Origin of the sequence: Achromobacter sp. DH1f, from assembly GCF_000633435.1 — a bacterium.
Taxonomy (GTDB): domain Bacteria; phylum Pseudomonadota; class Gammaproteobacteria; order Burkholderiales; family Burkholderiaceae_B; genus Achromobacter; species Achromobacter deleyi.
The window spans coordinates 227,589-280,591 of record NZ_AYMF01000024.1 but is presented as its reverse complement, the minus strand read 5'-3'; the positions used below and the strand labels follow the sequence as shown (position 1 = coordinate 280,591).

The window sequence follows — 53,003 nt, the reverse complement described above, 5'->3', positions numbered from 1 at the left end:
GTCCGCAGCCTGGGCCAAGGGGCTGCTGATGCTGGCCTGGACGGCGCTGGGCCTGTATGCGCTCTTGCGCCTGTGGCATGGCATCGGCCGGCTGCGGCGCCGGCCCGCGCTGTGGGCCTACGTCGTGGCGCTGGTCCTCCTGGCGCTGTGGTGGCAGGCCATCGCCCCGTCCAATGACCGCGTCTGGGCCGACGATGTCGCCAAGACGCTGCGCGGCACCGTCGCCGGCAATATCGTCACGCTGGACAACGTGCGCGACTTCAAGTGGCGCTCGGACACCGACTACACGCCGCGCTGGGAAACCCGCGTCTACGACCTGAACGACCTGCAATCGGTGGACATGGTGCTGTCGTACTGGGACGGCCCGGCCATCGCCCACACGCTGGTGTCCTTCGGCTTTGCCGACGGGCGCCACATCGTGTTCTCGGTCGAGATCCGCAAAGAACGCGGCGAACAGTTCTCCGAACTGGGCGGCTTTTTCAAGAAGTTCGAATTGAGCGTGGTGGCCGCCGACGAACGCGACGTGCTGTACGTGCGCGCCGGCCCGCGCGCCGAGAACGTCTATATCTACCCCGTCAAGATGCCGGTCGCGGACATGCGCGAACTGTTCCTGTCGTACCTCCGCACGGCCAACGACCTGGCCGACACGCCGCGCTTCTATCACACCGTCACCGCCAACTGCACCACGTTGGTCTATCGCATGGTGCGCGCCATCGTGCCGGGCTTGCCGCTGGACTACCGCATCCTGCTATCGGGCTATCTGCCCGAATACCTGTACGACCAGGGCGGGCTGGACACCAGCCTGCCGCTGCAGACGCTGCGCGAACGCGGCTTCGTCGGCATTCCGCCCATTCTGGGCGAAGACTCGATGGGTTTCTCGAAGTCCATCCGCCGCCACTTGCGCGCCGGCCAGGCCGAGGGGGCGCCATGATCTCGGGTCGCGCCGTGTTGTGGTGCCTGCTGTTGGGGGTACTGGTGATGCTGCTGGTGCGCATGCCGGGCGTGCGGCTCTATGACTACCTTGCTACGCGTTGGCGGGGCGGGCAGACCGATGAGCCTGCCGCCGAGGCCCATGCCGCCGAGGCATCGACGGCATCCGCCAATCCGGCGCCCGGGCGCCAGGTGCGTCAGCCGGGCTAGGCCGCCAGCGCAGGGTGGCCGCGCGGGTGCCGCCTCATCAGCCGGGATAGCGCCGCGCCAGGCCCTGGCCCACCAACGACATCACGGGCGGCGCCACGAAAGCCCACAGGCCGATGCCCGCGTGCAGCAGCGCGGCCGCGCCGCAGCCCACCGCAAACGCCAGCACCGCCCGGCTCATCCGCGCCATGCGGCGCCTGCCGGCTTCGTCGCATTCACCGCGCGCGGCATCGGCCAGGTCCAGCATGATCTGCGTGGTGGTGCCCGTCATCAGCGTCGACGGCGGCGCCGCGCTCAGATGCACCCGATGCACCGCGTTCTGGATCGACATCGCCAGCACCATCGTCATGCCGGTGGCGAACAACCCCCAGCTGTCGCCCACCGGAAACGGCCCCAGCGCCAACGCCACCGCTGCCGCCACGCACAACAGCAGCGTCTTCATCGACAGCAGCCACATGAACGCCGGCCGCCCCGCATCGCGCCGCGACTGGCCGTACAGCCGCGCCAGAAACACGCCCAGGCAGAACACCGGCAACGCCGCCAGCTTGGTCCAGGCGCCGGATGCGCCGTTGCCCAGCGCATAGCCGATCGTCACGAAATTGCCCGTCACGTGCGCCGAGAACAGGCCGTGCAAGGCAATGAACCCCAGGGTATCGACATAGCCGCCGTTCAGGCTCAGCAGCAAGGGCAGGCGTTCATCGGCAGGCGCGGCGGGGGAGGGCATGGGCGGGTGACTCCGGTGGCAAAAGGCGAATGAACGCATTGCTGATGGGGTTGTAGCGCAGTTCAACCGGACCGCCTAGTCGGTGCGGCGGCTGGGATAAGATAAGCGCCCGGACGCAAAGCACGCTATCCATCATGCCTATTTTCCCGGTCACCGCCGACCTTTGCCTGAACGTATCCGCTGCACGCGCGCACCCGCGCCGGACGTGGCGCGCCTGGGCGGTCGGCGCGGCGCTGTCGCTATCCGTCGTCGCCACCCCGGCCCATGCCGAAGCCACCCTGGTGGTCGACCTGCTCGACATGGCGCGCGACGGCGACCAGGCCGCGGCTCTCCTGGGCGTCATCGCCATCGACCGCAACGAAGAACAGTTCGCCGAAAGCCCCGTCCAGTCCGGCGCCTGCAGCGGCCCCGTGCCCGAGGACATCAACGCCGACGGCGCCTGCTACGCGGTGCAGTTGCGCGACAGCCACCTGCAGATTTCCAACCTGCGTTCAGACGTGGTGGCGCAATTGGGCAACACCGACTACCTGCTGCTGCGCTGGCGCACGTCGCCGGTGGGCAACGCTTCCGCTGCCGACGCCGGTGGCCGCTTCTTTCAGGCCCAGGTTGGCTACAACGGTTTCTACAACGGTAACCAGGGCGAATTCTTCGACCTCAGCCGCTTGCCCGGCGAGCTGAACCCGAACCGTCCCTACGCGTTCCTGCAGCAGTATTACGACGACCGCCTGAACCAGATCTACCGCCACACCCTGGCCGCGCCGGCCTTGCGCCCCGAACACGCCGAAACGCTGCGCCAGGCGCAACGCGAATGGCTGAACAAGACGCAAGCCATCTGCGATGCCCCGGAAATGGCCGAACCCGAAACCCGCGCCAAGTGCATCGCCGAACGCAGCGCGCAGCGCGTCTGGGAAATCAAGGCCTTACGGCTGGAATGGGGCGTGGCGAAGGATTTAACTTAGTTTGGCTCGGTTGAAGGAAGTCTATTGAAAATCGTATTGATGAGGCATGGACGGCCCAGTGTCGACCGAAGTGCCAGGCTGAGCGCGGCGCAGTTTGGGGATTGGGTCAAGACATACGATGCGGCGGGTATCGATTTGGCGTATCCGCCTTCGCAGGCTGCCATCGATCAAGCGGCCCATTGCGCGGTGACCGTGTGTAGCCATCTCGCGCGCTCGCAGGAATCTGCAATGGCGCTGGGCGCCAAGCGTATCGTCGACGCGGGCAGCCAGTTTCGCGAGATGGAAATGCCCCACGCCGCTTGGCGCTTTCCCAGGCTTTCGCTGTCGCTGTGGCTGGTTGTTTTCCGGCTGGCTTGGCTGCTTGGGTACACGGGTCGTGTGGAATCTTTCAAATTGGCCAAAGTCAGGGCAACTGCCTGCGCGGAGCGCTTGATGGAGATGGCTGCGACGGAGGGGGATGTACTGTTTGTCGGGCATGGCTCGCTCAATTGGCTCATCGCCAGGCGGCTGAAGAAATTGGGCTGGCGTTGCGCCGGCTCAGTCCGTCGCTATTGGGAATTCGCGATTTTTCACCGCTGATCAGATGACGACGCTGATTGTTCGATTGCTGTTTCGTCGTGTTTCCAAGCAACACCAGCCGCTACCATAATTGCATGGCCGTTGGTAGACTTCGTCCATGGGTGTGGCGCCGAAGCTGCACGTCCACCCCCTTGCACGGAGAACGATCATGAGCACTTGGGAATTGGCCAGTACCGTCGCCGCCTTGGCCGTGGTCGCAGGCGGCGTGCTGATGCATTATCCCGGCGCGGTTTTGTACGACGTGGTGGCTACGCGCCTGCGGCGCCAGCCGTCCGCACGGCCTGGCGCGGCGCAACCCAAGCCGGCCGCTCGGGCAGGCATGGCCCAGCCGGTGCCGGCGGCCAGGCTGCATAATCTGGCGCAATAAGCCGTCGCGGTGTCCCTCAGCAGCCGCAGTGGGCCGCGTTTTTACCGCGTTTTTTTTGCAGCCTCGGCGATCCCGATTTTCGAAAACAAAAAAGCCTTGGACGCGAGTCCAAGGCTTTTTTGTCTGGAATTTGGTGGAGCGGAGGAGGATCGAACTCCCGACCTTCGCATTGCGAACGCGACGCTCTCCCAGCTGAGCTACCGCCCCAATCAAGCAAGACCAAAACTATACAGGAACATTTACAGGCCGCGCAAGCAGGCGGCTCGTGAAATGGGCCTTAGTCAAACGTCAGCGTGGCCACCACCGGCGCGTGGTCGGACGGCTGCTCGTTGCGGCGCGGTTCCTTGTCGATCACGCAGGCGGTGCAGCGCTTGACCAGCGGGGTCGACAGCAGGATGTGGTCGATGCGCAGGCCGGCATTGCGGCGAAAGGCGAACTGGCGGTAATCCCACCACGAAAACGACTTTTCAGGCTGCTCGAACAGGCGGAAGGAATCGGTCAGGCCCAGGTCGATCAGGTGATTCAGCGCCTGGCGTTCCGGCACGGACACCAGCACCTGGCCTTCCCATTTCTCAGGGTTGTGCACGTCTTCGTCGGCCGGGGCGACGTTGTAGTCGCCCAGCACCGCCAGGCGCGGGTATTGCTTGATCTCGTCGGCCAGCCAGGCGCGCATGGCCTCGAACCATTCCAGCTTGTAGGCGTACTTGTCCGAGCCGACGGCCTGGCCGTTGGGGCAGTACGCGCAGACTACGCGCACATCGCCATCCGCGCTGGGGAAGGTCAACGCCAGCACGCGTTGCTGCGGGTCTTCATAGCCAGGAATGTTGCGCACCATCGACGTGCCCGGCATGCGCGACACGATGGCCACGCCGTTGTACGTCTTCTGGCCGGCCCAGACGGCGTGGTAGCCCGCCTCTTTGAAAGCGGCTTCGGGGAACTTGTCGTCGGTGAGCTTCAACTCCTGGATGCACAGCACGTCGACCGGGTTGGCGGCCAGCCAGTCCAGCACCTGCGGCAGGCGTACGTTGAGGGAGTTGACGTTCCAGGTGGCTAATTTCATGGTTTTCGTAGACCGTTTATTCATGCGGCTTTCAGCGGTGCAGCCCTCCAAAAACCCGGTCTAGCTACTCATCTGGCTACTCATTCGGGGCGTGGTTGGCGTTCGCCAGGGACAAGGCCAGATGATACCTGCTCATGCTGCCTTCCTCTGCTTGCTTCGCTCGATGAGTGCCTGGACGCTGGAGACGGTAATGCGAGTTGCGTCCCCGATTACAACCTTTTCCAGATCGCCGCGCTTGACCAGGCGGTAGATCATCGTGCGCGACAGGCCCAGGGCTTGCTCAGCCTCGCGCAGACGGTAGAGCAGTTTCGGCGCCGCGGCCGGTGCTTGGTGTTGGGCTGCGTGTGTCATCTATTTCCCCCGCCGCCACGAGCCAGCATCGCGGCTTGGCCGGCCTGCCATCCCCACCAGAGGGAATTGACGTTCATGTCGGCATAGTTGTGCGGCTGACGGGCCGTCGGCGCCAGATTCGGCTTCTGACCGAATTGTGCATAGTGGTCGGCGGCCCAGGTTTCGAATTCTTTGCGTTGGTCTTGCATCACATCCCCGCCGGGTACAGGGGCGCTTGCCACGAAAACGGCGTAGAGCGTGCGCACCTTTCTGCCGTCCTGTTCGCGTCTAGCGAGGGTGCTCGCATCGACATCTTCCCAGGCACCAAAGGAATGGAAAATCTGATGCACCGGCGCGCCCTCTGCGCGCAGCTTGGACAGCAGGGCGGATTCGACTGCCCGCGCCTTCTTCCGGTCATTTTCGGCGTGCCATCCGGTATCGGCAGCGTGCCGGCAACATGCGGCGTTAATTTCGTCATCCGTCAGCACGGTCTGGGCGGCGTTGTTCTGGTTGATCATGTTGCTTGTCCCGTGTTTCCCAAGTTCGTCTGGCCTACAATCGTTCGAAAATTCATTTGGAGAACGTTGCGATGATCGACAAGGACGCTATTGAATTCCAGAAGGCTCAATATGCGATTGCCGTCGAGGACTGTGCTGCGGCCGCCAACGGCCTCCTTACGGCACGAGCGTATGGGCCTGACGCGATTCGGATCGCGACTATGGAGGTCGAGTATCAAAATCAAAAGAAAGAGGCGATTGAGCGTGCTTTGGATAAGCTCCAATCCGGTGAAGGATTGGCCTGACAGGGGCTCTCTTAAAGCTGCGTAAATCACGCGAACCTCCCCGCGGCCCGGCCGTTCTGCTGGTCGACGTCCAGCGCCGGCAGAAGGTTGGCCGCCGTTGCATGCTCGAGCAGGGTATGCCCCGTCGGCAGCATGATCTGACCGAGGAACGCCCCTTCGAATGACAGGATGCCCGTCTCGATGGCCATGATCTGGCCTTTGATCCAGTCGCGCAGGATCGAATAGACGGCGACGCTCGCCACATCCATGGCCCTTTTCTCGTACTGAGCCTGCGTGCCGGTCCGGCGGTTGCTCCACGGGTTTTCCTTGAGCCAGGCTGCGGCGTAGCCTTTCGTTGACGCCTTCACGGACACCTGGCGGCCCCGGTATTCGAACTGCACCAGCAGCTCGCCGGCGCCGTCGTCCACCATGCTGCCGAACTTGCTGCAGCCGAAGGCGCGCAGCAGCTTCTGGATTTCGCCCAGTGCCTTCTCGCCGCTGGTTGCTGTGCTGTAGGGCAGGGCCATCACGCGTCTCCCTGCCGCTGGGCAGCTTCGATGGTTCGGTCCCAGGATTCGGTGCTTTCGTCGTCGATGTAGAAGCCGCCAGGAAGTTCGTAGCCCGGTCGAATATTGGCTTTGAGCCAGCGATACAACGCCGCATCTCGCGCATCGCCAGCAGAGGCAGAAATCGGATGCGCCCCGCTGTAGATGCAGTGCGATCCCCGCCTCACGCCAACGCTGACGCCGCGCGGGTCATGGTCAACGGTAACGGTGACGGGCTCGTCGTGTTCGGTGGCGCTGGCGGGCGGGAGCGTGGAAGGATCCGAGGCCGCCAGCAGGTCGGCAAGGCGGTCCAGGCCGGCTATGGCGACATAGTGTCGCGGAAGAAAGCCCAAGGCCGCGCGCACTTCGGCCAGCTCGTTCTGGGCGGCTGCGACGGGAGCCAGGTGCCAGATGTTCGCGATCTTATTCATGCTCGACCCTCCATGGCTGCCTTGATCTGCGTCTGCTGGAACAGGTCGACCTGATCTGCAGGCTGACCCAGAGCGATAACGCGGCGCAACGCCGGCAGTGCTTGCCGCAGCCCTTCGATCGTGCTCTCCTGGATCGGCACCAGGTAATGCAGGGCAATGTGTAGGTCGCGCAGGGGCTGCAACGGCAACTCCTTGCGGTGACGGATACCCCACATTTCGAAGTGCCAGATAAGCCCCTCGATCGCCGGCGCGGCCTCGTACCGATGCCCGTCGCACGCCAGGAAGTCGGGATAGCCTTTCGCGTTTACGGACACCTTGCCGGTGCGGTCCAGCTCGTCGAAAAGCTGCTCGAGCGGGCGCATCACGATTTCAGCCCCGATGATCATGGGCGACGCCTTGGGGCGCTCGATTCGACGCACGCGTGCGCGCCGCGTTTCTATGCGCTGGACCAAGCGCCGATCCTTGCGGTTCATGTAGGGATGCATGATTACGCTGCCTCCCGTTGAAGGTCTTGAATGGCGAAGTAGACGTCGATGCAGCCGCGCACGTCCGCAAGGGCGCTGTGCGCGTTTTCCAGCGGCTTCCCGGTGAAGTACTGCACCGCTTCGCCCAAGTTGGCGGTTTTGTGGTGGCGCCGGTTGGCGGCCACCATCTTGGCGGTGGGCGGCAGTTTCAGGATGGGCGTGGCTAGGCGCGCAGTGCACTCGGCCGTGCCGGTCTTCCAGCGTTCAAGGTCGTGTTCCAGCTCGCCGACGCGGTGCTGGGCGATCCGGATGATTCGGGCGTCGAAGGGCTCGTTGTGCGCAATGCGCTTGTGCCCGGCCCACAGTTGCAGGAATAGCGACAGGGCCAACGCCTCGGGAACGCCCACCGCCGTGGCGTACTCGGTGGTGATGCCGTGAACATCGGTGACCTCGTCGGGGATGATCCAGCCGTCCGGGCGGATGATCAGGTCCAGGCTGGCGACCGTCTCGCGCGAGTCCAGGTCGACCAGCGCTGCGGCCAGCTGCACGATATGAGGTTGGTCGGGGTGGCCGGACGGATCCTTGAATCGCGGCAGGCCGGTGGTTTCGGTATCGTAGAAAAATCCGAGGTTGTGCATGTCGTAGTCCTTGTGTCAGGCGGCGGCGCGCAGGGCGGGCTGGGCGTTGGTGCCGTGGTCGATCCAGTGGCTGGTGAAAAGGTCGGTGGGGGCGGGCGGGGCAGATTTCAGGGTGCCCAGCACCAGGGCCGTGTCGAGCTCGCCGTCGGCAGCCAGGGTGTCGAGCAATCCCAGCAGGTCGCCGCGGCCGGGCTGGTCCAGGCAATCGAAGCGGTCCAGCAGCACGCAGCGCAGCCCGGACTGGGCGGCCAGCGCGAGCCCGATCAGGGCGTCCGTGCGCCAGCGCTCGGACTCGGACAGCAGGCGATAGGCGCGGCCGCCGTAGGTGATGGCCATGTCCCCGGCGATGGCGACCGCCGGCCAGTTGGCCAGGTTCGCCAGCTGGGCGAGACGGTCGTTCATCGGCTGCAAGGCTTCGGCAAGGATTTCGCCGGGGATGCCGTCGGGCGCCAGCGCGTCGCCGATCGTGGCCCAGGCCTGCACCTCGCCGTGGTACCGCGCGGCGTTGGAGGTGCGCTGTTTCGCGCTGTCGGCGGCCTGTTTGGCGTTCAGCAGCGTCTGCACGCGCTCGTGGGCTTCTTTGCGCTGTTCCTTGATGGCGTTGAGCTGCGCACGCACGGCGTCGACGTCGGCGCTGTCGATCGCCTCCGGAGCGTTCACGGATTCCAAGCTGGCGGCGGCTTCTTGCGCGGCGGCGATATCGCGGCGGTCGTTTTCGACGCTGCGCGCCATCAGCTCACTGGCGTCGATGGCCTTGGGCAGCGCCGCCGCGGCGTCAGCGTCGCCGGGGGCGTCCAGCTTTCCATACTGGGCCTCGTAGCGTTCCAGCACCTCGAGGATCCGCATATCGAGCGGCCCGGGCAGCGCCGCGTTCGCCTTTTCGCTGTTGTAGACGTCGTCCAGGCAGATGGCCAGATCGTGCACCAGGCCCACCCGGGGACCGGCGCCAGCGCGCAGCTGGAGCGCTTCGACGTGGGCAACTGCCTTGCCATGCTCGGCGAGGTCGAATTCCAGCTTGCGGGTCAGCTCGGGCAGGCGCGCCGCCTTGGCCTGGCGCGCGGCCAGCTGATCGCGCGCCGCCGCGTAGGCCTCGGCCTTCTGCACCAGCTTGCCCAAGGACTGCGCCGTCGCCTCGATGCGTTCGTCCAGGCCGGCCAGCTCTGCGCCGGCACTCTCGAGGGCCGCGCGGTCGAAGGCGGGCTCGTCGGCGGCCCAGTCCTTGGCCTTGACGTCGCCGTAGACTTCGCCGGTGACGGTGCGCCAGGCGCCCTTGGCTTGGGTGGCCTGGTCCTTCGCGTACTTCGAGCCCGCGGCAAAGCCGGTGCGGAGGATGGGCTTGATCTGGGTCACCAGCTCGGCGCTGCAGTTCCGGGCCAGCAGGCGAGCGGCGATATCGTCGGGGCGGATCTTCGCGCCGGTCAGCGTGAACAGCAGACTGCGACGGTCGTTTGCCTCGGCCAGGGCGAAGCGCTCAGGGGCCAGGACGAAGGGCAGGGCGGGGCTTGTCGGCACCAGCTCCTGGCCGTCGGCCACGCCCTTGGGCAGGGTCATGGACACCGGGCCCGCGTCCAGCTCGACCGTGACGGCGCCCAGCTTCGCGCCATCGCTGACCAGCATGTCGTACTCTTTTTTCAGCCCGACCCGCTCCGGCGTGCCCTGCAGCGCCAGGCGGACGGCTTCGGCGACGGTCGACTTGCCTGCGCCGTTCAGGCCCGACACCAGCGCGAGCGGGGTGGGCAGCTGCAGGTCAACGGCGCGGGCGCCCTGGAAGTTCTCGACGGTGATACGGTTGATTCGCATAGTTGCTCCTCAGGAAATGGCAAGCAGTTCACGGCCGCCATCCGGCTGCATGGCCGTCACCACGCCGCGCTCCTCGAGGGCATCGAGAAGCGACGCGGCGCGGTTGTAGCCAATGCGCAGATGGCGCTGAACAAGGGAAATTGACGCGCGGCGGTTCTCGATCACCACGCGGCGGGCTTCGGCCAGCAGCGGGTCGGCGCCGTCGTCGTCGGGGGCGTCCGCGAGAAGGGCGGGCCCCGTGCTGGTGCGGAACATGTCCGCTTGGCGGTCGTCAACGAATTCGCCGCCAAGCGCGTCGACCAGGTCGACCACCAAGCCGCGCAACGTGGTCGCCATCAGGAAGAAATCAGCCTCGAATTCCTCCGCTTCGGTCTTGGCGGTGCGCTCGACATCCATCTGTACGACGTCGGCGGGTACCATGCGTTTCAGCACGAGCTCGTCATCCAGCACGAACGAGATGCGGTCCTGCCAGGTCAGGGCCAGGCGGGTGCATTGCATGCCGCTCTCGATGTGGTGGCGGACCTCCTCGGGGTCCAGTGGCCGGTTGACGTACTGCACCGCGCCGGCGCCTTCTCCCGCCGCGCGCAGGTCCGCCAGCGTGTCGATGGTGAACCCGTCGGGCGCTTCGTCATTCGCCAGCCAGGCAGTCATCGCGCCGGCCGCGGCCGTGCGAACGGACAGGCGTTCGAGCGCGAAATGGTCGATGGTCTTGCACAGCAGGCCGACCGCGGCGTCGCGCGGACCGCTCGAGGCGCTGTCGATCCCCAGGCGACCCGCGTCGGTGTCAATCCAAATCAGCACGTCATCCTGCTGGCGGAAGGCCGCGGGCAGCATCTGGTCGATGACCTGCTCGCGGATCTCCTTGCGCTGCTTCTTGCCGGGCTTGAAGCCCTGCGCCTGCTCGACCTTCGCCGCGGCTTCCTGCACCTGCAGGTCGATCGCCTTGGCGGGCATGACGCGCGACTCGGTGCGCTGGCGCAGCAGCAGATGCCCCTGAACTTCGTGGGCAAGCCCGTATCCTTCGTGGACCGGCGCCCAGCCGGTGGACTCGGCCTGCAGGTCGGTTGTGGGTGCGAACTGCTGGCGCTCCAGCATGGCAAGCAGCTGGGGCAGGGATACAGCCCACCCGGCGGGCAGGCTGTAGACCGAAAGGTTGCGGAAGAAAACCATATCGGTCCCCTGGCCTTATTCGGGCGCCTGGACGCTGCGGCGCCGCGTGCTGCCGCCTCGCTGGGCCGCGGCCGTCATCGAGGTGCGCAACTGCTGGTACAGATGCGTGAGGCGGTGGCGCTCGTTGTCGTCGGCGATGCTGGGCAGGAAGTCGGCAGCGACGTCCAGGACGTCGACGGTCTTGGCGGCACGCAACTGTGCTTCCACCTTAGCCGGGTCCAGGGTTTCCTCGTCTGCAGCGCCGGCGCCGGGCAGCTCGGCCTGTTCACCCGGACGCGCGGCATTGGCGCCGGCATTCGTCGTTGTGACGGGGGCGGACGCCTCCTGCGCCGGATCGCTGGCCTCGGCTTGCGCCTGCGCGGGAGCGATGTCGTCTTGCGCGGCCTGTTGCGTGTCCCGGCTTTCCACATCGGTGATGTCGGCGGGCGCGGCCGACGGCTGGCGCTGCGCCACTGCCGCATTGGCGCGCAGTTCGTCCACGTTCACGCTGAGCGTGCCATCCGGACCGGCCGTTGCCTCGATGATGTCCTGGGCTTCCTCGACCGTCTGCAGGCCCATCAGCAATTCGGGCGCATAGAGCTTGCCGAAGAAACTGGCGGTGCGGTAGCGGAGCATGACCTCATCCATGGTCTGCCACTTACTGCCGTTCTTCGTGTACCAGCCTTCGCGCACCGCCATTTCGATGCTGACCGCGGGGGACTCGATGCGCGCGCCCGTTTCTTTTTCCACCGCCCAGGCGATACACACCTTGTCCACGATGGCCACGTCTTCGGTGCGCGTCTTGCGTTGGTTATCCTCCCAGTACGTCGTCTTGTAGGGCACCAGCTTCGAGCCAAGAACCTTGATTTCAAAGCGCAGCGGCGAGAAGCGACCGCAGCCGTTGATCGCGGCGATGATCCACTGCGAAGACCAGGACGGGCGACCTTCGACGATGTACAGGTTCTGCATCACCATCAACGGGTCGGCGCCCATACGCTGGGACATGTTCAGCGCAACCACACAATTCGAAAGTGCGTTGGGGTTCTCGATCCACTCGGTGACGTTGCCGTAGCGGTCTTTCTTGCCGGGGTTGAATTGCCGGTAGCTGGACGGCAGGAGCGTCGAATTGATGAGGAGACGGGCAGCGCGCTGCATCAGCTCGAAGCTCTGAAGACTGCCGAAGCCGGGAGCGACGACAGGCATCTGTGCTTCGGGCTCGGTTCGCAGGCTCTGAACGGTTGTGGTCTGGGTCATGTTTAACGTCCTTGCTTGTGGCTGTTGCGGTAGTCGCGGTAGGCCGCGGCGGTGGCGAGAGCGACGGTCTGGCGCTCCTCAGGTTTGGCGTCGGTGTGGTACTGCTTGACCTGGCTGGCCAGGAACAGGGCAGAGTCCCAGGCCAGGTGCTGGGTCACGACCGACTTGCCGCTCAGATCAGTGCGCCGGACGAACACGTCGCGGCTGACGGGGTGAAGGGACATGCTGGGCTCCTCTAGTTATCGGAAAAGGCAGGACGACCAGCGGGCGCAGTACTTGGGGCTGCACAGAACGCTGGAAGGGTTGGGAGGGAAGAGGCCGGTGCGGAACATCGCGGCGGCGTGCTCGAGCAGACCGGGCTTTTCCGGCTCGCCCACCATCACGCGGCGAGCATCGAAAATGGGGCTTACCGCGGCGGCCGGCCGGCTACTGGTGGACAGCGCGATGATTTGCGAGCCCACCGTCGTGACCTTCTTGGTGGCCTCGTACATGAGCTGGTAGGTGCCGGTCTGTGCGGCACGGCCCTGGGTCACCGCCTTGCCATCGACCAGGACGCGCGTGCCGGTCTTGACATCGGGCACGACGATGCCGCCCTCGGTCGCGGCCACGCGGGCGCGGTCCATGGTGCCGGTGAGGCGCACGGTCATGCCGTTGCCGCAGTCGATATTGAGCGGGTCTAGCGTCGTCTCGACGTCGATGTACTCGAAGCTGGGCGCGATTTCAGCGCAGTACTTGACCAGCACCACCAGGGCGATGCGCTCGGCCTCGTCGATCGACAGGCCGTCCTGTGCCATGTCGACCTCCTGGGTAGGGTTGCGCAGTTCATCGACTAGCACTCCGGCGGCGTCGTCGGGCGTGCAGTCCGTTCCGTCCAGGCGGGCGCGGTCGAATGCCGCGGTGCCAGCGTGCACGGCGGTGCCCAGCAGCGCGCGCATACCGGCGGGCTTCTTCATCCCCAGGATGTGTGTCGCCTCCCAGGCGTGCGCGCAGTCGAACAGACGGCCCCAGCTGGAGGCGCGGACGGTGAAAATTTTGGCTTCCATGTCGGCAGCTCCGATCAGCGGGCGGCATGGCGCTCGGCGCCGACCTGTTGGCGCTGGGCGTCGAGCGTCGGGCCCAGCACGCCAGTGAGAGCGGCCAGGAAGACCACGCCGCCGATGACGCCTGCCGCGTAAGCGGCCAGGTCCAGGTCGCGACCGGTGCGGCGGGCGCGGCGCCAGAGGATGCGAAGGCGTCGGGTCATGCTTCCCTCGCATAGTCGGTGTCCGGCACGATGACGACGTCGCCACGGATTTCCCAGGTCGTGCCGGGAATGCAGACGTCCTGATAGCGTCGCGTGGCTTCCGCGTTGACGGGCAACCCTTTGGCGTGGCCCTCGTCATCGAGCAGCATGACGTGGACGCGATCGAGCATCCGGACGGTGTCCAGCGTGTCGGCGCCGATCATCTGGCGGACATCGGCCAGGGCGTGCGGGCCGTGCAGTTCGGTTTCGGTTCCGTCTGCGCGGACCAGCTTGCGGGTGGGCTTCATTGGCGTTGCTCCAAGGAGAGGGGCTGCCCAGCTCGGATCTGGCGGCTGGGCAGGCAGGAGAAAGTTGTGGTCGACGGCGGGAAGAGGGCGCGCACGCGCTCGCAGTCCGCGGCGGTGTCGAAGCGTTCGATGCGCATGACGGGCGGGCGGTCGTAGCCGGCCGGCAGGAACGCGAAGAGGACCCAGAGAGTCGCTGCGGTCATGCTCGAGCCTCGCGTGCGAGGCGGCAGACTTCGCCGGCGCGTTCGGCCTGGTCCTGGGTGAACATGCCGAAATGACAGATGGTCGGAGAGATGCCCAGCGCGCGCGCGAGCCATGCGTAGGCCGCGCTCTGCTTGCCGGCATAGCGCTCCTGAACCAGGGCCAGGAACGTGTTTTTGGCCGCTTTGCGGGCCTGGATGGTCGGCTTGCTGGCCATGATGCCCAGAGGCAGGTCGGTGTCAGGGTGCAGACCTACGTAGGCGCCGCAGTCTGCGCAGCGGTAGGCGAACGGCCAGGGGCCGTACTCGCGGCCGTAAATCGTTGCGTTCGATACGAGGCGCACAGCGCCGCCGCAGCAGTGGCACGCCGTGGGCGGCTCGATGCGATCGCGCACGCGCGCCAGGGCGCGGCGGGAGACGTAGGGCAGGGGGGCGGGCGCGGTCAGCTGGGTTTTGCTCCGGCTGCGCGGGTCGACGCCGAGGACTTGGATCGTCATACGGTCGGGCTCCACGGATCGGTGCGGCGCAGGACGGCCGCGATGAAGTCGATCCCGCGCGCCATGAGGAAGGCGACGGGTACGAGGATCAGGGCGCTGGTCACGGCTGGACCCCGCGGGCGAGGATCTGTCGGGCCCGCTTGACCAGCTCGGCCTGCAGCTGCTTGACGCCCTCGGCGCTGGCGCGCTGATCGAAGGGCCATTTGCTGATCGCGGCCAGCACCACGCCGCCGGCGGCCTTGGCGGCCAGATCGCACTGGAAGGTTTCCGCCCACCAATCCAAGGACTCGCCGAATGCGGTAGCGGCGCGGCCGGCGAACAGGTCGCAGAGGACACTGACGATGTCGGCGTCGGAAAGCTGTCGCGGGGGGATGTGGACCACCGAGTAGCCGTCTCCCTGCAGGGGCGGCGGATTGATCGGCACGGGCGCCGAGTGGGTGGAAAGCATGGCTTCCTCTCGTCTCTAATGACCCACAAATGGGTCGACGGGAGGAAATTTACAGCCCAAAAACGGGTTAGTCAACCCGTAAATGGGTTGCTTTGAATGAAAATATGGCCGCACTGAGCGGCCGGAGTCAGTGCGTTTACTTGATGATGTACGTCACGGACGCAGGACTGGCCGATCGGATTTCGAGCTGGTGGCCGCCCCATTCGACAAGTGCAGGCCAGGGCGGGCGGACAACCAAATCGGCCGCGTTCGGGGGCAAGGATTCTGTCTTCCCGGGCGTGGAATGGGTCGTCAATGCGGAGCCGTAAGCCTGATTTCCGACCCTATAAGCCGACGCTGTAGTCATAGACATCGGGGTGCGATTCATGGTCGTCTCGTTGGATGCAACGTCGATGGTGACCACCCGTAGGACCACAGACCCATCGTCGCGCAGGCCCTGGTAGAAAATGGACCGTGAGCCCTTATCTACCTTCCGTCCAAAAACGTCGGCATTGCCGAATGCGTTGGGCAGGTCGCCAGTGCGCGTCTCGCGGAGCATGACCGTTGAGAGGTCGGCCCTAAGTTCGGTGCCGGTCGGCTGCTGAACGGTGGAATAGGTCTTGGGTGACGCGCAGCCGGCGAGGGCGCTGATAGCGACGAACGAACATACCGCAGAATAAAGTCTGTTCATGCTTCGATCTAATTTGTTTCAAAGGGGGTAAATTTTTTTCCCCAGACAACGAAATTGGAGCCGCAAACTACTTGCCCATTCGACCAAACGAGTCGGATGTCAGGACGAACTAGCCCTTTTGGCAGCGGCGCTTTTGACAGCTGGCTGCTGCACCTGCAGGTACTTCTTGGCGTCGGCAAGGAGCAGCGCTCGATAGACGTCGTCGAGCTGGTTGAAGAGGGTCAGCAATTCGGAATCCGCTGGGCTCAGCGATGCATCTCCCGGACCGGCCGCCGTCGAACTCCCGACGAGGCGTGGTTTGTGCTCCGCCGACACATCAGGGATCAAGAATTGCCAGGCTTCTAAGCCAAATGCGCGCGCGACTTCCTCGACGTTGTCGATGCCGGCACTGATCTCCGCGTTGCGCATGCGCCCTATGGTCGACTTCGTGACGCGCCGAGACAGCCGGCTTTCCAACGTGACGTTGGATAGGCCAGCCTCGGTCATGAGTCGGTCTAGGTTCGCCCCGACAACCTCAGCAGCTGATTTTTTACCCATAAATGGAACTATGCCAAGGCTGGCAACCATTATGCGGGTTGACGGCAACCCAAATATGGGTTGAAAATGCGGCGCATGAACCAGCCGACCTTTCTCTCATCTGTTCTCGCTCGCCTGAGCACCGTCCGCTTTCCTGACCTTCCTGCCGTAGCCGCTGGGTCGGGTGTTCCGGAAAGCACGGTCCGCAAGCTGCGCTACGGCGAGGTGAAAAACCCCCGTGTGCACACAGTCCAGGCGCTGCACGACTACTTCGAGCGGTCGGCCACGGCGGCCAGCGGTGGGCCGCGCAATGGCAGCGACGGCACACCTGCTGATGCCCGCTCCGATGCGGCCGTGGGCGCGAGCCCTGTGGTCGAGGGGGTCGAACATGTCTAAGCGCGCTTCAACGCCCCAACTCCCCAGCACGTCCGATGCGGTAGCGCTGATCGCGCGCCATTTGTCGGTTACCCGTCGGCATCCGTCGGGCGCTGTGGCGGAGGAACGCGGGTCAGCGTCGGAATCAGGACGTGCATCGTCGAATCGAACATCTCTATTGCCGCGTCGCGAGCCTGGCTGTTCAGCATTCGCACACGAGCGGCCTCGGTCTCCACTTTCAACCGTTCCACAAGCTTCTCCGCGTCGTGGTGCGTCAGGATCAACGATTGGAATGCTACGAGCATGGCTTCGTAGATTCCGTACTGCGCTGCTGCGGGGTCGGGAATGAATTCCTTTTCGCCTTTCATGCTCGGTTCCTTGCCTCGTGGTTTGTGTGAGAGCAACCAGTTTAGAGGCTTGGGGCCGGGCGCCCAATGTGCCGATCGCGCCGTCAGAGCCGAGAGGGTGGAGCATGCGCAGGGGGCGGTATGACGCGGTCAAGTGCGCCAATCGCTCGTAGGGCGCGAAATTCGCAAGGGCGGATCGTCCGCAAATCGGTATTTCTGTGTGCACGCCGGGCAATGGGCAAGGCGCTTGGACTTGTCGTAGAACTGGAGTATCGACTTCACCTGCTTGTTGTCCAGGCACCCGGGACAAAGGTAATGCATGGGCTCTCCGTTCTGGCACGACTCTTTAAGGCGAAGGGCGAGCGTTCCCGGATAGTCCTCGACCAGCTCATAGCGCTCTCTGTCGGCAATGCGCTTTTCAAGGTCGCGGGTCTGGTCTTCAAGTTCGTGTATGCGAGTCAGCAGCGCGCGCTCGCTCTTGGCGCGCTCCGCATCCTTTTCCTGCACCGCGATGACATGCGCCAGGGCGATCGACAGCTTCATCTGCAGTTCGTTGGTGGCCGCAATGATCTGCGCTTCGTCCTTAAGCTCTACGGCCGCCTTATAGGCGCTGACTGCATTGGTAACCATCGAAAAGATGGCGGTGACGTCCATAAGGGTTCCCCCAACGTAGAAAAGGGTGGTGTAGGAGCCTCCGATTCTACGTTGCGTGGGAACTCCTGGCGGGGAGGGCGCGATGCCTGAACCGCGCTGGCCGCGCGCCGCCGTTGCGTCCCCTTTCCGCCGCCGCTTGCTGCTGGGCGTCGAACTGGCCTGCGCCGTCGAAGTGACCGCCACCTGCATCCGATTTTTCGACGCCGCCGGCCGCCTGCGCGTGGTCATCGGCGCCCTTTGTTTTTCCCCTTGACCTGACTGCATACCCGAATTGTGCCCGCCGCCGCGCGCCAGGCCCAGCCGAGCAATATCCGATAGGTAACCCATGAGCAACCCGACCCTGCATTCCCTGGAATCCCGCCCCTCCGAATCCTCGACTGGCGGCAAATGCACTGAGCGGCTGGACATTCCCTGCACCGCTGACCTGTATGACGCGATCGCCGCACTGGCCACTATGAGCGGCAAGACGAAGGCCGAGTACGCCCGCGCTGTGCTGGAGCAGCATGCGTTCGGCGCGATCGGCTTTGTGCGCGCACGCGCCGGCACGGTGGCATGACGCCATGGCCAAATCCAAGATCAACCATTTCGGCGTCTTCTCGGGATCGGGGATCGGTGCGGCTGGCATGCAGGACGCCAAACCGGCCATCCCCGGCCTGGAGGGCGAGATGGTTTGCCTGGGCGGGATCGACGTGGATCCGGCCGGTGCGGCAGACTTCGAGAAATTCACGGGCGTGCGCTGCACGGTGCGGGATCTGTTCAGCCGCAACCAGTACATCGCATTCCACGGCCACGAGCCCCCGGCCGGTTGGGTCGAGGCGATGCCGGCCGACATTCGCGCCGCTGCTGGCGGCCAGCGGCCGCACATCCTGTTTCTGTCGGCGCCGTGCAAGGGCTTTTCGGGCTTGCTGTCGCACGCGCGCAGTCTTACCGCCAAGTACCAGGCGTTGAACGAACTGACGCTGCGCGGCATCTGGCTGTGCCTGGAGGCCTGGAAGGACGACCCGGTCGAGGTCATCCTGTTCGAAAACGTCCCGCGCATCGCCACGCGCGGGCGCCACTTCCTCGATCAGATCGTCCAGCTGCTGCGCCACTACGGCTATGTGGTGCGCGAAACCGCGCACGATTGCGGCGAACTGGGCGGCCTGGCCCAAAGCCGTAAGCGGTTCCTGTTGATCGCGCGCCATGCCGAGAAGGTGCCGGCGTTTATCTACGAGCCGCCCAAGCGGCCGCTTCGGGCCGTGGGCGAGATACTGGGCCGCATGCACCTGCCGGGCGACCTGCGGGCCGGCCCCATGCACCGCATCCCGAACTTGAGCTGGAAAACCTGGGTGCGGCTCGCTTTCGTGGAGGCCGGCAGCGACTGGCGCAGTCTGAACCGCCTGGCGGTGCAGGACGGCTACCTGCGGGACTTCCTGCTGGTGCCGGAGATGCACGCCGGCGTGATGGGCGTGCGCAACTGGTCAGGCCCTTGCGGCACGGTCACGGGGAACGCGCGGCCCGTCACGGGCGCCTTCTCAGTCGCAGATCCTCGGTTCGATCCTTCGGCGGCGTGGAAGGACGGCCAGGCCTACGGCGTGCGCCGTTGGGACGCGTCGACCGGTGCGATCGCAGGCCAGCAAGGGCCGGGGCAGGGCGCCTACAGCGTAGCCGACCCGCGCCACCACGGCCCGGCTAAGCACAGCAACGAATTCCGTATCGTCCGATATGACGAGGCCGCGCGCGCAGTGACCGGCGCCCACGGCACGGGCCAGTGTGTTGCAGATCCCCGAGGCTTCGGGGCGGACACGCACAAGAACGTTTTCCGCGTGGTGCCCTGGACCAACAGCGCCGGCACCGTCAGCAGCGGTCACGGCCCTTCGAGCGGCGGGCAGGCCGTTGCCGATCCTCGCGGCGGCCCGGATGCCAGCAAGCTGCACGGGAAGTTTCACACGGCGGACTGGGCGGAACACTCCCATGCTGTGATCGCCGGCTATGCCAATGGCGCATTCGCCGTCGCCGACCCGCGGCCGGGCTTGGCCCGCGAGCGCGGCGACCACTACCTGACCGCAGGGCACTACGGTGTCGCTGCCTGGGACAAGCATGTCGGCGCGGTGTCGGCGTCCGCCTGCCACGACAACGGCCGATGGACTGTCGCCGATCCGCGAAATTTCGAAAATTCGCAGTTTTCACTGCCCGCCGCCAACGACAAGCTGGTGTGCCGCATCATCGCCGAGGACGGCACCTGGCACCGGCCGTTCACGACTCTTGAGCTGGCGGCACTGCAGAGCATCTACGACCCCGACGACTACGCTGAGGCCGAGGAGCGAGGTGACGTGTTCCAGATGGACGGCCTTTCCGACAGCGCCCACCGCGAGCGCATCGGCAACGCTGTGCCTCGCAAGGCTGCCCGGGCGATGGCCGAGGAAATCGGCCGAGCCATCCTGCTGTCGCGCGCCGGGGAGACGTTCCAGCTCTCGTCGACGCCCATCTGGGTTAGGCCGATTGTCACGGCGCTGGCCGTGCACGGTGGAGAGGCAGTATGAGAGGCCTATTGTTGATAAGTGCTGTAGAACGAGTCTCGAAGTTTCGTCTGTCCCTCAAGCGATATCTCGGCAGCCTTTCGAATTTCGATGATGCGCCGCCCTTCTTCAAACCGCTGCCGGTTCACTCGATCGCTCGCGGATGTGGCGTCGTCAACCTTGATCTCAGCCTCCAGCATTTGAGTGATGCGGGCCGTGGTGTGGACGACAATGCCGCGCATCTCGAATCCCACTTGAACTCTCCTATTGCTGCCCAGTTCATGCAGCGGCAGATGATCGAATGCGTCAAGGGCCGCGGCACAGGTTCCCTTGAGATATGTTTGCCAGAACTCGGAAAAGGTGCGGTAGTCAAAGCGGTGCGCCGCCTGCGATATGGCGAGAATCTCGCCGTAGAGTTGGCTGACGACTCCTCGGCTTCCATCCTCAACTCTAGTCCTTTGAAGACGGAATATTTCGAGGGCTTGCTCGCGGGCTCGTCGTGCTTGGCGTTCACCCAAGAAGTAGGCCGCGGCAATGGCACCGATAGATCCAATGGCTTGAATCCATGCCGCCAGATCGGAACTGGTGGAGGGGGCGTACGAACCGGCGAACCAGGCGAAAACGACCGCGAAGATACCGACGCCGATGAAGGCGCCGGCCGCGGCAAGCAGAAGGCCATTGAAGCCCAGCTTGATAGATTTGCGAACGTTCATAGCCTCTCCAGAGTGCATGTGTGCCATCTTAGCGCGCTCGAGGGTAGGGTATGACCCCCAAACGGCCCTTGATCCGCTACCACGGCGGGAAATGGCGCCTGGCGCCCTGGATCATCCAGCACCTGCCGCCGCACCGCTGCTACGTTGAGCCGTTCGGCGGCGCTGCCGGCGTACTGCTGCAAAAGCCTCGAGCCTATGCTGAGGTCTACAACGACCTCGATGGCGATATCGTGAATCTGTTTCGGGTGCTCCGCGACCCGGTGGCCAGCGCGCGTTTGATCGATATGGTTAGCCTGACGCCGTACGCGCGTGATGAGTTCGACAGTGCCTATGAAGCTCATCCGGATCCCGTGGAGCAAGCGCGTCGAACAATTATCCGCGCGTCCATGGGCTTTGGGTCAGCAGGCGCGACGAAGGGGGCGACGGGGTTTCGTATCGACACGCGCAGGCGCTACGGCACCGCGCAGCAATTGTGGGCGGAATATCCGGCAACACTCGGCCCGGTTATTCACCGTCTTTCCGGCGTCATGATCGAGAATCGTCCGGGAGTCGAGGTCATCCGGCAGCATGACTCGCCCGATACGCTTTTCTTCGTTGATCCTCCCTACCTGCACAGGACACGATATGCCGACGCGAAGCGTGGGCGCTACTACGCCCACGAAATGACCGACGGGGAGCATGGTGCCCTGCTTGAAGTTCTGCGGGGTGTGCAGGGCATGGTCGCACTCTCCGGCTACCCCAGCACTCTTTATGACGATGCATTGGCCGGATGGGCTACAGCATCGACCACCGCGCGTATCAGCGCAGCCCGCGGTGCCGGCGTGCGGACCGAATGCCTTTGGTTGAACCCCGCCTGCGTGGAGGCGCTCAACCATGCCGGGCTTTTTGCTGCGGAGCATTCATGACAAAGCCCGCGCCTTACCCGGCAGACACGCGCGCCAAAGGCTGGCGGTTCGAACTCGACCACGAACGCATCCGCCAGTCTGATACCTGGGCCCTTGCGGCACCGGAGATCCGTCCGTGGCTGCTGATGCTGTGGATGACCGCCTGGGAGCAGACGCCTTGCGGCAGTCTGCCGCAGGACGACGAATTGATCGCTGCGCGCATCGGTATGCCTCTGGGCCAATTCCAGGCCTGCAAGGCGCGCCTCATGCGCGGTTGGTGGCTGGCGGACGATGGCCGGCTGTACCACGACACGCTCGCCGAGCGCGTTCTGGACATGATTGAGCGCCGCGATGGCGAACGCAACCGCAAGGCCGAATACCGCGAACGAAAGAAGGCCGAACGCGCGGCGAACCAAGGCGGAAATGGTCCCGAATCGTCCCCCGGTACTCCTGATTTGTCCCACGGGACAGGCGCGGGACTCCCGGGGGATTCCGGCGGGAGTGACGCTACCGGAACCGGAACCGGAACCGGAACCAATAATAAAAAAGATATAGCAGCGGCGGCTTTACATCCTCCCGCGCGCGACCCTGCGGACGACCCTGCGGACGACCTGCCGCCGCCGCTGGTCCTGGAGGGCAAGCCCGCGGCCGAACAGGCCATGGCCATTGCCGTTTGGCTTCGCCAGCGGGAGAAGGACCGCGGCAAACCGCCGCGTGGCGCGCAGGGCAACGACCCGCGCATCGTGCGATGGGTCCAAGCCGGTATCACCAGCCTGCAGCTGGCCGAGGCGTATTGCCTGGCGGTTGCCGACCGCGACGCCAACGGTGATCCGGGTACGGTGACCGCGGGCTTTCTCGACGTGTTCGTCGACAGGGTGCTGAACCCGCCAGTCGCCGCCAGCCGGCTCGACGGCAAGCCGCGCGCTGCGGCGCGGGCCGCCGATCCGCTCGCTTGGGTGACCAGCGCCAGCGGCATCACGGAGCAGGGCTCCAAGCTCGGCCTGGTCCAAGGCGATGGCGAGCCGTTCTGGCAGTTCAAGGACCGCGTCATCGAGCGCGCAGGCCTGACCGAAAACGACAAAGCGCGGCTGCGTGCCGACTACGGGGTGAACCTGTGACCACGGCCGTCCAGTGCGTCTACTGCCAGCGCTTCACCCTGCGCCACCACCACACCGCCATGGCCGCCCAAGGCCTGGGCCGCTGTGCGCTCATGACCGATCGCCCCGGCAGCTTCGTCAGCCCGTTGTGGCGCCGCAGCTGCGCGACCTATCAACCTGCGCCGGTGGCCAAGGCCGAGGCGCGCATCGAATGGCTGCGCGACCTGCGCGGCGAGGGAGTCTGATGATTGTCCAATCCCACACCCTGGTGCTGCCGTACCCGATCAGCGCGAACCGCTACTGGGCCAGCCGCACGATCACGTCGCGCGGCGGCCAGTCGTTCACCAGCACCTACGTCACGCCCGAGGCGAAAAGTTACAAGGCGAAGGTGCTGACGCTGGCGCGCCAGGCCGGCGTCGTCCAGCCTATCGCCGGCCGCGTTAAGGTCGAATTCACCCTGTTCCCGAACCGCCCGCTGGACTGGCAGAAGCGCATGCGCAAGGACGGCGCGGCATGGGATGACACCGTGCAGTGCCTGGACCTGGACAACGCGCAGAAAGTCGTCCTGGACAGCCTCAAGGAGGTGGCTTTCGAGGATGACGCCTGGGTGCGCGAGATCCACGCGCGGCGGGCCGAACCCGACGAGCATGGCGCGCGGCTGGTGGCGGTCATCACGCGGCTGCACACCTACGACCCGCAGTCCGTGCTGTTCGGCCTGGAGACTGCCGCATGAAGATCAGCGACCGCAACTTGGAAATCACCCGCAGGCGCGAGGCCGGTGAACTGCCCGCGGATCTGGCACGCGCCTATGGCGTCTCCCCGGAGCGGGTGTGGCAGATCGTCACTGCAGTCCAGCGCCACCAGCGTGGCGAACCGCCCAAGCAGCGCCGGCGATACCCGGCCAGCACCGCGGCGCCCGCGCGGCCTGTGGTGCGTCCGCGGCTGCGCCTCTGGCCCGATCGCCCGGCCGGCTCGGAGTGGTACGAATGCGTCGGCGCCGGCTGCATGGGCGTCGGTGCGACAAAGCTGGAGGCCTATGCGCGCTGGCTGTCCGCAAAGCCCGCCGAGCAGGCAGTGGCGGCCAGCGCGACCACCACCGCCAGCACCCCCGCCGGCACGTCCACCGGGTCCACCACCAGGACGGTATCCGACCGCGCGCCCGACCCAAAGCCGAAGCCGGCGCCCGAGGCACCCACGCTCACGCCGGTACATGCCAGCCAGGTGCAGGTGGTGCCGGGCGTTGCCACGCGCACTCCGCTGCGCATGGCCGCCAGGCTGGGCCTGAACGCCGAACGTCTCGGCGCCCAGCCGCCCATGCACTCGATGCACGGCGGCAGCCGCGCGCGCACCGGCGGATTCCATGACGAGGAATGACCAGCTGGCCGGGCAGGCCGGCGCACAGAATTTTCACGATTGCCAGGAGCGCACAGTGTCCGAACCGCTTTTCAAGGGTGCCCACCAGGCGCTCACCTACGCCTTCAACTACTCCGCCGGCACCCTGGACCGGCCGGCCATGGTGAAAATGGCCGATCGCACACCGCGCACCGGCCGAGGCCTGGCCGGCGTAGACGGCGCCGCTCAGGCTGGATTCATCCTGCGCGAGCTGCAGGCGTTGTCGCCGCTGCACCAGCGCATCCTGGAGGCCCGGTTCATGCCGCAGACGACGCCGTGCCCGTGCTGCCGCAGCAGTGTCTGGGATCAGGACTGGTTTGCCGCGGTGCGCGCTGTGTCAGACGGCGTCATGGCCAGCGGCGTCCTGTCCGGGCACATCGTGCACCGCGCCGTCCGCGACGGCATCGTCGCCCGGTACTTCGCTGCCAAGGCCAACCGCGGCCGCGTGCAGCTGGGCGAGCTGGCCGTGCACGCCGGCATCAGCGATCGCACCGTGACGGATCAGAACGGAAAAGTCACCATCTGGCTGCGCGGCTCGCGCGTGGTGCGCAAGGGCGCCGGCGTGGTTGAGGAAGGAAAGAAAGGCGAGGAAGCCCGCGCTATGGAGCTGATTGAATCCGTGCTGCGCGGCGCCGGCATCGTAGGAGAGAATGAGGCCGCTGCTTGACATTTGCGGATCGCACCCGCAAAATCGGCCCCATTCTGTCACTGGTCACCAGTGCGCGTAGAAACCCCGCCGGAAAACCGAGCGGGGTTTTTTTATGCCGAAAGCAGCTGGCGCACGAAAGGGAAAGAGTTGTAGAGGCTGAGCGCGAACTTCCACGCGCAGATCGCTGCTGCGCCTAGTGCGAGGGCATAAGGCAAAGATAGTTCTAGGCCTCGCCATGTGAGATTTCGGAGACGGAGACGGCGTGCGTGCATCTTCAGCCAAATTCCCAGAATCGCGCTTATAGCAACCTTGAATGAAGTTTTTCCCATTCCGGTCGGCCGGTCCCATTGAATTAAGTCCTGTTCCAGGTCGAACGTCAGATAATTTGCCTGGCCTGAGCGGAACCACGATCCCCACTCCAGGTTCACAAGGGCGCGTCCTATTGTGCCGGGGGTATCTGGACCGACAGGTTGAAAATTCACTGTGCGGCTGCCACGCTCCGCAAGGTTCTTGAACTGTTGATCGACGTAGATATTGAAGCTCTCTTCGAGTTCCGCGTTCTTTTCCTCTCGGAAGGCTGCTCGAGGCGCTGCCTGATCGGGTGCTAGATGAAAGCGTAGCCAGAAGTAGCCCAGTACCAGCGACGTGCATCCCCATGCGCGCCAGGGCTCCACCTCGCTCAAGTTCACTGCACCTACTAAACGTCCGTCCAATGGGATGCCAAGCGCCCAAACTGCCACGATGCCGGTTGCCACCACCATCAGGTTTCGCCGTGATTTTTCCGCTACGTCGTCCGCATCCATGCGTTCTCCAGTAGAAAGCGTGTCTCCTACGATTGTATTGGACTCTGTTACACCTTCCCGCTTATGCCCAAGCCTAAACCTCAAGCGTCCAACCCGACGCGGAAGTCACCTGCGTGCTCGAAACGCACGTTGTCGACCGCCGCCCGTCGCGTGGTGTCTGCGGATAGCCCGCTGACGCCCCAGCAGCGCCGGTTTGTGGACGAGTTCGCGGCGGGTGGCTTCCTGAACCAGACGAAGGCCTATGAGGCGGCCTACCGGGCCCGTGGTGCCGCAGCCATCAGCGGCGCGTCGCGCTTGTTGAACCAGGCTAACGTCGCCGCTGCGGTGCAGGTCCTGCGCGACAAGCTTTCGGCGAAGCTGGAAGTCACCGCCCAGCGCGTCCTCGAGGAATGGGTGGCGATGGGCTTCTACGACGCGGCCGACCTGGTGGTGACGGACGAGAATGGCGTGGTGCGCGATATCACCAGCCCGAAGGATCTGCGGCTGCTGCCCGAGCGCGTGCGCCGCTGCATTGTGGGCTGGAGCTGGGACCGCAACAGCAATTTCACGCTCAAGCTGGCGGCCAAGACCCCGAATCTGGAGCTGATCGGGCGTTACCTGGGCATGTTCGTGGAGCGCAAGGAGCTGCGGCTGGGCGACCTGGACAAGAAGTCCGACGCCGAGCTGGACGCCGCCATCGCGCAGGCTGCCCAGGAAATCGCCCAGGCCGAAGGCATCCCGGTGGAAAAGGTTCTTGCCCAGCTGCGCGCAGGAGGCGCTGGTGCCGGGACGACGATGCACTGATGTCCAATCCGCGCGTGATGCTGGCCAGGGCGCTGCAGGAGCGTGCCTGGCGCGCCAAGCGCAATCGGTTGAAGTACTACCGGCCGTACGAGAAACAGAGGGAGTTCCACGCACAAGGCGCCGCATACCGCGAGCGCCTTTTTTCTGCCGGAAACCAGCTGGGGAAAACCTTCTCGGGCGCCTACGAGACGGCCATGCACCTGACCGGGCGCTACCCGGATTGGTGGGAAGGCAAGGTTTTCCAGAAGTCCACGGCGGGTTGGGCGGCCTCGGTGTCGTCAGCGCTGACGCGCGATGGCATGCAGCGCCTGCTGCTGGGCCGGCCAGGCGTCGACAGCGAACGCGGGACGGGCGCCATCCCTGGCGACGCCATCAAGGAAGTGGCGCCGCTGGCCGGCGTGCCGGGCGCCGTGTCCATGATCGTGGTGCGCCATGGCGGCGGCGGTGACGTCCAGGCCGGCGAAAGCGTGCTGGGCTTCAGAAACTATGAGCAGGGGCGGGAAAAGTTCCAGGCCGAGACGCTGGATTTCGTCTGGCTGGACGAGGAGCCCCCCCACGACATCTACATGGAGGCCGTCACCCGGACCAACACCACGCTGGGCCCGGTGTACCTGACCTTCACGCCCTTGAAGGGCATGTCGGCGACGGTCAAGCGCTTCCTGATCGACAAGCACACGGGCACCGTTGTGGTGTTCATGGGCATCTACGATGCCGAGCACTACACCCGCGAGCAGGCCGACGCGATCCTGGCCAGCTACCCCGACCATGAGCGTGAGGCCCGTGCCTATGGCAAGCCGGTGCTGGGGTCTGGCGCGGTGTTCCCGGTGCCGGAATCCAGCATCGTAGTGCCACCCTTCAATATCCCGGACACCTGGCCGCGTATCTGCGGGCTGGACCTGGGATGGGACCACCCCACGGCCGGGGCCTGGCTGGCACACAACCTGGACGCGGACATCGTCTACGTCTACGACGTCTACGCGGCCGCCAAGCAGCCGGTTTCCGTGCACGCGAGCGCCATCAAGGGTCGCGGCAGCTGGATCCCGGTGGCCTGGCCGCATGACGCCCTGCAGGCGCAGAAGGACACCGGCACGCCGATGCGCGACGCCTACCTGGCCGAGGGCGTGTCCATGCTGCCGGAGCGCACGCAGTTCGAGGATGGCTCGAATGGCGTCGAGGCCGGCATCCAGATCATGCTCAACCGCATGGTCACAGGCAGATTCAAGGTGTTCTCGCACCTGGAGCTGTGGCTTTCCGAGTACCGCACCTATCACCGCAAGGACGGCGCCATCGTGAAGATCGACGACGACGTCATTTCCGCATCGCGTTACGGCGTGATGTCCCTCCGCTTCGCACGCAACAACGTGCCCGCAAACTTCAAACGACACCGGGAATCCTGGCGCGCATGAATACCTCCGTTACCGGCTTCCGCCTCCTCGATGGCAGCGACAGCGCGACCGCGCACGCCCGCGATCAGGCGCCGGCCGACGCCGGCGCGCTGTCCGTGTCCCAGCTCGAGCGCTGGCTGGACGAGATCCGCAACCAGCCGAGCTGGCGCCGCGAGGCGGACAAGGCCTGCGACTACTACGACGGCAACCAGCTGGACGCCGAGACCTTGGCTCGTCTCGAGGAAAAAGGCCTGGGGCCGCTGGTCACCAACCTGATCCAGCCTACGGTGAACGCGGTGCTGGGCATGGAGGCCAAGACCCGAACCGACTGGCGCGTTGGCGGCGACGACGAGCAGTACCAGGACGTGGCCGAGGCGCTGTCGGCCAAGATGCACGAAACCGAGCGGGAGGCCCAGGCGGATACCGCCACTTCGGACGCCTACGCCAGCCAGATCAAGGCCGGCTTCGGGGTCGTCGAGGTGTCCCGCAACAGCAACCCGTTCAACTATCCCTACCGCGTCACCAGCATCCCGCGTTCCGAAATCTACTGGGACTGGCGCAGCCGCGCCTTGGACTGGAGCGATGCCCGCTACGTGGTGCGCAAGAAGCGCTACGACGCCGACCACATCGCCGCGTTCTTCCCCCAGCACCGGGAGATGATCCTGGCCGCGGCAGGGTGGCGCGACTGGGCGGATTACCTGACGACTGAGGCCCGCATGTCGGCGGACTTCTTCAACGACATCGGACAGGGCACGCGCACAACGTGGGATGACCTGGACTGGCGCGACGTCGAGCGCAGGGTGGTGACGTGTTTTGAGGTCTGGTATCGGGTATGGGTTCGCGGCCTGGTGCTGGCGCTGCCCGGCGGGCGGACCCTGGAGTTCAACGAGCAGAACCAGGTGCACCGCGCGCTGGTCGCGGCCGGCGCCGTCCAGCCCAAGGTCGCCATCTACGACAAGATTCGCTGCGCTTTCCAAATTGGCCCCATCCGCGTGCAGGACCGGGCCACGAACCGCCGCCGCTTCCCCTATATCCCGTTCTTCGGCTACCGCGAGGACCTGACGGGCGTGCCCTACGGGATCATCCGGGCGATGCTGTCGCCGCAGGACGAGGTCAACGCCCGCGCCGCGCGCATGATGTGGCTGATGAACAGCCGGCGGACCTTCATCGACTCGGACGCGCTGGACGAGAAATACAACACCATGAGCGATGCCAGCCGGGAGCTGGGCCGGGCTGACGCGCTCATCGTAACGAACCCTGCCGCGCGCCGCGTCGGGGCCAATATCAAGGTCGAATCGAATTTCGACCTCTCTCAGCAGCAGTTCCAGATCATGCAGGAGCGCAAGCAGGCCATCCAGGAGGCGGCGGGCGTGTACGCCGCCATGATGGGCCAGTCGTCGAACGCCAGCTCCGGCCTGGCGATTCAGTCGCTGGTGGAGCAGGGCGTCACCACGCTGGCGAAGATCAACGACAACTACCGCGCCGCCCGCCGAGGCGTGGGTAATGCCTTGCTGGACCTCATCAAAGAGGACATGACCGACCAGGCCGAGATCCTGGTGGATAACGGCACGGTCAAGCGCAAGGTGATGGTGAACATCCCTCGCAAGGATCCGGTCACCGGCCAGGCCTACAAGGAAAATGACGTCCAGACGGCGCCGGTCAAGGTTGCGCTGTCCGACGTACCCAGTACCCCGACCTACCGCGCGCAGCAGTTCGCGGCCTTCTCCGAAATCCTCAAGTCCATGCCGCCCAACATGCAGGCGCTGCTGATCCCCTTCGCGTTGGAAATGTCCGATTTCAGCAAGCGCAAGGACATGGCGGCGTTCCTGCGGGCGCAGCTGGGCATCCAGGCCGACCCGAACTCGCCCGAGGCCAAGGCGGCAAAAGAGCAGGCCAGCCAGGCCGCGAACGCGCAGGCCGAGGCCGCGATGCAGGACGCCCAGTCCCGTATCGAGGAGCGCCAGGCCCGCACCCAGAAGCTGCTGGCCGAGGCCGATCGCATCCGTAGCGAGGCTGGCGCCGCCGGCGACAGCGACACGGTCGGCGAGGTGGATGGCGCTCTGGCGCGCTACGAGGAAGAAATGCAGAAGCTGCGCCAGCAGCTAGCAGACCGCACGATCGAGTGGCAGACCCGGCTGCAGCAGACCGAGATGCATGAGGAGGCCGAGACAGTACGGGCCCGCATCCGCGCCGAAGCACAGACTGGCGGTGCCCAGCTGCAGGATCGATTCCAGCAGCTCACCGACGAGGTCGACCAGGTGCTGGCGCGCCTGGGCACACGCCAAGCCACGACCGCATAGCACGACGAAACAGATTCCCCGCCCTGGGACACGGGCAAAGCACAGGCCCCCGCCGAGAAATCGCCGGGGGCTTTTTTCGTTTCAACCCACGGACCTATCCGAAAACTAGGAGCAGGAAGACATGACTACGGAAACCACGACGGGAAACCCCATCGACAACCTCGATGCGGTCTTGCGCGACCCCCTCAGCATGACGGACGACGCGCTGGCAGCGCTGGTCAGTGGCGACGATGCCACCACCGCCGCCGGCCAGCAGTCGGCCGCCGATGACGCCGCGGCCAACGCCGCCGGCGCCAAACCCCAGGGCGATACCAACGGTGCAGCGCCCGGCACCGGCGAGGGCGGCGCACAGCATCAGGGGGCGACCCAGGATGCTGTAGGTGCGCAAGGCGAGGCCGTTGTGCAGGCGAGGGACGGCAAGCACGTCATCCCCTACCAGGTGCTGCAGCAGGAGCGCGAGCGCGCAATCCGTGCCGAGCAGATGGTGCGGGACCTGACCACCAAGCTGGAGCAGGACCAGGCTGCCGCCCAACAAGGGAAGACCACCAAGTCGCTCGATCTGGACCAGATCGTCGACGAGCAGTTGCTGGAGCAGCTACGCGAAGAAGCTCCCGACGTGGCGCGCCGGATGGACAACCTGATCGACCTGGCCAAGAGCCTGAGCGAGCAGGTGGACGCCGGTCGGCCCGCCGCCGAGGACGCGGAAACCGCGCGCCGCGAACAGCAGGTGCAGGCACTGGTGTCCGTCGAGGATGCCATCCAGTCGATCCCCAAGCTCGCCCATCTCCGTGATTCCGCCCCGGAACAGTTCAGCGAAGTCGCTGCCATCGACACCATGCTGCGCGCCAATGCCGCGTGGAAGGACAAGCCGCTCCCCGAGCGGTTCGATGCGGCGCTGCGCATGTACGAAGCCGGGCACGGTGCGATCGAGCTGCCCAGCCAGGCCAACAAGGCCGCGGCTACGCAGCAGCCAGCCGATCCCGCCGCGCGCGTTGCGCAGGCCGTTGCGAAGGCGACGGCTGACGCATCGGGGCCTTCCACGCTTTCCGATATCCCTGGCGGCCAGCCGGCCGCCGCATCCGAGGCAGACGCCATTGCAGCGCTGTCGGGCAGCGCCCTGACCGATCGCTTCATGAACATGTCGCCGGATGAAATCGAAGCGCAGCTGGCGCGCCTCACTTCGTAAATCCCACGAACTGGAGGCTATATGTCCCAAACTACTGTTCCCGTTGGCTCGCCGCTCGCGCGCAAGGTTTTCGGCGCGGCGCTGTTCGCCAACACGCAACGTCAGCCCTCGCTGATGAACAACCTGACCGGCGCGGCGCCCAAGCAATCGGCCGCCGAGGCGAAGCTGAAAGGCCAGACCAGCCCGGACATGCCGCTCGTCCGCGTGACCGACCTGACGAAGTCGCAGGGCGACCAGGTCAGCGTCGACCTCATCAACCAGACCGGCGGGAAGCCGATCATGGGCGACAAGCAGGCCGAGGGCAAAGGCGAGCGCCTGGATATGTCCAGCATGGACATCCGCATTGACCTGGCCACCAAGGTGGTCGACGCCGGCGGCAAGATGACCCAGCAGCGCACCGTGCACAACCTGCGTGGCCTGGCAATGGCCAACCTGCAGGGCTGGTTCCGCCGCTTCAACGACCAGTCCACCATCGTGCACCTGGCCGGCGCCCGTGGTTCCCAAGTCGGCACCGACTGGGTGGTGCCCATGACGTCCGATCCGGACTTCGGCGAAATCATGATCAACCCGGTCAAGGCGCCGACCTTCAATCGCCACTGGGTGGCCGACGGCACGTCGCTGGTGCAGGGCGGCCAGGCGCTGGGCGCGATCGATACCACCGACACGTTCAAGCTGGAACACCTGGACCACCTGGGCGCGATCATCGACGACATGGAGTTCAAGCTCCAGCCGATCAAGATCGCGGGCGACGCCGCCGCCGATGACGAGCCGCTGTACCTGCTGCTGGTTACCAATCGCATGTGGCAGAGCATCCTGACCAATACGGCGGCCAACAGCCTGCAGTGGCGCACGTTCCTCCAGAACGCCTGGAACCGTGCCTCGTCGTTCACCGGCCCGAAGAAGCACCCGCTGTTCACGGGCGAGGCCGGTATCTGGCACAACATCCTGGTGCGCAAGATGGACCGTGCCATCCGCCTGAACCCGGGCGATTCGGTCCAGTACTGCACCCAGGCCGGCCAGGCCACGGCCGCCCAGGCCGACGTCACCATCCCGACGCTGCAGCCGGGATACGCCGTCGACCGCGGCATGCTGCTGGGCGCCCAGGCGCTGGCGCACGTCTACGGCAAGAACCAGGGATCGGACACCTACGCCAACTGGATGGAGAACCGCTACAACTTCGAGCGCAATCTGGAAGTGGCGGGCGAAGTCATGTGCGGCAAGGCGAAGCTCCGCTTCTCGGTGCCGGACGCGCGCGGCAACAAGATCCCGACGGACCACGGCGTGATGGTGCTGGACACCGTCGTCAACCTCAACACCTAATCGGCGGCGGGCGGTCAGCCGGCCGCCTGCTCCGGTGGAACTGGAGAAATTCATGGATCGCTACTCTCCCGACTACAACTCGAAGCCCCTGCACACGCAGGCCTTCGGCAATGCCTGGGTCGAGACCTACGGCTACCGCGGCGCCACCGGCGCCACGGACAAGATATATCTGGGTGTCATCCCCGCTGGCGTGGTGGTGACGGGCGTGCGCCTCATCACCGACGCCACCGCCGCCGGTGTCAAGGTCGATCTGGGCTTCGAGCCCTACGACGCCTCCGACGGTCCTCTGGCGGATCCGGATGCATGGCTCGCCGGGGCAGATATCGCTGCCGCCGGCATCGTCGATTCCAAGGCCCACCCCATCGTGTTCAAGCGCGCGGTGAAGTTGGTTGCCACGATCAGCGGCGCCGCCATCACCGGCACGCCGCAGCTCACGGCGGTGGTCAGCGGCCAAATGGTCGGCGTTGCGTAAGCCTCTTTCGGGGTGTTCCGTCGCCTTGTGCGGCGCTTGGGGCCGGGTGGTTCGCCACCTGGCCCCGCCTTTTTGGGGGTCTCATGGACCAAGACAATCTCATCCCGATCAAGTACATCGGGGCGAAGGACCAGAAGAAGGACACGGTTGCCGGTACCGGTCTGGTGTGGGAGCACGGGCAGATTCATTTCGTGCCGCCGCTGATCGCCATCAAGCTGACGCCCTACAAGGACGTCTGGCGCGAGGCGTGGGAGGAGGCGGAGGACAACCCGGGCGTCGTCGGCCTGGTCGTGACGACGCAGCAGGCTACCGGCGACGGCAAGCTGCCAGAGCAGAGCCAGGTGGCGCCGTTCAACATGCCCAACCTGCAGGGCATGAAGAAGGAAGACCTGGCGACTTTCGCTCGTGCCCAGTTCAACCATGAACTCGGCGCGGACCTCAAGAAGGACGAGATGATCCAGCAGATCGTCAGCCTGGCCAACTCGCGCGCCGCGGGCGAACCGACGTAATGGCCGCCCTCGCAGATTTCGAGCGGTTCGTGGTGCCGCTGATCGAAGGCGCGCCCACGCCGGCGGTCGAGGATGCCATCGTCGACGCAGCGATCGAATTCTGCACCCGCACCCGCGTGCTGCGCGCGTTCCTCGATCCGGTGACGCTGGTGCCTGGCACAGCCGAGTACGAGCTGGACCCGCCCGAGGCTGACACGCAGATTGTCGATGTGGTTGCGGCTTGGCTGCCCGAGGGCCCGGTGACGTCGGCCACGCGCACCGAACTCGAGGAGAAATTCCCCGACGGCTGGGCCTGGCGCCAGGCCGGCGGCACCGCCGAGGTGCAGCATTTCTACTGCAGGCTGCCGGGCTTCGTGCAGTTGGTGCCGGCGGTCACGGTCAAGGTGCCGCGGGCGCTGCGGCTCGAGGTCGCCTACGCGCCGACCCGGGCAGTGCGGGAGCTGCCCGACGTGCTGCTGAACCGCTACGCCGAGCAGCTCGCCAGCGGCGCGCTGGGACGCCTACACCAGCACAAGGCGGGTTATGCGGATCCGGGCCGGGCTGCTGGCTACCTGCAGGAATTCGATCAGGCCTGCACGGACCTGGCTGACGACGCCGCCCGCGGGTTCGCCAAGCGCCGGATGCGCACGGGTGGGGACGAGTTCAAATGAAAGTTGCCGAAGTCATCAGCCGGGCCCGCACCATCCTGCAGGACGCCGACGCGATCTACTGGGAAGCCGATGAGCTGCCTATGTGGGTGAGCGATGGTCGCCTCGAGGCATACCGCCTGCGCCCCGATCTGTTCGAGATTTCCGAGGATTTCGTCTGCGCCGACGGCGCGCGCCAGACCCTGCCGGGCGGCGCGCGCATGCTGTTCGATGTGCCGCGGAACGTGTCCGCCGCGCGCCAGCGCGCCGTCACGGTGGCAGACGCCGGCGCACTGGGCCGCGTGCGGCCGAGCTGGCGTAGCCAGTCCAAGGCCCAGGAGATTCGCCACTTCCTCTATGACGAGCGCAGCCCCGGCCAGTTCGATGTGTACCCGCCGGCGCGCGCCGGTGTGGTGATCGAGCTGTCCTACGCGAAGCTGCCGGCGCCGGTCACCAAGGAGGACGGCGACAAGGAACTGGCGGAGGAGGGCGCTTACGCGCCCGCTCTGGTGGACTACGTCCTCTACCGCGCGTTCCTCAAGGAGGCCGACACTGTGCCGGCCTTCCACCAGCGCGCCGCCCAGCACCTGGCTGCCTGCCAGGCCACCCTGACCAGCGACGTCACCGCCAAGGCGATGACCAGCCCCAACGAGCAGAAATAGCGCATGGCAACAGACAAGATTCGCCTGGTCCAGGGCGACACGGCGCCGCAGCTGCAGCTGTCGCTGACCGACCAGCGTACCCGGCGCCCGCTCGACCTGTCCGGCCCAGGCACGACGTCGCGCTTACTCTTCCGCGAAGTGGGTGCAGACACTGTCAAGGCGACGATGCCGTGCTTTGCGATCGCGGGTCTCGTCGACCCAGACACGGGCGACGTTGACTTTCGCCCACCCTACGACGTGCCTGGCCGCGGCGGTCGTCTGGCCATGGATTGGTCGGTCGACGCATTGGATTCCGCTGGCGAGTTCGAGGGCGAGGTGGAATTGACCTTTCCCGACGGACGGATTCAGACGGCCTTCGCCATTCTGAAATTTCAGGTTCGGGAGCAGTTCTAGCATGACCGGCCCTGTGCACATTGAGTACGAGATTGTCGCCGCCGCGGTCGATGCCTCGGTCACTCGGGTGGCACGGGTGGATGCGGTGGCAGACCCTCTGGGGCTGAATCCGATCCTGCTGGATTTGGGGTTGGCCGCGGAGTACTTCCGTCTGGTGCGAATCCTGAATCGCCTTGACCTGGCGGTGGCTGACGATCGGCGATCGGTTGGCTGGGTTGGCCGACGGCGGGATGCCGCCCTGGCGATGGAAGGCCTGGATGCCGAGCTGGCTGTTCGTCGCCGCGATGTCACCGGGGCACTCGACCTGTTCACTCTGGCCTTCGTGCATCGGTCTGTCGGCGCTGGCCATGACTGGATCCGCCAGCAGGTGCGGACGGTGCGAATTGATGCTGTCGTGGCAGTTGACGTTCTGGCTCTTGCTATGGCCCGTGAACGTCGAGACGCGGCAACCTCCCAAGACTCTGGTCAGGTGGTGCTGGAGAACTACGCCCTTGACTATGCCGACGATTACGTCGGTGACGCCACTTCCTTCTGAAAGGATTTTCCACATGAGCAAACTGCAGAATAGCTCCGGCGCCCTGAGCCGCGGCGATCTGGAAGTCATCATCCATCGTGGCCGTACCGGGAAAACCGAACGCTGCCTTATCAAGAACCTTTTCACTGATGATGGCCTGGCCTATCTGGCCGCGCGCAGCGCGGGCGAATCGGTGGCCGTAATTTCCCACATGGCGCTGGGTATCGGCACGACGCCCGCCGCGGGCACCGATAAGACCCTGGCGTCCGAGATTGTGGGAAGCCGAGTGCCGGTCACAATCTCGGGTGTTGGCCCCCAACGTCTGTATACGGCGACCTTCGGCGAGGGGGTAGGTTCCGGACCAGTGACCGAGGCGGGCCTGTTCAATGCCGCCACCGTTGGGCTGATGACGAATCGTTCGGTGTTCGGGGTCAAAAATAAGGAGCCCGAGGATGTGTTCACGATCAACTGGACCTTGGCGCAGCAGCGCGGGTAAGCCATGGCACGACTGCTAACCCTCCGGCGCAACCTGGCGCGGCTCTTGCGCCGCGATGAAGTCGACGACAACTTCGTCAACGTCGCGTCCGACTTTGCGGGGGGGGTGGATCCCGCCACCCTTGCGGGCGCTTATGTCCTTCCTTACATGCGATGGGCAGACACAGGCACGGGCTGGTTAAAGCGGCGCAACGCCGCGAACGATGGGTGGACCCAGGAGCAACGCTTATTGCGCCGGACGGTTCAACCTTTCAACGCCGGTGAGTTGCCTACGTCCGACGGTGGCGCCGTATACGTCAATGGCCAGGGCATGGCTGAGTGGGACGCGGCGGCAGGCAAGTATCGCGTGAAGTCGGCGGTACCTCTGGGCGCGGTTGCTTTGTGGCCTCTTCGTTCGTCCATTCCTGCAGGACAGATTCCTGCCGATGGCCAGACGATCTCGCGGGCGACGTTCCCCGACCTTGCACAAATGGTGATCGACGGGAAGTTGCCTGTGGTGGCCGAGGCCGATTGGGTGGCCGACCCGCTCAAGCGCGGAAGTTATACGCTGGGGGATGGCTCGACGACCATCCGCTTGCCCGACTACAACGGGCAGGCGGCGGGATCTGTTGGCGCATTGTTCATGCGCGGAGACGGCGCGATGTCTTCTGGTGCGAATGGGGTGATTCAGCGCGACGCGATCCAGAACATCAATGGCACATTTGATATTGGTTGGGGTGCGCTTTTGGGTCGGCTTGCTATGGACCCCTCCCGGCAGGTGTCTGGCCCGCTACGCTACAACCTTGGCCCCGGTTCTGGTCGGGTGATTAATTCGGACCTGCGAAGCGGCTACAGCGATTACCTTGAAAGCTATACCTTCGATGCCTCGCTGGTGGCGCGGACGGCTACTGAAACCCGCCCGTCCAACGTATCTGGCGTCTGGACGATCCAGACGTTCGGCGTCGTGGTCAATCCGGGCAGCGCCGACGCGGCGCAACTGGCCAGCGACTACGCGGTGTTGAACGCTGCGGTTCAGACACAGGGCGGCAAATTGCAGGTGCTCGATGGCCAGTTCCAGACGCTTAAGTCCAAGGCCTTTGGCGTAGATCAGGCCTGGATAGGTTTTACCCCTGGAGCGGGGGCCGGCCAGCGTATGACGACGGTTACCTACACCAACTCGACGTCGCGGCCGATCATTGTTGCCATCCAGTTCAGCACTACTGGCAACAACGGATACCTCATCGGATTTGTAAATGGCAAGTCAGTTGCCTTTGGTTCATGGGGGCCGTCCGGCTCAGGGCTTGGGATTAACTTCATCGTCCCATCAGGCAGCACGTACCAAGTGGATGCCGCATTGGCCGCGAACATCGAATGGCGGGAGTACAGGTAATGCAGACCTTCAAGGACACTGAAACTGGCCGGCTCTGGCTGTTCGAAGATGACGTAATAGTGGACAGCACTATGGGACCTCTGGTGTTTCGTTCGCCCACTGGTGCCACGCTTCAGACGCCTTCAACCCTTATTCCTGCAGAGTTGCCCGCAATGGGCACGCACGTCGAAGCGGTGCCTAGTTCTGTGTCGCGCTATCAAGGGCGCGAGGCCATGCGGATGATGCGCTTTCCGAAAGCTGACGTTCCGAATTGGACGCTCTTTGACGCGTTCGAAGCGCTGTTGGCGGATTCGACCACGCCGGCCTATTACCGCCGCGCCTGGGACGAGCTGCAGGTGTTTGAGCGGAGCAGCGCGATGCTGAACGCGGCGGCTGACGTGCTGGGCCTGAGCCCGTCCCGCCGCGACGATTTGTTCCGCCTGGCTGCCTCTATCAAAGCCTAGGCGGCAGCCTTCACTCTGGAGACATAATGGCTGAACCTACCAGCGCGATCAGCGCGGCCTTGCCTACGGCGTCTGCGCTGCTTTTCGGTGCCATGCTCCCTGGCGTCGATGGTGGCGCTCTCATAGGCGCATTCGCCGGCGCCGCCCTGTTCATCGTGCACAACAACGAGCTGGGTGTGTCCAAGCGCCTGGTCTACGGCCTGGTGTCTTGGCTCATCGGCTACTTTGCAGCGCCCGAGCTGGGCCGCCTGGTCGGTGTACAGGAAACTGTGGTCACGGGCTTCGGAGCGGCCGCGGTGGCCGTGACCGTCGCAATCACCGCGATCAAGAAGATCGAGGCCGCGGATTTCACATTCTGGAAGCGGGGAGGCTGATATGCACCCTTGGGACATCGGCAGTAATGTCACGGGCCACCATCTGGTGGCCTTTCTTTTTGTGCTCGCCAATTTCGCCACCGCGCTGCGCCTGGCGTGCTACCAGCGCCGCGGCGCCCGGTACCGCCTGGGCATGTCCGTGGTGGCCTATCTGATGGTGGTGCTGACCGGCGGCCAGGCGCTCGACGTGCTGGCGCGGCAGGGCAGCGTCACCCCTTGGCAGTTGGGCCTGACGCTGCTGCTGGCCTTCCTGGTGTTTCGGGCCCGGGGCAACGTCGCCAACATCGCCAAGCCGGCGCGCGCGAGGTAGGCATGCGGGAAGCGGAAAAGGCGTTCACGGGCATGCTGCCTCGGATCGAACCGCATCTGCTGCCTGCTGGCGCCAGCCAGGACGTACTGAATGCGACCCTGCAGCGTGGCTCGCTGGTGCCCTACAAGGCGCCGGCCAAGGTGGCCGACCTGGCCAAGGTGGGCACCAAGCTGGCAATCTACCGCTTCGGCCGCTCGATCGACGACGATGCCCGCTACTGGTTCCACTGGCTGAACGACACCGACGTGGCGCGCGGCGCCATCCCCGACGATGCCCAGGAGCGCACGTACTTCACGGAGGCCGGACAGCCGCCGCGGGTGACGGACTCGACGATGGCCACGGCAAACCAGGATATGCCGTCCGCCTGGTACAGGCTGGGAATCCCCGCGCCGACTTCGCGGGCCACGGTGACGGTCGCCCTGCAGCCCAATCCGCCCTCGGGCCTGGAACGGAAGTCGTGCCTGCTGGCCTACACCTTTGTCTCTGCCTGTGGCGAGGAAGGGCCGCCCAACCAGGTGAGCGATCCGTTCAACGCGGCTACCGACGACACGCTGAACGTCATCAACATGGAGGGGCCGCCGGCCGGCGAGTACAACATCACGCTCAAGCGGCTGTACCTTTCGACCACGGATGCCACCGGCACGGCCGTCCTGCGCTTCTGGAAAGAGGTCCCCGCCGGCGCAGTCACGTTCTCCGACAAGGTGGACTTCACACTGCTGGGAGAGGCCTTGCCCGAGCGGGCGCTGGTGCCGCCGCCGGCAGACCTGTTCGGCCTGATGGCGCACCCGGGGGGATTCATGATCGGGTTTTCTGGCAAGCGCGTGTATCGGTCTGAAGTGTTCAAGCCGTTCGGCTGGCCTTACTTCTCGCCGGTCGCCGATGAAATCGTGGGCGGCGCCATCATGGGCCAGGCCACCGTTGTCTGCACCAAGGGCGATACCTACCTGGCAACCCAGGCTGACCCAGTCACGCTGACGCCATTGCGGCTGGAGGGCAACCAGCCCTGCGTCGCAAAGCGCACCATCCGGGCGTTCAAGGGCGGGGTTGTCTACGCGTCGCCGGACGGCCTGGTGATGGTCGATCAGGCCGGAGGGGTCGGCGTGGTCACCGAGGAGCTGCTGACTCGTGAGCAGTGGCAGGCCTACCGGCCGGCGTCGATGCACGGCGCCGTGCACGACAACCGGTACTTCTGCTGGTTCGACACGGGCGCCGCGCGTGGCGGGCTGATCTTGGATCTGACCCGCGGCGCCATGTCTCTGACCCGGACTGACGTGTATGCGACGGCCTCCTATTCGGACGGCCGCCGCGACGAGCTTTTCCTGGCGCTGCCCGATGGCAACGTGCACAAATGGGACGGTGGCGCCGTGCCGCTGGCAATGCGCCGGGTGAGCAAGAGGTTCATCCTCGAGCGCGCGCAGAACATCGGCGCCGCCCAGGTCGTGGCCGCGGCCTACCCGGTTACGTTCCGGCTTCGGGCCACGATCGAGGCGGCTGGCGGACCGCTCGACGTGGAGCTGCAGCACCAGGTGGCAAACGGCCGGCCGTTCCGGCTGCGCGGCAACTATCGCGCCCGCAGCTACGAGTTCACGGTGGAGGGGAGCGCCGCCATCTCCGAGGTGACTGTCGCTTCCACCTTGGGCAACGTTACGGCGGTCTGACGATGGCGACTTCAGCACGTTCCGGCCTGCGCTACGCGGACCTGCCGGTGATCGAACCCGCCCGGCTGCCGGATAACCCCGCCGCAACGCGGGCGCTCGAGCAGATGCGGCTGACCCTGGCGACTCGCTTCGGGCAGGGCGGGCAGACGGTCGACCGCGCCGTGACCTGGGGCGACCTGGTCGAAAGCGGCATCGTCACGATGCGCGGCGCCGACGGCAAGCCGATCTTGATTAAAAACCCCGGAGGCACCTTCCAACCCAGCACGCCGCCCGTCATCGACGGCATCCCGCCCGCGCCTACCGGCTTCAACGCGACGCCGGGCCTGGGCACGGTGGTGCTGGAGTGGGACAAACCCAACTTCGCGTACTTCGGCTACGCGGAAATCTTCCGTGGTACGACCGACAACCAGGCGCAGGCGCTGAGCGTCGGCCAAACCACGGGTTGGGTCTATGCTGATCCCGTGGGCGGCGCCACCGCCACGACCTATTTCTACTGGGTGCGCTTCGTCTCTGTGGGCGGGAAGGTCGGGCCGTTCAATGGCATCGGCGGCACGACCGGCGCTGTCTCCCTGGATCCGGCCTACCTGATCGACGTGTTGTCCGCCGCCGGCGACCCCAAGGCGCTGCTGTACGAGATCCCTGAGCCGACGGAGATCAACGGCGTGCCGGTGCCGGCCGGCATCTACATGCGTGACTTGTACGTCGCCAACGGCTCGATCTCCAATGCGAAGCTGGGCAACGCTTCGATCACGGACGCCAAGATCGCCAACCTGTCGGCGGCGAAGGTCACGTTCGGGGAGATGAGCGGCGATCGCATTGCGGTGAACAGTCTGAACGCGGACCGGCTGACGGTCGCGTCGCTGTCCGCGCGCCTGGCCGTCATCACGACCGCCTACGTCAAGACGGCGAACATTGAGGACGCGGCGATCACCAACGCGAAGATCGCCAACCTGAGCGCCGACAAGATCACGGCCGGCGTGCTGAACGCTGCCCGGATCGCCGGCGGCTCGATCACGGCCGACAAGCTCAGCGTCGGGTCGCTGTCGGCCATCACCGCCACCATTGGCCTGCTGCGCACCGCAGTGAGCGGGGCGCGGTTGGAGATCCGCGACAACCTGCTGCTGGTGTTCGACGCCGCCAACGTGCTGCGCGTGCGCCTGGGGATCTGGTAATGCCGGCCGGCATCGAGACCTACGGGCCGAATGGAGCGGTGCTGACTTCCTACCTGAGTAAGATCGCACGCCAGTTCGGGCAAGTGGGCACCGGCACGTCGAACGGTTCGCATACCGATGGACGGCTTGGGGAGGGGGGTATGCCTTGGCTTGCGACGCTGCCGCAGGGGAACCCCGCCAGCTTGAATGCGCCGTTCGTGTGGCTCGATGGCATCACCATCAGGTGGCAATTCTTGGATGGCATGCCGGGCGATCGAGCCACAGCCACCATCATCTACGGGACGCGGTAATGCCCTCTGGCTTCCAGTTGCTGTCTGGCGCCAGCGAGGTGATCGTCGACAGCTCATCCATCAACATGTTCCTGCGCCACGCGGGCGTAGCGAGCAATTCGGCTGCAGTGGCGGCTATCAACCCGGTGCTGTACTTCCGGCCTGTCGGTGAGCCGTGCTACTTGGCGTGGGCGAACTTCTCGGGCGGGGTGTTGGAGTTCGCGTTCAATCGGCCCGCCGAGTATTACGTGTTCGACCGGCCAGTGGAGGGAAGCTACCTGGATGCTTTCAGCGAGACGGGCGTGCAGATTTTCACCGCCGCACAGCGCCCGCTGAACGTCATCGGCAGCGTGAACATCCCGGACTACTACACGGCTTACCGCACGGCGTTTCAGGACGGCTGGAACTTCAATGGCCTGGTATCGGGTAAGTATGCCTACAACCAGGCATTTGTTCGGCAGGGATACAACTCGCTGACAGGCATAGGTGGCTGGGAGACCTATCTCATGGCCGAAGCCCTGCAGGCCACACCGAACGGTTTCTGGGCCGGCTTTCCGCAATACGGCACTCGCTTCATCGGCTGGAGCCCAACCCGCACCAACACCTTCATTTCATACGCACCCAATGTGCCGGTTTCGATCATCGACGTGGCAGGGATTCTCTAACTAAAAGCTGGCAAGGACGACATGCAAAAGGAAATCGAAAACGCGATCTTCTCCAATGTGGGAAACCGCCTCACCGCGGAGCTGGCCATGGGCCTGGTCATGACCGTGCTGCAGGTGGCGCAGCGCTCGGTGGAGGAGGCGCGCGCGGCCGGCCTGTCGGCAGCGGCTGCCATGGTGCCGCCGGCCGCCGCCGCGGCCGGGCCCGCCAGCGCCGGCGACATCGACCCGCGTTATGCCCGTGACGCCGCGCCCGCCAGGCCGCCGGCGGCGCGACCGCGGCGGACTGCCGCGGCTCCCCGGACTTCGAAGGCGCGCCGATGAGCGCGCCTTTTTTTGACCAAGCCACGGCCATGCGCTGGATGCGGAACAACGCCAGCGCCGTCGACTTCCTGCGCACTGCCTTCGACGTGGCGCATTTCTGGGACGACCTGATCGACCGGGACAAGGTCATCGGCGACGCCGAGATCCACCGCGCCATGTTCCAGGCGCTGGTGCTGCTGCCGCGCAATGCGTTTTACCAGGCGAATTTCGCCAGCCTGAACGCAGTGCTGGCGAACGCCGCGACCAACTGGAACATCGCCACCGACCTGGAGCGCGCCGGCGGCGTGGCGGAGAAGCGCACCGCCTACGTCCTGCGCGCTTCCTATGTCGACCTGGTAACCCACAGCGCGCTGCTGGTGGGCGGCATGGACTGGGCGCGGACGGTGGGGGTGGAGCTGCGCCAGCTGGCTGAACCCTACGGCGAGTACTTGACCAACCTGGAGGCCGAGAAGGCCGCACGAGGTGACTGAAATGGGCTGCATGTCCACGGAAGTGAAGCAGGATCCGGCAGTCGGCCGGGCCCAGGAAGCCAATGCCCAGATCGGCATGCGCGCCCAGGATCTCGCCGAGCGAAATTTCGAGTGGAACCGCCAGCTGACCGAGCAGTTCGCACCGATCTACCAGGGGCTGATGAACAACGCCCTGGGCGAGGCGACGAAGAACGCGCAGCGCGGTGACGATCAATGGGAACAGTACAAGAGCGTGTTCCAGCCGATCGAGAACAAGATGGCCGAGGAGGCCATGAACTACGACAGCCCGGAGGAGGTCGCGCGGCGCGAAGGCCTGGCCGCGGCAACGGTCGGCCGGCAGTTCGACAACACGCAGGCGCAGACCTCGCGCGAGATGGCGCGGATGGGGGTGTCGCCCACCAGCAGTCTGGGCGGCGACGCGATGACCGACCAGGCCAACACCCGGGCCCTGGCGACGGCGGGCGCCATCAACAAGGAGCGCAACGACACCAAGCTGCTGGGCATGAGCCTGCGCGAGAACGCGGCGAAGTTCGGCCGGAACCAGACCGGCACTGGTATTGCGGCGTCGCAGGCGGCGCTGCAGGCGGGGAACTCGGCTACCGGCGTCATGGGGGCGCAGTCGGCCCAAGGCAACGCCGCAGGTACGGGTCAAGGCCTGCTGGGCATGGCGAGCGGTGCACACAACTCGATGGGGCAGTTGGGCCTCAACCAGATGCAGATGCAGCAAAACGCAAACTCGGCCGGCCAAGCCGGCCTCGGATCGCTCCTCGGGACTGGGCTTATGGCCGGCGCCATGGCCTTCTCGTCGAAAGAACTCAAGGAGGACGGTCGGCCGCTGGACGACGACGAGGCGCTGGCGGGCATGTCGAATGTGCCGGTGGAGAGCTGGAAGTACCGAGACGGCGTGGCGGACGGCGGCGAGCATGCCGGTCCCTACGCCGAGGACATGCAGGCGCAATTCGGGGACAAGGTCGCTCCTGGTGGGATAGGTCTCGACATGATTAGCGTCAGCGGCCTGCACCATGCGGCGATTCGAGCCTTGGCGAAGAAGGTCAAGCGGTTGGAGCGGGCGCGGCCTTCCGCGGGTTTGGCAGACGCCGTGGATAGGGCCGGGGGGCAAGGGAAAGACGATGATGCGGCCGGCGAATTGCCGCCGGTGTTGGCCGGCGACCTGTCGGCAGGGCTGGTTGGACTGGAGAGGATCTGATGGCAATGAACGGAAGCTTTGCGGGCGGCCTGGCCGACGGGCTGCGTAACGGGATGGCGATCGCCCAAGCCTATGACGTTTCGAAGGACCGCGAACGTGCTCGAGATGAGGTGGACCGTCGTAAGAAGGCCGATCGGGAGATCGCGGCAGCGATGGCGGGTACTACTGATGTACCGTCGCCTGCGTCTGGCCTAGATGCGGCACGGGCTACTCAAGCGGTGGACGGCAGCATGCCGACTGGTGAAGGCATCGGCCTGCAGTCAGCGGCGACGGGGGCGACTCCGATGCCTATCGCGATGCCCTCCCAGTCTCTCGGGTTGTCCGATGTTTCGGCCCCGGGGCAGACGCCGCCGTCAGCGCCGGCCTTCGCCGGGCTGGGTACGTCGATTCGGGCTGGAGGGGAAAAAAAAAGCCCGCCTTCCGTTGATTATCTCGGCGCCGGCGATTTCGGGCAGGTAGCCGATGGACTGACGCGCGCATATCGAAAAGCGCTGGAGCTGGGAGAACCGGGCCGAGCGATGGAGCTGCTGGCGGACAGGGAGAAGTATGTTGGCCAGCATCGCGAGCAGGCCTTCGCCGCGGCGCAGGGCCGGTACCAGCTAACGGGAGATGCCAATTCGTTTGTGCCCTTCGTGAACCGTTTCATGCCTGGTGGCATCGAGGTGAAGGCGATCAACCGACGTGCGGAGCAGGGCGGCGGCGCGCCGTTGTATGACTTCGTGGGGGTGGATACGGCGACGGGCAAGCCGGTGCAGCAGCCCATCAGCGAAAGCATGCTGCAGACGTTCGTGCGCAGCATCAGCGATCCGAAGGCGCAGCAGGCTATGGTGGCCCAGCAGGCCAAGCTGCTTTTCGAAGCTGAGCAGAAGCGTCGCGAGCAGGTCCTGGCCAGTGACCTGCGCAGGAATGAGGAGGCGAGCAGGCCGCGTATCCTGGGCAAGGACCAGACCCTGTATACCCCCGATGGTCAGGGCGGGTTGCGCGTCAGCGCCCAGGGCACTGAGGCTGGCAAACCCAAGATGACCACGTCCGACAAAGATTTCGCCAACCACGTTATGCGCCTGTTCAAGGTCGACAGCATGGAGGGGCTGGGCGATGACGAGCGAAAACGCGTTGGCGGAATCATCGCCACCGGCGAGAACATCAACCGGTTGAACGCTGGCACACCCGCCGGCGAGGTTCTGACCGCGGGGAACCTGGCTGCCCTGGCCCAGCAGGTGCAGGCCGGCACCGCCGAGATCATGCCCATTCAGCTGGGCGATCGCCAGTTCGGCTTTGGTGTTGAACACGAGGGGCGACTGGTTCGCCTGCCCGTGTCGGTCGTGCCCAAGGACGTGCAGGACAAGATCCGCGCGCGGCTGCAAGAGAGCCCCGCGCCCGGCGGCGGCCAAGCTGCGCCATCAGCACCCGCGACCCCGACCCGGCCTGTGCAGGGACCGGATGGCAGCCCGACGCCGGCGACGCCTGCGCGCGCGTCGGCCGCGCCGTCCACTGCCGCGACGGCGCCGCCCGATAGCGCCGAGGGCGCTCAACTCGATGCGGCCCGCGCCGACCTGCGCCAGGCCGAGGCGCTTGTCCGTCAGCTGCGCACGAAGCCTCCCGGCTTGAAGGCTGGCCAGGATGCGCGCGCCAAGCATGCCGCCCAGTTGCAGCAGGCGGAGCGCGATGTCGAGCTGGCCCGCGTGGCCGAGCGCGCAGCTGCCGAGCGCTGGGCCCGGGCTACCGAAGGATCCGAAATTACGCGCGCCGCAATGGGCCGCACCACCGCTGAATAAAGGGAACAGATGGAAAACTTTGAAAATCCCGCTGACGGGATCGAGTTCAAAGACAACGTGGCGGCGCGCCGCGATCAGGTCCGCGCCGACCTGGATGTCCAGTTTTCGGACGCTGGTGCGCCGGCGGGTGCTGCCAGCAAGCCCTTGCCGTTCACTTTCCGCGTCGCCGACTACACGCGGCCGCAGCAGGAGGGCGGCGGCATCGAGTTCGTCGACTTCCCCAAGACGCTCGCGGGCGGTGCGATCAAGGGCGCCGGCAGCGCCGTGCGCGGAGTAGGGAAAATCGCCGAAGGCCTGGGCCGTGTCGGCGTGACGGCGGTGAATCAGGCCTTCGATGCCGGCCTGGAAGGCCCCACGAACCCCCTCGAGGGCGCAGCCGATGCTACCCACCGGCTGGGTGAGCGCGTGCTGGATTCTCGGACGGCCGAGGCGAAGCGGCGTGAGGCGGATTCGCAGCCGGCTGGCGATCTGGACAAGCCGGACACCTGGACGCTGGGGCGCGACCCGTCGGCGTCGGGACTGGCGCTGCAGGCGCTGAACGCCGGCGGCTCGAGTGTGCTGCCGGTGCTCGCGTCGATGGCCGCCGGCCCTGCTGGGATCGGTGCGCGCATGGCCGCGGGCGCTGCTGCCGGCGGGGCCATGGGCGGCGGCAACGCGATCGAGCAGGCGCGCGAAACCATCGACGGGCTGGACGATCAGCAACTGGCCGCGGCGTCGTCCGCGTATCGGGATCTCATTGCGCAGGGTGTCGCGCCGCAGGAGGCACGGGCGCGGGTGCGCGCCGACGCAGAAAATGCCGCCTTCGTGCGCACGCTGCCTGTGTCCGCTGTTGGCGGCGCGGCTACCGGCCGGATCCTGTCGCCGGCCGGCCGCGTGCTGGGGGACCGGGGCGTTGTGGCGCAGACGTTGGGCAAGGCGGCCTTAGCGGGCACCGAGGAGGCCATCCAGGAAGTGGGTGAGGGGTATGCCACCCAGAAGGGGATCAACGCCGGCGCGGGTATGCAGCTCGATCCGCTCGCGGGGTCGTTCGGCAACGCGGCATTGGGCTTCGTTGCCGGCATGGGGCCGGGCGCGGTGCACGGCGCGACCGAAGGCGTGCGTCATCGCAGCATGGCGACGGCGCCGAGTCTTGAGGCGGGCGACGTGATGCACGCCAGCGGCAAACCCTTCGTGACGGCCAGCGCCGCGCGCCAGCGTGCCGAGGAACTGGGGACCGGCGCGCAGGTGCTGCGCTACGAAAACGGGTTCATCGTGCGGCCTGGGGCAGCGGTCGACCAGCAGGCCGCTGGCGCCGCGCCGGCGGCAGCAGAGGGCACCGGCGGCACTGAGGGCGCGCCGGCCGCCGTGGACACGGTGAATGCAGACGGCCAGGCCGCAAGCTTTGCACCGCGCCAGCAGGTCTACCTGCGGCAGAATGGCCGCGAGCTGCCCGTCGAGTTCCTGGGCGTGGAGAGCAACGCCGCGACCGCGCGCCCCGGTGGCGAGCAACTGGCACGGATCCGAACGGCCGACGGCCGCGGGCGTTTCGTGCGGCTGGGCGAACTGTACGCGGAGCCCATGGCGGGCAACTCGCTGCGGCAGACGATGGGCGGGCCGGCGGTGCTCGAGGGGCCGGAAGCCTTGCCCGTCTTGGACGGCCCCAGCCAACGCGAGGCATTGCCGGCGCCGGATGGGTACGCGGCTGGCGAGGGCTTCGTCGCCCGTCAGTCGTGGCGCATGCCGGCCAATGCGCCGCGCGGTATCCGCAACAACAACCCGGGCAACATCCAGAAGGGCGTCGGGTTCGCCGGCGAAATCGAGGGGAATGATCCCCGCTTTGCCACCTTCGCCACGCCCGAGGATGGCATCCGGGCAATCGGGATGAACTTGCTGACCTACCAGCGCCAGCATGGGCTGGACACCGTGCAGGGCATCCTGCATCGGTGGGCGCCGCCTTCTGAGAACGACACCGGTGCCTATGTACGCCAGGTGGCGCGGTCGCTGGGTGTGGAACCCAACCAGCAACTGGATCTGAGCGATCCGAAGACGCTGGTCGGGCTGACCGAGGCGATCATCCGCCACGAGAACGCCATGCAGCCCTACAACGAGGCGCAGCTCGAGGACGCCGTGGGCGCCGCGCTTTCTGGCGCGCCGGTGCGACGGTCGCTGCCGGCGCCGGTGTACCAGGTCGATGGCGAGGGCGTGGCGGCCACCGCCGGCCAGCGTGACGCCGAGCTGGCGCGCCAGGCCGCTATGGGCATGACGCCGGACGTGGTCGCCGCCGGCGAGCGGCATCCTGGTGCCGCAACCGATGCCGCCGCTCACGAGGCCGCCACGTCCCCCGCGAACGACAGGCCGGAGCCGACCGACGCCCAGAAAGAGGCCGGCAATTACAAGGTCGGGCACACGCGCATCGCAGGGCTCGATATCTCGATCGAGAACCCCGAGGGATCGGAGCGCCGCGGCACGTCCCCCGACGGTAGCGCCTGGGCCAACAAGATGGCCGGACACTACGGATACATCCGCCGCACGAAAGGCGCTGATGGGGACCAGGTCGATGTGTTCGTCCGGCCCGGCACCACGCCCGATTTCTCGGGGCCTGTGTTCGTCATCGACCAGGTTGATCCTGCTGGTGGTCGGTTCGACGAGTCCAAGGTGATGCTGGGCTACGACACCCGCGAGGACGCCGAGCGCGCCTACCGCGACAGCTACACGCCGGACTGGCGTGGCATGGGCAAGGTCACCCAGATGGACGTGCCCACCTTCAAGCGCTGGATCGACGAAGGCGATACGACGCGGCCGGCCGCCGATTCCGGTCTGGGTACGCTGGTGGCCGAGCCCGACATTACCGCCAAGGGTGGCCGGCCCTTCCTGACCCGTGGCGCGGCCCAGCGCGCCGCCACGCTGCACGGAAATGCTGACGTCGAACCGGCGGAGGGTGGCTTTGTGGCACGCCCGCGCACCGGCGAGCCCCTGCGCGAGGCGCCGGCGCCGTCTGCGGCCGACTTCGCCCGTGGCGCGCGGCGCGATTTCCTGCAGATGGTGCGCCAGGCCGGTGGTATCCGTCCCGAGTTGGCCGCCGATATCTACGGCGATCGGGCGCACTTGGCGAATCGCCGGGTGCCGGGCCTGTTCCGGCAGGGTGGAATGGACGCCGATCGCCTGGTCGAGGCGATGCAGCAATCGGGCTACCTGCCGATGGATGGCGATACCGTCGACTTGGCGGGCACCGCGATGGATCGCGTGCGCGAGGCGATGGAAGGTGAGGCCGTCTATTCGCTCGAGCAGATGGACGAGGCCGCCCGCCGCGCGTATGCTGAACAGCAGGCCGAGCGGTTCAGCGATGCCAAGGATAAAAACAAGCTGGCCGAGGATCTTTTTGGCGTGATCGACGCCATGCCGGCCGACACGACCATGCAGGAACTGGCGGCGCAATTCGATGCCGCGGTCTTCCTAAGCGAGCAAGGAATTACCGATGTCCCTACCCAAGAAGCCATCATCGAGCGAGCCTCAATCCAAGCCGACGGAGACCCCGGCGTCTTCGAAGCCGCGGTTAAGTCCCAAGCAGCAGCGCTTGGTCGACGGGACGATGGCAGTCCTCAACGCCCTGCGCAACAGCCAGGAGCGGGAGGCGATGGAGCAGGCGCAGGAGGTGATCGCCAAGGCGGCCCGCAAGGACTGACCCTCGAAAGCCCAACGCCTGACGGGCTGCGGGCGGCGGCCAACGAGCAGGCCGCCCATCAGCAACAAACCGCTATCGAGGCCCGCGAGGCCGACCGGCGCGCCGCGGCCGATGCCGCGCGCGACGAATTCGCCCTGACCGGCAGCGACCGGGCCGCCGACCAGGCCGCAGCGCGGGGCCAGCAGGAACTGGCACCGGCGGCCGAGGGGCCCGCCATTGCTGCGCAGGACCAGGGCGCGCCCGCCGCGGGTGATGTGCCGACCTCCCGTCCCGGTGGCCGCATCGAAGATTTCGGCGAGACGTTGCAGGGCGCCCGCAAGCACTACGCCGAGCAGTACGCCGAGCGCATGCGCCAGGCCGAGGCGCTGCCGATCCGCGATCATGCACTGGCCGAGACCTGGCCGGAGCCGAATTACGCCAAGCTCCTGGAGGACGGCGCCGAGCCGATCCTGGTGGCGCTGGTGCACGCCAGCCGCGACGAAGTGCCCAGCAAGCCGCGCAAGGGGTGGAAGCTCAAGGGCTGGGCCGACCAGGTGCAACGGCTGCGAGAATTCTCCGGCGAGCTGCTGGGGGGCGGGATCAAAGGCGCCGACGTGCGCGCCATCCTGGACAAGTCACAGGATCTGCGCGACGTCTACGGGCGGGCCCAGCTGTACGAAGCCGTGGGCCATGACCGCTCCCTGCGCGGGGTTTCCCTGCGGTCGGCCGACTATGGCGTTTTCGCCGGCGAGAGGTTCGACTCGCCGCGCCGGATCTGGACGGTCGAGCGCAAGGCGTCCACCGGCATGGGCAACTGGCCGGAGATCATTGCCAAGGGCGACAGCGCCGCGGCGGCGATCGCCGATTTCAAGCGCGCGACGGATGAGCTGGCCGGTGAGCCCGCGCCGGCGCGCGAGGTGCGCTTCGATATCTACTCGCGTCCGCGCATGCCCGGCTTCTATATCGGCAAGAAGGTGGGCCGGACCTACATCGACTTGCAGCATTTCGACGACGCCAAGGCCGCTCGCGCCTATCTGGCCGACAACAAGGAGCGGCTGACCCAGCGGCTGGACGAGCTGAAAGACGTTCCGGCGCATCGGCGCGAGACGAACGCGCCCCGGGTTGGTGTGGATCACCGTGATGGTGGTGACGTGACGCCGACGCAGTTCAGCGATGCCTTCGGCTTTCGAGGGGTGCAGTTCGGCAACTATGTCGAGGGCGGTCGCCGCCAGGCGGATCTGAACGAAGCCTACGACGCCCTGATGGATCTGGCTGGCGTCATCGGCGTGCCGGCGCGGGCGCTGTCGCTGAACGGCGAGCTGGGTCTGGCTTTCGGCGCGCGCGGCGCCGGCGGTAAGGATGCACCCATGGCCCACTACGAGCCAGGCCAGGTGGTCATCAACCTGACGAAGAAGCGCGGCGCCGGTTCGCTGGCGCATGAATGGTGGCACGGCCTGGACAATTATTTCTCCCGCCGCGGCGGCACGTCGGCCGGCTACGCCTCGGAGTCTGGGAACGCAACTTCCGGGATCCGACCGGCGATGGCCGAGGCATTCGGCGCGCTCAAGCAGACGATCGGCCTGATCGGCATGCGGGAGCGATCGCGCAAGCTGGACGAGCGCAAGGCGAAAGACTACTGGTCCACCGGCCGGGAACTGTCCGCGCGGGCATTCGAGAGCTACGTCATTGCCAAGCTGGCCGACCAGGGCGCCGCCAACGACTACCTGGCCAACGTGGTGCCGGAAAAGGCATTCGGCGACGAGCTGGCCTACCCGTACCCGACCGCAGGCGAGATCCCGCAGATTCGGGCAGCGTTCGATCGCTTTTTCCAGACGGTGGAGCAGGTGCCCGGTGACGGCGGGCGGATTGGCCTCGAGAGTCGGGGCGACGGCGGGCAGGGTGTCGACCCTGTCGAGGCGCGGCGCCAGGCCGCCGAGTTCATGGGCAAGCTGCCGGGCGCAGCCGCGCTGCGCGTGTCGGTGGTGGAGCGCGTCGATCAGATCCCCGAGGGGGCGAAGCCGTCGGCGCTGGCGGAGGGCGCGTACTATCCGGCTGGTGACGGCGGCCGAATCTACCTGGTCGCGGAAAACCTGCCCACGGCGGAACGCCTGCAGCAGGTGCTGGCGCATGAGGTGGTCGGCCACTCCGGGGTCGAGGCGCTGCTAGGCGACCGCTTCCGTGATGTGCTGGCCGACGTGCGCCGCCTGGCTCGCGCGCCGGATGGTGCACACATCCCGCGCGATGCGGGCCCGGACCATGCGCACTACGCCACCTTCGAGGCTGTGACGGCACGCTATCCGGACTACTCTGCCGCCAATCGCGCGCGGGAAGTCCTGGCGCGCATGGCGGAGCAGGGCAAGCGCCGGGTGTTCCTGGAACGTCTCTACGGCATGATCCGCGCCGCGCTGCGGCGGCTGGGCCTGAATCTGCAGCTGAACAACGCCGACATCCGCAAGATGGTCGTCGACGCCGGCCGGTTCCTGCAGCGTGCGCCGGCGGCGCGCGTGAGCGCCGGCATGCAGGAGGCGGCGGCTTCGATGGCGGCAAGCCGTGGGAGCAACGCCGGCGGGGCCGGCGTGACCGTGCTGACAGGGCAGGAGCTGGGCCCGACCAATCAGGACGCCAAGGAGCTGCGCGACGCGGCGCGGGTCTGGGCGGCGGACAATTTGAAGGGGAAGGATTTTGTGAACCGGGCGACCGGTTGGAAGGTGCAGGTCAGCCAGCGCGGCATCAAGGAGTCACTGTCGCGCAGCGCCCGCATCAGCAAGATCCAGTCCATGGCGGCGCTTCCTAGCCTGATCGAGCAGGGCATCCTGGGCCACTCCGAGGTCAACCGCAATAAGCAGCGCGACCCGTTCACCAGCCAGGTGCATACGCTCTATGCGCCGGTCGAAATCGCAGGCCAGGACTACCTGGCGCGCCTGGTCGTGAAAGAAAGCGCCAACGGCCATCTGTTCTACGACCACGACCTGTCCGACGTGGTGGAAGCAAAGCGCCCCGACAACACGTCCGCCGTAAGCATTCCCGCTTCCAAAGCGGGCGCAGACCGGACGCCGTCAGGGCGAGCCTTTACGGTAGAAGATATCGCGGCGATCGTCAACAGCGAGGGGCGTGCCGGCTGGGTGTTCGACCCCGGGGCCATGGAGTCCCGCCGTCGCCAGGAAGAAGCCCCGCCCGCCGCGGGGCTTCGTTCT

Annotated in this window: 65 protein-coding genes and 1 tRNA gene (2 of these 66 cut by a window edge); 41 read left to right on the top strand and 25 right to left on the bottom strand. The window is 66.0% G+C overall.

Annotated features, from left to right (window positions below):
* Together U858_RS0120630 and U858_RS0120625 are read left to right on the top strand one after the other, a co-directional pair.
* Nucleotides 1-931, top strand: partial view of a DUF4105 domain-containing protein gene (locus tag U858_RS0120630; protein ID WP_025139056.1) — the 3' portion only. The gene continues 128 nt to the left of window position 1, outside the view; the window shows 931 of its 1,059 coding nt (coding positions 129-1,059); its start codon lies off the left edge, out of view; the stop codon is at nt 929-931.
* Nucleotides 928-1,140: a hypothetical protein gene (locus U858_RS0120625; RefSeq protein ID WP_025139055.1), complete on the top strand. Its 213-nt coding sequence runs from the start codon at nt 928-930 to the stop codon at nt 1,138-1,140. The genes U858_RS0120630 and U858_RS0120625 overlap by 4 nt, the downstream gene beginning before the upstream one ends.
* A 37-nt stretch (nt 1,141-1,177) precedes the next feature.
* Here the strand turns inward: U858_RS0120625 and U858_RS0120620 are convergent, their stop codons facing one another.
* A complete protein-coding gene (locus tag U858_RS0120620) occupies nt 1,178-1,861 on the bottom strand; it encodes a YoaK family protein (RefSeq protein WP_025139054.1) in 684 nt (227 codons plus the stop codon).
* A gap of 134 nt (nt 1,862-1,995) precedes the next feature.
* Between U858_RS0120620 and U858_RS33845 the strand changes: the two genes are divergently transcribed.
* The 3 genes from U858_RS33845 (at nt 1,996) to U858_RS0120605 (ending at nt 3,766) form a co-directional block, all read left to right on the top strand.
* Entirely contained in the window at nt 1,996-2,820 is an 825-nt protein-coding gene (locus tag U858_RS33845) for a lysozyme inhibitor LprI family protein (protein ID WP_025139053.1), read from the top strand.
* A gap of 24 nt (nt 2,821-2,844) precedes the next feature.
* Nucleotides 2,845-3,399, top strand: a complete 555-nt coding sequence (locus U858_RS0120610; protein ID WP_157838831.1) for a phosphoglycerate mutase family protein — start codon at nt 2,845-2,847, stop codon at nt 3,397-3,399.
* A gap of 148 nt (nt 3,400-3,547) precedes the next feature.
* Nucleotides 3,548-3,766: a hypothetical protein gene (locus tag U858_RS0120605; protein WP_025139051.1), complete on the top strand. Its 219-nt coding sequence runs from the start codon at nt 3,548-3,550 to the stop codon at nt 3,764-3,766.
* A gap of 131 nt (nt 3,767-3,897) precedes the next feature.
* Here U858_RS0120605 and U858_RS0120600 read toward each other — a convergent pair.
* The 4 genes from U858_RS0120600 to U858_RS0120585 form a co-directional block, all read right to left on the bottom strand.
* A tRNA-Ala gene (locus U858_RS0120600) sits at nt 3,898-3,973 on the bottom strand.
* 70 nt (nt 3,974-4,043) lie between these two features.
* A complete protein-coding gene (xth, locus tag U858_RS0120595) occupies nt 4,044-4,826 on the bottom strand; it encodes an exodeoxyribonuclease III (protein ID WP_025139050.1) in 783 nt (260 codons plus the stop codon).
* Nucleotides 4,827-4,958: 132 nt separating this feature from the next.
* A complete protein-coding gene (locus U858_RS0120590) occupies nt 4,959-5,177 on the bottom strand; it encodes a helix-turn-helix domain-containing protein (RefSeq protein WP_025139049.1) in 219 nt (72 codons plus the stop codon).
* Entirely contained in the window at nt 5,174-5,674 is a 501-nt protein-coding gene (locus tag U858_RS0120585; RefSeq protein WP_025139048.1) for a hypothetical protein, read from the bottom strand. Before U858_RS0120585 ends, U858_RS0120590 begins: the two co-directional genes overlap by 4 nt.
* Nucleotides 5,675-5,745: 71 nt before the next feature.
* Here U858_RS0120585 and U858_RS0120580 point away from each other — a divergent pair, with 71 nt between their 5' ends.
* Nucleotides 5,746-5,958: a hypothetical protein gene (locus U858_RS0120580; protein ID WP_025139047.1), complete on the top strand. Its 213-nt coding sequence runs from the start codon at nt 5,746-5,748 to the stop codon at nt 5,956-5,958.
* 26 nt (nt 5,959-5,984) lie between these two features.
* On the opposite strand, the gene U858_RS0120575 is transcribed toward U858_RS0120580, so the two are convergent.
* From U858_RS0120575 to U858_RS0120500, 16 genes are all read right to left on the bottom strand, one after another.
* On the bottom strand, nt 5,985-6,464 hold the full coding sequence (locus U858_RS0120575) for a hypothetical protein (protein ID WP_025139046.1): 480 nt from the start codon (nt 6,462-6,464) through the stop codon (nt 5,985-5,987).
* Complete coding sequence (locus tag U858_RS0120570) at nt 6,464-6,913, bottom strand: hypothetical protein (protein WP_025139045.1); 450 nt, start codon at nt 6,911-6,913, stop codon at nt 6,464-6,466. Before U858_RS0120570 ends, U858_RS0120575 begins: the two co-directional genes overlap by 1 nt.
* Nucleotides 6,910-7,398 (bottom strand): hypothetical protein, encoded by a 489-nt coding sequence (locus U858_RS0120565; RefSeq protein ID WP_029954134.1) that lies wholly within the window; start codon nt 7,396-7,398, stop codon nt 6,910-6,912. Before U858_RS0120565 ends, U858_RS0120570 begins: the two co-directional genes overlap by 4 nt.
* Nucleotides 7,399-7,400: 2 nt before the next feature.
* A complete protein-coding gene (locus U858_RS0120560) occupies nt 7,401-8,015 on the bottom strand; it encodes a 3'-5' exonuclease (RefSeq protein ID WP_025139043.1) in 615 nt (204 codons plus the stop codon).
* A 15-nt stretch (nt 8,016-8,030) separates the two neighbouring features.
* Complete coding sequence (locus U858_RS0120555) at nt 8,031-9,815, bottom strand: AAA family ATPase (RefSeq protein ID WP_025139042.1); 1,785 nt, start codon at nt 9,813-9,815, stop codon at nt 8,031-8,033.
* Nucleotides 9,816-9,824: 9 nt separating this feature from the next.
* A complete protein-coding gene (gene rdgC / locus U858_RS36215) occupies nt 9,825-10,985 on the bottom strand; it encodes a recombination-associated protein RdgC (RefSeq protein WP_025139041.1) in 1,161 nt (386 codons plus the stop codon).
* Between the two features lie 15 nt (nt 10,986-11,000).
* Nucleotides 11,001-12,218: a hypothetical protein gene (locus tag U858_RS0120545; RefSeq protein WP_025139040.1), complete on the bottom strand. Its 1,218-nt coding sequence runs from the start codon at nt 12,216-12,218 to the stop codon at nt 11,001-11,003.
* A gap of 2 nt (nt 12,219-12,220) precedes the next feature.
* Complete coding sequence (locus tag U858_RS0120540) at nt 12,221-12,442, bottom strand: hypothetical protein (protein ID WP_025139039.1); 222 nt, start codon at nt 12,440-12,442, stop codon at nt 12,221-12,223.
* A gap of 15 nt (nt 12,443-12,457) precedes the next feature.
* Nucleotides 12,458-13,261 (bottom strand): PD-(D/E)XK nuclease family protein, encoded by an 804-nt coding sequence (locus U858_RS0120535; protein WP_025139038.1) that lies wholly within the window; start codon nt 13,259-13,261, stop codon nt 12,458-12,460.
* A 14-nt stretch (nt 13,262-13,275) separates the two neighbouring features.
* Nucleotides 13,276-13,461, bottom strand: coding sequence for a hypothetical protein (locus tag U858_RS33835; RefSeq protein ID WP_025139037.1), 186 nt, complete (start codon nt 13,459-13,461; stop codon nt 13,276-13,278).
* Nucleotides 13,458-13,748, bottom strand: coding sequence for a DUF3846 domain-containing protein (locus tag U858_RS0120525; protein ID WP_025139036.1), 291 nt, complete (start codon nt 13,746-13,748; stop codon nt 13,458-13,460). Before U858_RS0120525 ends, U858_RS33835 begins: the two co-directional genes overlap by 4 nt.
* Nucleotides 13,745-13,951, bottom strand: a complete 207-nt coding sequence (locus tag U858_RS0120520) for a hypothetical protein (protein ID WP_025139035.1) — start codon at nt 13,949-13,951, stop codon at nt 13,745-13,747. Before U858_RS0120520 ends, U858_RS0120525 begins: the two co-directional genes overlap by 4 nt.
* Nucleotides 13,948-14,445, bottom strand: coding sequence for a zinc-finger-containing protein (locus U858_RS0120515; protein ID WP_025139034.1), 498 nt, complete (start codon nt 14,443-14,445; stop codon nt 13,948-13,950). The genes U858_RS0120520 and U858_RS0120515 overlap by 4 nt, the downstream gene beginning before the upstream one ends.
* A 100-nt stretch (nt 14,446-14,545) precedes the next feature.
* Nucleotides 14,546-14,893 (bottom strand): hypothetical protein, encoded by a 348-nt coding sequence (locus U858_RS0120510; protein WP_025139033.1) that lies wholly within the window; start codon nt 14,891-14,893, stop codon nt 14,546-14,548.
* Between the two features lie 136 nt (nt 14,894-15,029).
* A complete protein-coding gene (locus tag U858_RS0120505) occupies nt 15,030-15,563 on the bottom strand; it encodes a hypothetical protein (protein WP_025139032.1) in 534 nt (177 codons plus the stop codon).
* A 99-nt stretch (nt 15,564-15,662) separates the two neighbouring features.
* The gene (locus U858_RS0120500) at nt 15,663-16,049 is read right to left on the bottom strand and encodes a hypothetical protein (protein WP_025139031.1); all 387 of its coding nucleotides are present in this window, start codon (nt 16,047-16,049) and stop codon (nt 15,663-15,665) included.
* Between the two features lie 126 nt (nt 16,050-16,175).
* On the opposite strand from U858_RS0120500, the gene U858_RS35960 reads away from it, so the two are divergent.
* A complete protein-coding gene (locus U858_RS35960; RefSeq protein ID WP_025139030.1) occupies nt 16,176-16,475 on the top strand; it encodes a hypothetical protein in 300 nt (99 codons plus the stop codon).
* Between the two features lie 68 nt (nt 16,476-16,543).
* Here U858_RS35960 and U858_RS0120490 read toward each other — a convergent pair whose 3' ends face one another.
* Nucleotides 16,544-16,822, bottom strand: a complete 279-nt coding sequence (locus tag U858_RS0120490) for a hypothetical protein (RefSeq protein WP_025139029.1) — start codon at nt 16,820-16,822, stop codon at nt 16,544-16,546.
* A gap of 129 nt (nt 16,823-16,951) precedes the next feature.
* Complete coding sequence (locus U858_RS0120485) at nt 16,952-17,455, bottom strand: hypothetical protein (RefSeq protein WP_025139028.1); 504 nt, start codon at nt 17,453-17,455, stop codon at nt 16,952-16,954.
* A gap of 82 nt (nt 17,456-17,537) precedes the next feature.
* Between U858_RS0120485 and U858_RS35700 the strand changes: the two genes are divergently transcribed.
* The 3 genes from U858_RS35700 to U858_RS0120470 all read left to right on the top strand — a co-directional run bounded on the left by U858_RS35700 (nt 17,538) and on the right by U858_RS0120470 (nt 19,977).
* On the top strand, nt 17,538-17,708 hold the full coding sequence (locus tag U858_RS35700; RefSeq protein WP_157838830.1) for a hypothetical protein: 171 nt from the start codon (nt 17,538-17,540) through the stop codon (nt 17,706-17,708).
* A 72-nt stretch (nt 17,709-17,780) separates the two neighbouring features.
* Complete coding sequence (locus tag U858_RS0120475; protein WP_025139027.1) at nt 17,781-18,011, top strand: hypothetical protein; 231 nt, start codon at nt 17,781-17,783, stop codon at nt 18,009-18,011.
* Between the two features lie 4 nt (nt 18,012-18,015).
* The gene (locus U858_RS0120470) at nt 18,016-19,977 is read left to right on the top strand and encodes a DNA cytosine methyltransferase (RefSeq protein ID WP_025139026.1); all 1,962 of its coding nucleotides are present in this window, start codon (nt 18,016-18,018) and stop codon (nt 19,975-19,977) included.
* Nucleotides 19,978-19,982: 5 nt separating this feature from the next.
* Here the strand turns inward: U858_RS0120470 and U858_RS0120465 are convergent, their stop codons facing one another.
* Nucleotides 19,983-20,666, bottom strand: a complete 684-nt coding sequence (locus U858_RS0120465; protein WP_025139025.1) for a hypothetical protein — start codon at nt 20,664-20,666, stop codon at nt 19,983-19,985.
* 50 nt (nt 20,667-20,716) lie between these two features.
* Here U858_RS0120465 and U858_RS0120460 point away from each other — a divergent pair, with 50 nt between their 5' ends.
* Genes U858_RS0120460 through U858_RS34330 form a run of 6 tightly spaced genes read left to right on the top strand, consistent with a single transcriptional unit; the run spans nt 20,717 to nt 24,706 of the window.
* Entirely contained in the window at nt 20,717-21,571 is an 855-nt protein-coding gene (locus U858_RS0120460) for a DNA adenine methylase (RefSeq protein WP_025139024.1), read from the top strand.
* The gene (locus tag U858_RS33825) at nt 21,568-22,668 is read left to right on the top strand and encodes a hypothetical protein (protein WP_025139023.1); all 1,101 of its coding nucleotides are present in this window, start codon (nt 21,568-21,570) and stop codon (nt 22,666-22,668) included. The genes U858_RS0120460 and U858_RS33825 overlap by 4 nt, the downstream gene beginning before the upstream one ends.
* The gene (locus tag U858_RS0120450; RefSeq protein WP_025139022.1) at nt 22,665-22,892 is read left to right on the top strand and encodes a hypothetical protein; all 228 of its coding nucleotides are present in this window, start codon (nt 22,665-22,667) and stop codon (nt 22,890-22,892) included. Before U858_RS33825 ends, U858_RS0120450 begins: the two co-directional genes overlap by 4 nt.
* Complete coding sequence (locus tag U858_RS0120445; RefSeq protein WP_029954126.1) at nt 22,892-23,380, top strand: RusA family crossover junction endodeoxyribonuclease; 489 nt, start codon at nt 22,892-22,894, stop codon at nt 23,378-23,380. Before U858_RS0120450 ends, U858_RS0120445 begins: the two co-directional genes overlap by 1 nt.
* Complete coding sequence (locus U858_RS35695; RefSeq protein WP_025139020.1) at nt 23,377-24,021, top strand: hypothetical protein; 645 nt, start codon at nt 23,377-23,379, stop codon at nt 24,019-24,021. Before U858_RS0120445 ends, U858_RS35695 begins: the two co-directional genes overlap by 4 nt.
* Nucleotides 24,008-24,706, top strand: coding sequence for a hypothetical protein (locus U858_RS34330; protein WP_157838829.1), 699 nt, complete (start codon nt 24,008-24,010; stop codon nt 24,704-24,706). The genes U858_RS35695 and U858_RS34330 overlap by 14 nt, the downstream gene beginning before the upstream one ends.
* 92 nt (nt 24,707-24,798) lie before the next feature.
* On the opposite strand, the gene U858_RS0120430 is transcribed toward U858_RS34330, so the two are convergent.
* The gene (locus tag U858_RS0120430) at nt 24,799-25,491 is read right to left on the bottom strand and encodes a hypothetical protein (protein ID WP_025139018.1); all 693 of its coding nucleotides are present in this window, start codon (nt 25,489-25,491) and stop codon (nt 24,799-24,801) included.
* Nucleotides 25,492-25,620: 129 nt separating this feature from the next.
* Here U858_RS0120430 and U858_RS0120425 point away from each other — a divergent pair, with 129 nt between their 5' ends.
* The 25 genes from U858_RS0120425 to U858_RS0120305 form a co-directional block, all read left to right on the top strand.
* The gene (locus U858_RS0120425; RefSeq protein ID WP_025139017.1) at nt 25,621-26,274 is read left to right on the top strand and encodes a terminase small subunit; all 654 of its coding nucleotides are present in this window, start codon (nt 25,621-25,623) and stop codon (nt 26,272-26,274) included.
* Complete coding sequence (locus tag U858_RS0120420) at nt 26,274-27,680, top strand: terminase large subunit domain-containing protein (RefSeq protein WP_025139016.1); 1,407 nt, start codon at nt 26,274-26,276, stop codon at nt 27,678-27,680. Before U858_RS0120425 ends, U858_RS0120420 begins: the two co-directional genes overlap by 1 nt.
* Nucleotides 27,677-29,959 carry a hypothetical protein gene (locus U858_RS0120415; protein WP_025139015.1) on the top strand — a complete coding sequence of 761 codons (2,283 nt, stop codon included), beginning with the start codon at nt 27,677-27,679 and terminating at the stop codon, nt 29,957-29,959. The genes U858_RS0120420 and U858_RS0120415 overlap by 4 nt, the downstream gene beginning before the upstream one ends.
* Nucleotides 29,960-30,080: 121 nt before the next feature.
* On the top strand, nt 30,081-31,145 hold the full coding sequence (locus U858_RS0120410; protein ID WP_025139014.1) for a hypothetical protein: 1,065 nt from the start codon (nt 30,081-30,083) through the stop codon (nt 31,143-31,145).
* Nucleotides 31,146-31,166: 21 nt separating this feature from the next.
* Nucleotides 31,167-32,465, top strand: a complete 1,299-nt coding sequence (locus tag U858_RS0120405; protein ID WP_025139013.1) for a DUF4043 family protein — start codon at nt 31,167-31,169, stop codon at nt 32,463-32,465.
* Between the two features lie 52 nt (nt 32,466-32,517).
* Complete coding sequence (locus tag U858_RS0120400) at nt 32,518-32,937, top strand: hypothetical protein (protein ID WP_025139012.1); 420 nt, start codon at nt 32,518-32,520, stop codon at nt 32,935-32,937.
* A gap of 83 nt (nt 32,938-33,020) precedes the next feature.
* A complete protein-coding gene (locus U858_RS0120395) occupies nt 33,021-33,446 on the top strand; it encodes a hypothetical protein (RefSeq protein WP_025139011.1) in 426 nt (141 codons plus the stop codon).
* Nucleotides 33,446-34,096, top strand: a complete 651-nt coding sequence (locus tag U858_RS0120390; protein WP_025139010.1) for a hypothetical protein — start codon at nt 33,446-33,448, stop codon at nt 34,094-34,096. Before U858_RS0120395 ends, U858_RS0120390 begins: the two co-directional genes overlap by 1 nt.
* Nucleotides 34,093-34,734, top strand: coding sequence for a DUF6682 family protein (locus U858_RS0120385; RefSeq protein WP_025139009.1), 642 nt, complete (start codon nt 34,093-34,095; stop codon nt 34,732-34,734). The genes U858_RS0120390 and U858_RS0120385 overlap by 4 nt, the downstream gene beginning before the upstream one ends.
* A 3-nt stretch (nt 34,735-34,737) precedes the next feature.
* Nucleotides 34,738-35,127 carry a hypothetical protein gene (locus U858_RS0120380; protein WP_025139008.1) on the top strand — a complete coding sequence of 130 codons (390 nt, stop codon included), beginning with the start codon at nt 34,738-34,740 and terminating at the stop codon, nt 35,125-35,127.
* A 1-nt stretch (nt 35,128) separates the two neighbouring features.
* Nucleotides 35,129-35,662, top strand: a complete 534-nt coding sequence (locus U858_RS0120375; RefSeq protein WP_025139007.1) for a hypothetical protein — start codon at nt 35,129-35,131, stop codon at nt 35,660-35,662.
* Between the two features lie 13 nt (nt 35,663-35,675).
* A complete protein-coding gene (locus tag U858_RS0120370; protein ID WP_025139006.1) occupies nt 35,676-36,137 on the top strand; it encodes a hypothetical protein in 462 nt (153 codons plus the stop codon).
* 3 nt (nt 36,138-36,140) lie between these two features.
* Entirely contained in the window at nt 36,141-37,505 is a 1,365-nt protein-coding gene (locus U858_RS35955; RefSeq protein ID WP_025139005.1) for a phage tail protein, read from the top strand.
* Nucleotides 37,505-37,948: a hypothetical protein gene (locus tag U858_RS34325; RefSeq protein ID WP_025139004.1), complete on the top strand. Its 444-nt coding sequence runs from the start codon at nt 37,505-37,507 to the stop codon at nt 37,946-37,948. Before U858_RS35955 ends, U858_RS34325 begins: the two co-directional genes overlap by 1 nt.
* 26 nt (nt 37,949-37,974) lie before the next feature.
* Nucleotides 37,975-38,322 (top strand): putative holin, encoded by a 348-nt coding sequence (locus U858_RS0120355; RefSeq protein ID WP_025139003.1) that lies wholly within the window; start codon nt 37,975-37,977, stop codon nt 38,320-38,322.
* 1 nt (nt 38,323) lies between these two features.
* Entirely contained in the window at nt 38,324-38,632 is a 309-nt protein-coding gene (locus U858_RS0120350; protein ID WP_051593636.1) for a phage holin family protein, read from the top strand.
* A gap of 2 nt (nt 38,633-38,634) precedes the next feature.
* Nucleotides 38,635-40,290, top strand: coding sequence for a hypothetical protein (locus tag U858_RS0120345; protein ID WP_025139001.1), 1,656 nt, complete (start codon nt 38,635-38,637; stop codon nt 40,288-40,290).
* Between the two features lie 2 nt (nt 40,291-40,292).
* Nucleotides 40,293-41,462: a hypothetical protein gene (locus tag U858_RS0120340; RefSeq protein WP_025139000.1), complete on the top strand. Its 1,170-nt coding sequence runs from the start codon at nt 40,293-40,295 to the stop codon at nt 41,460-41,462.
* A complete protein-coding gene (locus tag U858_RS0120335) occupies nt 41,462-41,752 on the top strand; it encodes a hypothetical protein (RefSeq protein WP_025138999.1) in 291 nt (96 codons plus the stop codon). Before U858_RS0120340 ends, U858_RS0120335 begins: the two co-directional genes overlap by 1 nt.
* Nucleotides 41,752-42,396 carry a hypothetical protein gene (locus U858_RS0120330; protein ID WP_025138998.1) on the top strand — a complete coding sequence of 215 codons (645 nt, stop codon included), beginning with the start codon at nt 41,752-41,754 and terminating at the stop codon, nt 42,394-42,396. Before U858_RS0120335 ends, U858_RS0120330 begins: the two co-directional genes overlap by 1 nt.
* A 21-nt stretch (nt 42,397-42,417) precedes the next feature.
* Entirely contained in the window at nt 42,418-42,717 is a 300-nt protein-coding gene (locus tag U858_RS0120325) for a hypothetical protein (protein ID WP_025138997.1), read from the top strand.
* Nucleotides 42,714-43,187 (top strand): hypothetical protein, encoded by a 474-nt coding sequence (locus U858_RS0120320; RefSeq protein ID WP_025138996.1) that lies wholly within the window; start codon nt 42,714-42,716, stop codon nt 43,185-43,187. The genes U858_RS0120325 and U858_RS0120320 overlap by 4 nt, the downstream gene beginning before the upstream one ends.
* Before the next feature lie 10 nt (nt 43,188-43,197).
* Nucleotides 43,198-44,394, top strand: coding sequence for a tail fiber domain-containing protein (locus U858_RS34320; RefSeq protein WP_025138995.1), 1,197 nt, complete (start codon nt 43,198-43,200; stop codon nt 44,392-44,394).
* Nucleotides 44,394-46,169: a hypothetical protein gene (locus U858_RS0120310; protein ID WP_025138994.1), complete on the top strand. Its 1,776-nt coding sequence runs from the start codon at nt 44,394-44,396 to the stop codon at nt 46,167-46,169. The genes U858_RS34320 and U858_RS0120310 overlap by 1 nt, the downstream gene beginning before the upstream one ends.
* A gap of 9 nt (nt 46,170-46,178) precedes the next feature.
* Nucleotides 46,179-53,003, top strand: partial view of an LPD5 domain-containing protein gene (locus U858_RS0120305; protein ID WP_025138993.1) — the 5' portion only. Its footprint extends 2,694 nt past the window's final position; 6,825 of the gene's 9,519 nt are visible here — the first part of the coding sequence; its start codon is at nt 46,179-46,181; its stop codon lies beyond the right edge, outside the window.

Excerpts from the sequence above, each read along its gene's own strand:
- U858_RS0120400 (WP_025139012.1), top strand. The coding sequence starts at position 32,518 with ATGGATCGCTACTCTCCCGACTACAACTCGAAGCCCCTGCACACGCAG.
- U858_RS0120490 (WP_025139029.1), bottom strand. The coding sequence starts at position 16,822 with ATGAAAGGCGAAAAGGAATTCATTCCCGACCCCGCAGCAGCGCAGTAC.
- U858_RS0120445 (WP_029954126.1), top strand. The coding sequence starts at position 22,892 with ATGATTGTCCAATCCCACACCCTGGTGCTGCCGTACCCGATCAGCGCG.
- U858_RS0120335 (WP_025138999.1), top strand. The coding sequence starts at position 41,462 with ATGCCGGCCGGCATCGAGACCTACGGGCCGAATGGAGCGGTGCTGACT.
- U858_RS0120510 (WP_025139033.1), bottom strand. The coding sequence starts at position 14,893 with ATGCTTTCCACCCACTCGGCGCCCGTGCCGATCAATCCGCCGCCCCTG.
- U858_RS34320 (WP_025138995.1), top strand. The coding sequence starts at position 43,198 with ATGTCCACGGAAGTGAAGCAGGATCCGGCAGTCGGCCGGGCCCAGGAA.
- U858_RS0120500 (WP_025139031.1), bottom strand. The coding sequence starts at position 16,049 with ATGACCGAGGCTGGCCTATCCAACGTCACGTTGGAAAGCCGGCTGTCT.
- U858_RS35960 (WP_025139030.1), top strand. The coding sequence starts at position 16,176 with ATGAACCAGCCGACCTTTCTCTCATCTGTTCTCGCTCGCCTGAGCACC.
- U858_RS0120525 (WP_025139036.1), bottom strand. The coding sequence starts at position 13,748 with ATGAAGCCCACCCGCAAGCTGGTCCGCGCAGACGGAACCGAAACCGAA.
- U858_RS0120325 (WP_025138997.1), top strand. The coding sequence starts at position 42,418 with ATGCAAAAGGAAATCGAAAACGCGATCTTCTCCAATGTGGGAAACCGC.
- U858_RS0120585 (WP_025139048.1), bottom strand. The coding sequence starts at position 5,674 with ATGATCAACCAGAACAACGCCGCCCAGACCGTGCTGACGGATGACGAA.
- U858_RS0120405 (WP_025139013.1), top strand. The coding sequence starts at position 31,167 with ATGTCCCAAACTACTGTTCCCGTTGGCTCGCCGCTCGCGCGCAAGGTT.
- U858_RS0120395 (WP_025139011.1), top strand. The coding sequence starts at position 33,021 with ATGGACCAAGACAATCTCATCCCGATCAAGTACATCGGGGCGAAGGAC.
- U858_RS33835 (WP_025139037.1), bottom strand. The coding sequence starts at position 13,461 with ATGACCCGACGCCTTCGCATCCTCTGGCGCCGCGCCCGCCGCACCGGT.
- U858_RS34325 (WP_025139004.1), top strand. The coding sequence starts at position 37,505 with ATGCAGACCTTCAAGGACACTGAAACTGGCCGGCTCTGGCTGTTCGAA.
- U858_RS0120460 (WP_025139024.1), top strand. The coding sequence starts at position 20,717 with ATGACCCCCAAACGGCCCTTGATCCGCTACCACGGCGGGAAATGGCGC.
- U858_RS0120515 (WP_025139034.1), bottom strand. The coding sequence starts at position 14,445 with ATGACGATCCAAGTCCTCGGCGTCGACCCGCGCAGCCGGAGCAAAACC.
- U858_RS0120430 (WP_025139018.1), bottom strand. The coding sequence starts at position 25,491 with ATGGATGCGGACGACGTAGCGGAAAAATCACGGCGAAACCTGATGGTG.
- U858_RS0120385 (WP_025139009.1), top strand. The coding sequence starts at position 34,093 with ATGAAAGTTGCCGAAGTCATCAGCCGGGCCCGCACCATCCTGCAGGAC.
- U858_RS33825 (WP_025139023.1), top strand. The coding sequence starts at position 21,568 with ATGACAAAGCCCGCGCCTTACCCGGCAGACACGCGCGCCAAAGGCTGG.
- U858_RS0120330 (WP_025138998.1), top strand. The coding sequence starts at position 41,752 with ATGCCCTCTGGCTTCCAGTTGCTGTCTGGCGCCAGCGAGGTGATCGTC.
- U858_RS0120320 (WP_025138996.1), top strand. The coding sequence starts at position 42,714 with ATGAGCGCGCCTTTTTTTGACCAAGCCACGGCCATGCGCTGGATGCGG.
- U858_RS34330 (WP_157838829.1), top strand. The coding sequence starts at position 24,008 with ATGACGAGGAATGACCAGCTGGCCGGGCAGGCCGGCGCACAGAATTTT.
- U858_RS0120620 (WP_025139054.1), bottom strand. The coding sequence starts at position 1,861 with ATGCCCTCCCCCGCCGCGCCTGCCGATGAACGCCTGCCCTTGCTGCTG.
- U858_RS0120555 (WP_025139042.1), bottom strand. The coding sequence starts at position 9,815 with ATGCGAATCAACCGTATCACCGTCGAGAACTTCCAGGGCGCCCGCGCC.
- U858_RS0120420 (WP_025139016.1), top strand. The coding sequence starts at position 26,274 with ATGTCCAATCCGCGCGTGATGCTGGCCAGGGCGCTGCAGGAGCGTGCC.
- U858_RS0120505 (WP_025139032.1), bottom strand. The coding sequence starts at position 15,563 with ATGAACAGACTTTATTCTGCGGTATGTTCGTTCGTCGCTATCAGCGCC.
- U858_RS0120340 (WP_025139000.1), top strand. The coding sequence starts at position 40,293 with ATGGCGACTTCAGCACGTTCCGGCCTGCGCTACGCGGACCTGCCGGTG.
- U858_RS0120570 (WP_025139045.1), bottom strand. The coding sequence starts at position 6,913 with ATGAATAAGATCGCGAACATCTGGCACCTGGCTCCCGTCGCAGCCGCC.
- U858_RS0120390 (WP_025139010.1), top strand. The coding sequence starts at position 33,446 with ATGGCCGCCCTCGCAGATTTCGAGCGGTTCGTGGTGCCGCTGATCGAA.
- U858_RS35695 (WP_025139020.1), top strand. The coding sequence starts at position 23,377 with ATGAAGATCAGCGACCGCAACTTGGAAATCACCCGCAGGCGCGAGGCC.
- U858_RS0120520 (WP_025139035.1), bottom strand. The coding sequence starts at position 13,951 with ATGACCGCAGCGACTCTCTGGGTCCTCTTCGCGTTCCTGCCGGCCGGC.
- U858_RS0120540 (WP_025139039.1), bottom strand. The coding sequence starts at position 12,442 with ATGTCCCTTCACCCCGTCAGCCGCGACGTGTTCGTCCGGCGCACTGAT.
- U858_RS0120310 (WP_025138994.1), top strand. The coding sequence starts at position 44,394 with ATGGCAATGAACGGAAGCTTTGCGGGCGGCCTGGCCGACGGGCTGCGT.
- U858_RS0120560 (WP_025139043.1), bottom strand. The coding sequence starts at position 8,015 with ATGCACAACCTCGGATTTTTCTACGATACCGAAACCACCGGCCTGCCG.
- U858_RS0120565 (WP_029954134.1), bottom strand. The coding sequence starts at position 7,398 with ATGCATCCCTACATGAACCGCAAGGATCGGCGCTTGGTCCAGCGCATA.
- U858_RS0120375 (WP_025139007.1), top strand. The coding sequence starts at position 35,129 with ATGACCGGCCCTGTGCACATTGAGTACGAGATTGTCGCCGCCGCGGTC.
- U858_RS0120470 (WP_025139026.1), top strand. The coding sequence starts at position 18,016 with ATGGCCAAATCCAAGATCAACCATTTCGGCGTCTTCTCGGGATCGGGG.
- rdgC (WP_025139041.1), bottom strand. The coding sequence starts at position 10,985 with ATGGTTTTCTTCCGCAACCTTTCGGTCTACAGCCTGCCCGCCGGGTGG.
- U858_RS0120485 (WP_025139028.1), bottom strand. The coding sequence starts at position 17,455 with ATGGACGTCACCGCCATCTTTTCGATGGTTACCAATGCAGTCAGCGCC.
- U858_RS33845 (WP_025139053.1), top strand. The coding sequence starts at position 1,996 with ATGCCTATTTTCCCGGTCACCGCCGACCTTTGCCTGAACGTATCCGCT.
- U858_RS0120465 (WP_025139025.1), bottom strand. The coding sequence starts at position 20,666 with ATGAACGTTCGCAAATCTATCAAGCTGGGCTTCAATGGCCTTCTGCTT.
- U858_RS0120535 (WP_025139038.1), bottom strand. The coding sequence starts at position 13,261 with ATGGAAGCCAAAATTTTCACCGTCCGCGCCTCCAGCTGGGGCCGTCTG.
- U858_RS0120410 (WP_025139014.1), top strand. The coding sequence starts at position 30,081 with ATGACTACGGAAACCACGACGGGAAACCCCATCGACAACCTCGATGCG.
- U858_RS0120580 (WP_025139047.1), top strand. The coding sequence starts at position 5,746 with ATGATCGACAAGGACGCTATTGAATTCCAGAAGGCTCAATATGCGATT.
- U858_RS0120415 (WP_025139015.1), top strand. The coding sequence starts at position 27,677 with ATGAATACCTCCGTTACCGGCTTCCGCCTCCTCGATGGCAGCGACAGC.
- U858_RS0120355 (WP_025139003.1), top strand. The coding sequence starts at position 37,975 with ATGGCTGAACCTACCAGCGCGATCAGCGCGGCCTTGCCTACGGCGTCT.
- U858_RS0120605 (WP_025139051.1), top strand. The coding sequence starts at position 3,548 with ATGAGCACTTGGGAATTGGCCAGTACCGTCGCCGCCTTGGCCGTGGTC.
- U858_RS35700 (WP_157838830.1), top strand. The coding sequence starts at position 17,538 with ATGCCTGAACCGCGCTGGCCGCGCGCCGCCGTTGCGTCCCCTTTCCGC.
- xth (WP_025139050.1), bottom strand. The coding sequence starts at position 4,826 with ATGAAATTAGCCACCTGGAACGTCAACTCCCTCAACGTACGCCTGCCG.
- U858_RS0120590 (WP_025139049.1), bottom strand. The coding sequence starts at position 5,177 with ATGACACACGCAGCCCAACACCAAGCACCGGCCGCGGCGCCGAAACTG.
- U858_RS0120545 (WP_025139040.1), bottom strand. The coding sequence starts at position 12,218 with ATGACCCAGACCACAACCGTTCAGAGCCTGCGAACCGAGCCCGAAGCA.
- U858_RS0120475 (WP_025139027.1), top strand. The coding sequence starts at position 17,781 with ATGAGCAACCCGACCCTGCATTCCCTGGAATCCCGCCCCTCCGAATCC.
- U858_RS0120370 (WP_025139006.1), top strand. The coding sequence starts at position 35,676 with ATGAGCAAACTGCAGAATAGCTCCGGCGCCCTGAGCCGCGGCGATCTG.
- U858_RS0120625 (WP_025139055.1), top strand. The coding sequence starts at position 928 with ATGATCTCGGGTCGCGCCGTGTTGTGGTGCCTGCTGTTGGGGGTACTG.
- U858_RS35955 (WP_025139005.1), top strand. The coding sequence starts at position 36,141 with ATGGCACGACTGCTAACCCTCCGGCGCAACCTGGCGCGGCTCTTGCGC.
- U858_RS0120350 (WP_051593636.1), top strand. The coding sequence starts at position 38,324 with ATGCACCCTTGGGACATCGGCAGTAATGTCACGGGCCACCATCTGGTG.
- U858_RS0120345 (WP_025139001.1), top strand. The coding sequence starts at position 38,635 with ATGCGGGAAGCGGAAAAGGCGTTCACGGGCATGCTGCCTCGGATCGAA.
- U858_RS0120575 (WP_025139046.1), bottom strand. The coding sequence starts at position 6,464 with ATGGCCCTGCCCTACAGCACAGCAACCAGCGGCGAGAAGGCACTGGGC.
- U858_RS0120380 (WP_025139008.1), top strand. The coding sequence starts at position 34,738 with ATGGCAACAGACAAGATTCGCCTGGTCCAGGGCGACACGGCGCCGCAG.